The following is a 57,671-nucleotide window of genomic DNA, read 5'->3' on the forward strand; positions in this document are numbered from 1 at the left end:
GCTCTCGGAAATTCAAACCGATATGCACCAACGCTTGACAGGTAAGGAAGCCAATTTAATCGCTTATTGGCCTTTGAACGAGATCAACATGGAGCGATCGCCCTACACTGTCTCTGACTTAACAGGAAATCACAATGGCACGGTGCATGAAGCCCTCACTACCGAAGATAATACACTGCCCATTGGACACAGTGCGCTAATTAGTGCAGAATACAGCGCCATTAGCATTGATCCTGACACACAGCGTAAGTCTGCCATGATGCGGCGGTTCTTTGCTATGCCTGCCTTAGACGGTGCGATCGTCCTGCCAGACAAGCGAGTTGAACTGCTAGAACTCAAATGGATTGGCAATGCTCAATTTGAGCCGACGCTATTAGGATACATAGAAGGCGCGCCTCCCGTTCCCAGTGAGAATTTGACTGTACTAGATAATTACAACAATGCGACTTCCGTCGAATTAACTGCTTCTGAAGACGTTGCTTACAGCTGGAATCGAGAGCAAAAGGGGGGACTCGGTACTTCAACTTCTTTATTCATTGGTGCCAAAACAGATATCCATATAGGTCTTATTAAGACGATAGGTGCATTGAGTTCACGACAAGGTTTTATCGGAGAACTATCGACTGCCTATAGTTTTCTCAATAGTAGTAATGTTTCCGCTAATTCTAATTTAAGTATCAGCGATAAATTAGAATTACGGGGGACTACCGAGCAAATACCTAAATTTCCTCACTTGGGAAATCGTTTTCTTCCCAAAAATGTGGGATATGCTTTGGTTGTCTCCGGCTTGGCTGATGTTTATATTACCCGCCTGACCCGCAGCAAGAGAATGGTTGGCTATCAGGTACAACCCAATGAAGATGTGCCGCCTGATGTGAATACGATTACCTTCTTGATGAATCCTGCTTACGTCATGAATGGCAGTTTAGATGGGTTAGTGGGAAGTTCTGCGGCTGATGAACGATTTTATCAACACGTTCCCCAAATGCGATCGCAATATGGTTCACTGTACCCAGCTAGTTATTACCGCTTACAGGAAGCATACGACTTAGAACGACAGATTGAACAACAAGACCGGGAACGACAATCATATTTTGAAAATTTCAACAGTCGTTTAGTTGATGAGACTTCTCTTAACAGAGAAATTGGGGCTAATGCTTCTGAATATGATAATTACGGTCAGATTTCAGTCAATCTAGAAGAAAATAGGACTGAAGAAAATCAAGAAAATCAAGAAGATCAAGAGGAAACTAATGAAGAAAAAATCACAAGAATCCTGGAAATCTTAGAAGGAGACCGTGAACAACAAGAGCAAAAAAATGAGGAAAAACGGCAAGAAATAGAGTCAAAAATCAAAGAACAGGAGAAACGAGTCCAAGCAACGGAAAGCTTTGCTGGTTGGCAGCGTAAGCTGGAAGATGTGCAAATTCGCGCCGGCAAACGTAATATTGTCAACACTTATGTCTGGGATGCAGATGGTGGGTTGCGATCTGAAAGTCAACAGTTTGCAAGCACTGTAGAACACACAATTGGTGGTTCTTTTAACTTACAAGGTGGTTTAGGTCTGGAAACTGCTGGTAACGTACTTGTTGCAGCAGCCGAATTAAAAGCCAGAGGAACGTTCCATCTAACCCAAACCCTAACCAAAACTGAGCGTCGCAGCAAAGGTTTTGCCTTAAATGTGGAACTCAGAACAGGATTTCGAGGTTTGGAAAGTACAGGAATTACCGATGCCGATGATCGTCCTATCTTGCCTGGTGAAAAAGTAAACCGTTATCGCCTCAAGAGCTTTTATCTTGAAGGTGGTGTTCAACATTTCCATGATTTCTTTAACTATGTAGTAGATCCGGAATGGCTAATCAGCAATAGCGAAGAAGCTCGTGCCTTACGGCAAACAAAAGCAGGTAAAGCCAACAAGACATGGCGGGTATTGCATCGAGTCACCTATGTTGAACGTCCAGCTTTGATGGGTTTTGGTCGAGATATTCGCCAACTACCAACAGCAACAACTGCACCAGATAACACCCTACTACTAGCAAAAATCCAGAAGTTGGAACGGAATAACCAAGAGTTAGAGCAAAAGATTGATCAAATCTTGAACTTGCTTCAATCTCAACAATAAACTACTCTAGGGGACTTCCAGAAAATAAATTATTCAATGCTTTGCTAATGGGCATTCAGGAGAAGGGATTTATCCCTTCTCCTGAATGCCTTCTGCCTTTCTTGATAAATTTACAAGGTATAGGTAAAATCATTGACTAACATTCCTGGAACTAAACTACCGCCTAGTTGACGACTTTCGTATGTGCCTACTTCGGGGATGAATTCTTGAAAATTAGTCAAATCTATTAAGTTTTCTCCCCAAAAACGATAGAGACTTTCATCAAAGCGGAGGTTTTCTATAGGTGCAGCAATTTCCCCGTTTTCTACCCAAAAGCAGGCGTAGCGAGTCATACCTGTAATTCTACCTGTGGGGCGATCGCTCCAGTTCAAGTAATGCAAATTCGAGACATATAACCCTGTATCTAAGCTGGGCAGAATTCGCTCATAATCTAAACTACCCACACTGATTTCTGGCGCACGTAAAGTTTCGGAACTATTCGCACCATTGGCAGTTTTTTGATATTCCTTTGCAGTGCGGGAATTAATTAAAGTATTAACTAATGTACCGTTGGCGATAATTGGTATTTCTGGTGCGGCGATTTCTCCCCATTCATTAAATCGCGGTACTAATCCCCGTTGAAAATTTTCTTTTAAACTAAATGCAGGCGATAATTGTTTTTCTTGGCGTGACAAACTCGCTAAAGCACTGTTACCTTGTTGGATATCTGCTTCACTCACAGCACCCCAAGATAGCATACCCAATAAATCAGCAACGGCGGCGGGTGCAAAGTAAGTTTTATATTGTCCCCGTGGTAATTCTTTTGGTGTACTTGATAGTAATTTGAGTTGTTTTTTACCTTCGCTGATTTTGTTTATATATGCTGATACATCCCAATTACTACCAGCAAATATACCTTTGACTGCTTGCCCCGATGCAGTAAATAAAGAATAGTCTAAAGTAAAAGAATCAGTAGCAAACCAATGTTTTTGCCCACTGGAATCACCATAGGCTCTAATTACTATTCCCCCGGCATATATCCCAGTAAAATCTAAATCCCTAACTTGTTCTAAGATGCTTGGTACTAATACATCTGCTGACAATAAGTTACCGATATTGACCTCGCGACTGGTATGATTTCCTGATGGTAAAACTAGGTATGGGTCAATTGGTAATACAGGCAATTCATCCCGTAGTTCTTGTAAAGCATGATATGCTGCTTGCCAGTCTGTTTCCCAATTACCAGTAAAAGGAAATTGGCGGAAACTACTGCGCTGATCTGTCATCAAAGTTAATTCCACCCAGCCATCAGCCACATAACCAGTTTGACGAACTTTGGCATGATTCAACCGAGTAAATTGACTGCGTTCACAGTTCAATTTAACAGTGAATTCTTCATTTTCTGCCTTTTTCGCAATTAGAGTTTCTAATATTTGATTAAAACTAGCTTCTAAAGTAGATATTTCTGCTTTCATAAATAAGAATTATGCACTTAAAAATAGAATAGAGCGCAATTACAAAATATCTTGTTGATGTTGGGTTTCCTTGCGTCAACCCAACCTACCTTCTATCTTCAATTTTGAATTGTTTAACTTCCTCCCCCAAAGACTTCAACGTTAGCAAATACACAAACTGGTGAACCATGTCCCACCCAAATGGCTTGGTTGGGTTCGCCTTTACCACAGTAAGGTGTGCCGTACATTTCCCAATTGGTATCATTACCCACTTGAATGAGGCTGTGCCAAAACTCTGGGGTTGTGGCTCTATAGTTAGGATTACGGAGGGTTTTGGTAAGTTTACCATTTTCAATCAATTTGGCATACTCACACCCAAACTGAAATTTATAACGGCGATCATCTATTGACCAAGAACGGTTAGATTCCATGTAAACGCCGTGTTCTATGTTGCTAATCATCTCGTCAAAACTGGCTTTTCCTGGCTCTAAATTTAAGTTAGCCATGCGATCAATTGGGGCGCGATTCCAAGAAGATGCACGCGCACAGGCGACTCCAGGAACTCCGGCTCTGGCTTGGCTTTCTAAACTGCCCAAACCCCGTTGTAATACGCCTTCTTTGATCACATACTCCCGTGTGGCGATCGCTCCTGTATCATCAAAACCGTAGCTAGCATATTCACCATCAACGGTGGGGTCAAAGGTAATATTCATCAAGGGCGAACCGTAGACTAATTTACCAAAATCACTGGTGTTGACAAAGCTACCGCCGGCGTAGTTGCGCTCATCTCCTAAAATGCGGTCAATTTCTAAGGGATGTCCGACACTTTCATGAATTTGTAACATCATTTGGTCGGGGGCTAAAACTAAATTGGTGCGGGTGGAGGGACACTCTGCGGCGGTTAACAGTTCTATCGCCTGTTCCCCAATTTGCTGTACCTGTCGCCATAAATTCTCTCTGTGTAAGAGTTCCATCCCGCCTTGATAACAGTGTGCTTGCCAACCGTTATTGGTGCGTTGTTGGACTACTGCCCCATCTTGAGCGATCGCGCCATAATGAGTTCCTAAAGATAAAAACTTTTGATATACCTCAGAACCATTACTGCTAACAAACCAACTCTCTTTTTGATTTGTGCTGACGTTGGCTGTAGTTTGCACAATTCTTTCGTCTACTTTGAGGGTGTGACAAATCCGCACCAGCAAATCATTAATTTCCCCTGGACACAGAGCATCCAATGGTTGTAAAAATGGCGAGTTATACTCACCTATGACTTTAGGGCGTTCAGTTTCCCGGAAGGGATGAATCCACCATTCACTAGCTGCAAGTGCTTGTTTATACGCCATTTGAGCCGCCGCTTGCAAAGATGGCAGTTCTAAAGAATTAGTCGCAGCATAACCCAGACAGCCGTTAACTAAAACTTCTAGCATTGCTCCCATTGTCGTGGATTTGCCGTTAGATTGAGGCAAACCATCACGGACATAATGATTAGCAGCAGTTTCCTTAACGACTCGAATACCGATCCAATCAGCAGGTATTTTAAAACTAGCGATCGCTTTTGTAAGTTCTGACCACATAATGACTTGGGGGAGTGGGGAGTAGGGAGTGCTGAGTAATGAGTAATGAGTAATGAGTGCTAATGCAAAAATAAATTCTACCTATTTTCCATTCCCCATTCCCCATTCCCCATTCCCTAATTTCTATGCCAACGTGTGCCTTGAGGGCTATCAATTAAAGTTATACCTTGAGCTTGCAGTTCGTTGCGGATGCGATCGCTTTCGGCAAAGTTTTTGGCTTTTCTCGCATCCTGTCTTTGCTGAATTAGAGCCTCAATTTCGGCATCGCTCAAACCTGCTTTTGTCAGGGTTTCATTATCTAGGGTGGCTTCTAAACCCAAAACTTTAGCCAAGGTAACTAATGTATACCACTGGCGGTGGAGTTCATCGGCTGGGGTTTTGGTTGTGCCTTCATGAACAAGAATATTGCCTTCGCGGCGGAGTTCTTTGGCTAATTCAAATAAAACCGCCAAACCACCGGAGAAGTTAAAATCATCATCGCCTAATTCTTGAAACCGGGTAGCCAGTTCGGGCAGCATGGTAGATTCTTCACTCCATCCCAGTTTGTCGCCGTATTGATAGCCAAAGAGCAACCCTTCTTTGAGGGTTTTCCAGCTATTTTCCGCAGTGGCGATCGCTTCTTCTGTAAAATCTAAAGGCTTGCGGTAATGTGCTTGTAAGACAAACAATCTCACTGCCATCGAGTTGACTGGCTCACCATGCCAATTTCCTGAGCCATCTAATAATTCCCGAATGGTAATGAAATTACCCAGTGATTTAGACATCTTCTGACCATTCACCATCACCATCCCGTTATGAGTCCAATAACGCGCCAATGGTTTATTCATGGCTGCTTCTGACTGAGCAATTTCATTTTCATGGTGTGGGAAAACCAAATCTCCACCACCGCCATGAATATCAATTGTCTCACCTAATCTAGAGCGAATCATCGCCGAGCATTCTATATGCCATCCCGGACGACCTTCACCCCAAGGCGAACTCCAAGCTGGTTCTCCGGGTTTTGCTCCCTTCCACAAAGCAAAATCAAAGGGGTGTTGCTTTTTAACCTCTGATTCCTCTGCCTCTAACCGACCGCTAGCACCAGCTTGCATTTGCTCCAGTTCTCTACCTGAGAGTTTGCCATAATCAGGAAATTTTTCTACGCGGTAATAAACATCACCGCCCACAGCGTAAGCTAGACCTTTGTTTTCTAAAATCTGAATCAGCTCATGAATTTCGGGAATATGCTCAGTCACACGAGGATATTCATCTGCATCCATGACATTTAAACGACGGATATCTTCAAAATAAGCATCAATAAAGCGGTTAGAAACCGCTTCCATTGTTGAACCTTGTTCTTTAGCACGGTTAAGAATTTTATCATCAATATCCGTAAAATTCTGGATATAGGTGACTTCAAAACCGCGCCAAATCAAATAGCGGCGAATCGTATCCCAAACAATGTAAGAACGTGCATGACCCAAATGGCAATAGTCATAAACTGTCACACCGCAGCAATACATCTTAACTTTGCCTGGTTCTACGGTTGCAAACGGTTCTTGACGACGTGTGAGGGTATTGTAAATAGTTAGGGTCATAACACAGTAACTTTGAAATAGAGATACGCGATAATAGGGGAAAGCAGCAGGAATAATTATCCAGCATCCCTATGCTAGTACATCCCGGCAGAAATACGACTACCATTTAAAACGGTAAAAAAGCCTCAAATTCGACTCTTGAGACTTTTGACTTCTCCAGCATCTTTTTAACTTCTTCCAGATTTTCTAATTTTTTGCTTACAGTATTATGCAATCAGCAGTTACGCCTAATTCTCAACCAATGGATGCTCCCAAACAGGGAATGCCAGTCACAATTATTACTGGATTTCTCGGTAGTGGTAAAACAACCTTACTTAACCATATCCTCAGCAATCAACAGGGTTTAAAAACTGCTGTTTTAGTCAATGAATTTGGAGAAATTGGCATCGATAACGAGTTAATTGTTTCCACTGATGAGAATATGGTGGAACTGAGTAATGGTTGTATTTGCTGCACTATTAATAATGATTTAGTCGATGCCGTATATAAAGTTTTAGAACGGGATGATAAGCTAGATTACTTAGTTGTAGAAACTACTGGACTAGCAGACCCTCTACCCGTAGCCCTAACATTTTTAGGCACAGAATTGCGGGATTTAACTCGGTTGGATTCGATTATTACTGTAGTAGATGCAGCCAATTACAGCTTAGATTTATTCAACTCCCAAGCCGCTTACAGTCAAATTGCCTACGGTGATGTGATTATTTTGAATAAGGCAGATTTGGTTGATGAAGCTAAATTAGAGGAATTGGAAAGAAAAATTAACGAAGTCAAGGAAGGAGCCAGGATTTTAAGGACGACGCGATCGCAAGTTCCTTTACCTTTAATTCTGAGTGTGGGACTGTTTGAATCGGACAAATATTTTGACACAGTGGATGAGCATGATCACGAACATCATGACCATGACCACGACCATTCAGCTTGTGAACACGACCATCACGACCATGATCATGCAAACTGCGGTCATGACCATCACGAACATGATCACCACCATCACTCTAACCACCTAGAAAATGATGGTTTCACCTCCATATCTTTCCAGAGTGATCAGCCTTTCTCAATTCGGAAATTTCAATATTTTCTAGATAATCAGCTACCCACAACCATCTTCCGCGCCAAGGGTATCATGTGGTTTGATGAAAGTCCCAAACGTCATATTTTCCACCTATGCGGTAAGCGTTTCACCCTAGATGATGATGAGTGGAAAGGCGAACCCAAAAATCAAATAGTGCTGATTGGTCAAAATTTAGACCGCGAAACTTTACTCAGTCAATTAGAAAACTGTCTTTGTCTTCCTTCCACCAGCCGAGGTAAAGGTTTTGGGAAATAGTTATTAGTTAGGGACTTCCTGTAGGGTACGTCAGCATGAATAATTTCTTGTTGTAGTTAGGTTCTCTGACACTGACGCACCCTACTAAGTTAAAAGAAAGATGAAATCATCTCTCCCTACTTCTTCCCAATCCCCAATCCCCAATCCCCACCAAATGATGAGAGAATATTAGATTAGCAATTACAAAACTTAAAATTTATCATGGCAAAAATTCAGTTTTCCAGGGGACTTGACGAAGAAGTAATTCCAGAGGTACGTTTAACGCGATCGCGCACTGGTGACAGTGGTACAGCAACGTTTATTTTTACAAATCCTAAAATTTTAAGCCAAGGCAGCACTGAAGAAATTACCGGGATGTATTTGATTGACGAGGAAGGAGAATTAATCACCCGCGAAGTGAAGGGTAGATTCGTCAACGGTAAGCCGGAAGCTTTAGAAGCTGTTTATTTAATGAAATCCAGCGAAGAGTGGGATCGCTTTATGCGTTTTATGGAACGGTATGCTGAAGAAAATGATTTGGGATTTAGTAAAGCATAAGTAGTCATTAGTCATTAGTCATTAGTCAATAGTCAATTCATCAGCCCAGATTACAATTCTTTTGACTGTTGACTGTTGACTGTCCCCTGTTCCCCGTTTCCTGTTCCCTTCTACATGACATCACAACCCCATCCAGATGCACCGGGAATGATGGTAACTTGTGCGGTTGTTACCGTCAGCGATACACGTACCCCAGAAACAGATAAAAGTGGTCAAATTATCCAGGCGTTACTAGCTAATGCTCATCATGTTGTGGGAGCATACGCGATTATTAAGGATGAACCAAACCAAATTCAACAGCGATTAGCATCACTTAGTCAAAAAGTCAATATAGATGCTGTGATTTTTAATGGTGGTACAGGGATTGCGCCCAGAGATACTACCTATGATGCCATTGAAAAATTGCTGGAAAAAACCTTGCCGGGATTTGGTGAGTTGTTTAGATTTTTAAGTTATCAAGAAATCGGTTCTCGTGCGATCGCCTCTCGTGCTGTGGCTGGTGTTTATCAAAATAAACTTATCTTTTCTCTGCCTGGTTCTAGCAATGCTGTGCGGTTGGGCATGGAAAAATTAATCTTACCAGAACTGACTCACTTGGTTAGTCAACTACGAAAATCAAGCTAGATATTAGTATCACCAATCACACAACGCTGTCAGGAAAATTTCCTACCCCGCCTAAACCCCCGACTCCCTATCTTCTTCAACGATTTCAGCCCTCTGTGTAAGTGGTTTCACTACTTTAGCGATCGCTTCCTGGACAAATGCTTGAATAAATTCATCCCGGCGATTAATTTGGAACTGTCGCTGTACAACTTCTGTCATCCCACCATCGCCCCAATCTTGATCATGGCGGAAATATTCAATAAAACTTTTACCCGCAATCCGGGTTAAATATGCGGCTGTCACCCCTTGAATTGCCCTACCAATCACAAACGTTGCTACATTTAATTGCAAAGCCGTAGACAGTAATTGAATTGCACCTTTGACAATACCTAAACTGGCGATCGTCTTAGCTAAAGACAGGGCTAACTCTCGTCCCCGTTCCATGTTCAATTCACAACCATAGACTCTGCCAATTTCTACCACCATTTGGGCATTGACGGCGGCTGTTGCTAGTAAGTCTACTACGGGTAAAGGCGTAACTGATACCACACCCGCGCCAATCCACTGAAATCGCTCAACGATTTTATCAGCTTGGCGGCGGCGTTGAGCATCGATGAGTTTACGGGCTTCTTCTCCCAGACGCAGAGATTGCAAGAGAATATTATCTGCCACTAAATCCTCACCCTCAGCCCGTAAAATTGCCGCCATTCGCCGCAGTAAGGGGACAATTTCTGGTTCTGGTTGGAAGGTTTCCCCTGTTTCTAATTGTGCAGATTGGGGATTGGCAGCGATCGCTACGACATCATTTGTGGCAATAAATCCCCGCACCCGTTGGCGTAACCTTGCCAAAATCGCCTCTTTATCTGTATCTGTATATAAGTCAGTTTTGTTGAGAACTAGCAGCGATCGCTTACCAATTTCCGCTAAACCCTTTAAAGGCTCATATTCTGAGCGTCGTAAATCATTATCCACCACGAACAATAGTAAATCTGCCTCTGTTGCCAATGCCCTAGCTAATTGTTCCCGTTCTGTTCCTGCCACCCCAGCCTCTAAAATCCCTGGTGTATCGGTAATTAAAATTTTGCGTTCTAATCCTTTCAATCGCAAACAGTAGGTTTCACCTGCTGTAGTTGTCCCCATCGGTGCGTCTACTCTCCCCACCATGCGCCCCATAATGGCATTGACTAAGGAAGTTTTGCCCGCACTGCCTGTACCAAACACCACAACTTGAATTTCACCCTTGGCTAAGTTGGCTTCAATCTCCTTAGTACGACTGAGTAAAGCCTGACGTGTAACTTCATCTTGAATTTGCGCTACTTGTTGCCGCACTGCTTGCAGGGTGGAAGAAGCCGCATCAGATTTAGCAGCCGGAATCTGTGCTGGTGTTACGCGTCTGTGATTGCGACGGGAACGTTGTTCACCAGATTGTAATACCAGCACGTAATAGACAAAAGCAGCTACTAAAGCCCCAATGAGAACAATCAGCAGCAACAGCAGCAAATTACCCAGCAGTGGGGAATAAGATAGTTGCCAATAAAGGCGAGACAGGGAATCAATCAGCCACAGGGCGAGTCCCAGAATGACGATTAATCCAATGATTAAGGTGACTAGGCGCGACAGAGGCATGGGTGGCATTGGTAAATATTAAATACCCAGATGCTTCTAATCTTAATAGTTTCAGTTTGCGATCGCTCTGCCAGTTTTTCATCCTTAAGTTCCTGGTTTTACAGATGTGATTTTTGCACAATAGGGACTGGGGATTGGGTACTAGGGACTGGGTACTGGGGAAAAATTTTCCCTGATCTTTCCTGTCCCCTGGCTCTTCCTGCCTTCACATACAACATAAGGAGAACTCAACAATATGGGACTGTTTGATCAAATTCTCGGTGCTGTCAATAACCCGAATCTACAAGGTAATATGGGTCAAATAGAAACTATCATCAAGACTGTGCAGGATTTGAGTAATACCACAGGTACAGATCCAGCAACTATACAATCTGTCGTAGGGGTTGTAGGTAACTATGTACGTGCTGCTTTACAACAAAAGCGAGCCACAGAAGGCAATGAATCAGCACAGGCTGTGGTGAATCAATATGCTGGTACTTCTTTCGATCCCCAAGCCGTCAACTCAATATTTTCTCCTGATACACAACAACAAGTTGCAGGGGTAACAGCCCAGCGCACCGGGTTAGATGCTAGCACTATTCAACAGTTGCTACCTGTTGTTGTGCCTTTAGTGCTGAATTTCTTGCAATCTGGGGCTAATAAGCAGAATTCTCAAACTGCTGGCAATCCCATCTTGAATAACTTCCTGGATGCAGACAGAGATGGTGATGTCGATATTGCTGACGCTATCCAACTAGCTAGTCGGTACGTTCGCAGATAAATAAATATCAAATGTTTTTCGTTTTGCTTTAGCAATTTAATTGCAGATTGGCGATTCTCTTGTCAAGATCAGGGAAAGAGGGAGAAATAATTTTCAGGTAGAGACGTTGCATTGCAACGTCTCTACAAATCACTTCCTCTTTCAAGCTGTCAATATCAGGGTGCATTATCGCAGAGCGCACACACCATGATCTCAAACTGCTACCTCAATTTGACGGCGTAAATTGAGAGCGCGATCGCTTACTTTCCCTATATCGAGATAGGTAAAATTGTGGAGCATTGGGGGCAAGGTGATATCTTTGCCATGATGCAGGAGTTGGGTGTAGTTCCATCACCTAATATTGAACATAATAGAGAAAAATTAATTGTACTTGAGCCAGGAAAATTAATCATGAGCCTCGTTTTACAGTGTGAGACACCACCTCTTCGCGAAGATGAAACAGGAGCAATTCGAGTTGGTAATTCCAGAGTTCTGCTAGAAACTGTGATTCGAGCGTTTCAAGATGGTGCATCCCCTGAGTCTATTGTTCATCGGTACTCAACCTTATCCTTATCAGATGTATACAATACAATCGGTTACTATCTCCGACATCACGATGCTGTAGAAGAGTATTTAACACAGAGAGAGCAGTTGGCTGAATCTGTACAACAACGTTTGTCAAGCACTCAACCTGATTTGAGCCTCATTCGTTCTCGTTTATTGTCTCAACAGAATCCATAGCCACAATTATGTTGAGCTTGTTAAGCGATGAAAACTTTAATGGCGACATAGTTAGGGGGCTGTTTTTGCGTCAACCTCATCTTGATTTGCTTCGGGTTCAGGATGTAGGTTTGAGACAAGTAGACGATCCAGCAATTTTAGCTTGGGCGGCCAGCAATGAGCGTATCCTTCTCACCCATGATCGTGCAACTATGCCCGAATTTGCTTATGAACGTTTGGTGAGGGGAGAACTGATGGCAGGGTTATTTGTTGTTAATGATAGAATGCCTACTCGACAGGCGATTGATGAGTTGTTACTACTCGTAGATTACACTGAGCAAGCAGAGTGGAAAGGATCTGTATTATACCTACCGTTATAAATTAGTTAATAAAAGCAGTGCTAGTGTGAGTATGATATCTGTGGTCATGCGACATGGGCATTAGGAGATGGCGTTTGTTGTAATTGATGTCCATAATTCATTTATCTTCCATAGATGGAGCGTCATAAATAACACGTCGCGACACCGGAAAACCCTAATTATAGTTTGTGTCCGGTGAGCGCGAACGTTAACAGCGATCGCCGCATTAACCAAAAATACAACCGCTACGTGGGGGAAGTGTTAACGCCAGCTGCTGTGTTTCTCCTTCACCTTGCCATTTAAATTCTGCATTGCCGTATAACATCTGGTTGGGTTGAGTCTTTAAACTAGCGACATCTAAGTTAACCTGCGCTGATGCTGTACCCGCATTAACGGCAATAATTAATTCCTCATTTCCGAAAGTGCGGGCAAAAATGTACAATTCTCCCCGCGCCCAAAGAATTTTGTAGTCGCCTATCCGTAATGCTGGGTAAGTATGGCGCAAAGCAATTAACTGGCGATGAGTCTGGTAAATTTCTCTATTCCAGTTAGCTTCTAAAGGAAAACCACGCCGAGAATCGGGATCTATTGCACCGGGTAAACCAACTTCATCTCCATAGTAAATACTAGGCGCACCAGGAAAGGTTAGCATTAATAGAGTTGCTAATTCTACACTGGCTTGATCACCCCCAGCAATGGTAATTAACCGCGCTGTATCATGACTTGCCAGTAAGTTAAGCTGGGTAAGTTGAATTTCCCAAGGGTATAGTTGCAATAATTCCTCAATTTTCTGGCCGTACTCAGCTGCGAATAGGGGCGGGTATGGTTGATAATCACGACTTTGGACTTGTTCTAAGACTACGCGATCGCCTGCTGTAAAGGCAATTGTCGGCCCCGCAAATAAATAATTCATCACGCCATCAAATTGTGTACCATCTAGCCACTCACGGGAATCTCCCCAGACTTCCCCCACAATGTAAGCATCAGGATTGATGGCTTTGACTCGTTCTCGAAACTCTTGCCAAAAACCAGGTGTCTTAATTTCAAAGGGTACATCTAAGCGCCAGCCGTCAATACCGAATTTCATCCAATACTCGGCAATTTCCATGATGTATTCCCGTACTTCTGGATTGTCATGATTAAATACGGGTAAAGCACGATTACCAGCCCAACCTACATAGTTAGCGGGTAATTCACCAGTGTAGGGTGCAAGGGGCCAGCCTTCAATTTTGAACCAATTCACCCAAGGGGAATGGGGGCCATTTTCTAAAATGTCGTGAAAAAAGAAAAATCCCCGACTGGCATGATTAAATACTCCATCGAGAACAACTTTAATATTTCTTTCGTGGGCTGCGTCTAGTAATTCTTTAAAAGCTGGATTACCCCCTAACATGGGGTCTACTTGATAATAATCATGGGTGTGATAGCGGTGATTACTAGCAGATTGAAATATGGGTGTGAAATAAATAGCATTAATGCCTAAGTCTTTGATGTAGTCTAATTGCTCCATAATGCCCCATAAATCACCGCCTTTGTAACCTTGGAGTGTGGGCATTGCTTCCCAATCTTCCCAACGGGCTTCACGCAGTAGGCGTTTGCGGGGCTGTTTACTTCTGGCGAAACGGTCTGGAAAAATCTGGTAGAAAACAGCGTGCTTAACCCAGTCTGGTGTTTGAATTTGCATGAATTCCCCTTGTGTTTCTTCAGGAGTGATTTTTGCAAATACTTGCCTATTTGCGATTCTCACTGGTGATAGAGAGTTGGCATTTGGTTATCAGTCTTAAGTTGTTAGTTTAGAGGTTTTTGTTGGGATTGACGTTTTGAAGGCACATATTGTAAGAAATTTTCACGCAGAGGCAAACCAGTGCGGTGGGCGGCTCCGCCGACTTGTAGCAACTGGCGTGCAGAGAAGAGAGTTAAGAGAGTTTTAAAGAATATTTAAGTATTTAATATAGGATTCCTATTTGATTTTTGTTGGCGTAGCCTGCGCTGGCGCATACAAATCTCAGTACACATTTATTCTTTCTTCCCTGTTACCTGTCACCTGTTCCCTATCACCTATCTCTACGAGTGATTCAGAAATAAAAGCGAATTACTATATGTAAATAATTATGATTATTTTCCAGTCTTTTATTCACTTTAATGTTGATTGTAAAAGCTGTGATTAAATATAATTTCACCTCGAAATCAAACCAAAATAATTACCTAAGCTGAGTAGGAAATCAAGCAGGTTTGCTGGGTAAAGTGAATTGGAATTGAGGTTAATATGAGATACGATAAACTTTCTCCTGGGCTGTTGTTGGCGTTTCAGGATTTTGTCAGTGAGGGAGAGGCAGCGTTAATTACACATAGGCGATCGCTGGGGATAATTGCTCCTAAAAGTGTGATTAAACCTACTAAAAGTATGGTTTTTATTTATTGTGAGCATGATGCGGATTTCAGCCATCTTTCACAATATGGTATTGAAATAAATCAGAATTTTGGTAATATACGGACGGCTTTTTTACCTATAGAAAATTTGGAAGTTTTATCTGAAGAAGCAGCTATTCAACGCATTAAGCCATCACGCAAACTCAAACTGCGAATGAATTCTGCACCCCAAGCAGTACAACTATCAAATTTTCAAGAGAAAACTGGACTGACTGGTAAAGGTGTAATCATCGGCATTATTGATACAGGGATTGATGTTAAACATCCTGCCTTCACTGGGCGGATTTTACGGGTTTGGGATCAAACAATACCAGGGCCAGGTGTGCATGAGGGGCGCTATGGGGCAGAATTTGCAGGAGAACAGCTTTGTATTTCTCAAGATACAGAAGGTCATGGTACTCATGTCGCCGGAATTGCTGCGGGTGCTGATGCTGTCTATGGTGGTGTGGCACCAGAAGCAAAATTAGTAATTATTAAGTCTGATTTGCAGGATACTCACATTGCTGATGCTATCCGCTACATTTTCCGGGTAGCTGGTGAGTTGGGACGACCAGCCGTAGTTAATCTCAGCGTGGGTGGACACGCCGATGCTCATGATGGGAGTGATTCCCTATCCCAAATTATCGATGCGGAATCTGGCGCAGGACGAATTGTTTGCTGTGCGGCAGGTAATGAAGGGAACGATAATATTCATGGTCAAGCTAATATCCCCGGTGGACGCAGTCGGGGTATGCGCTTTCATGTGCCTCTCAATCAAATTGGCATGGTCTGGTTAAATGCTTGGTATGCCAATAGCGGTCAATTAGAAGTCTCTGTACGCAGTCCCAACGGGTTCGTTACTCCTTACCAAAAAATCATGACTCAGGGTAATCCTGCCCAAAGTTATGATTTGCCAGACTCTCAAGTGGAAATTGTCACACCAGGACCTGACCTAGCCAATGGTGACTATAATTTTTTCGTGCAGATTCGTGGCAGAGGTAGATCCTTAGTACAAGGTGGGGTCTGGCAATTACGAGTCCGCAACACTGCCGCATCTGACACAATACTAGATGTCTGGACGCTAGACGATACATCATCTGTGTTTTTCACAGGTAAAAGCGTCAAGGATGCCGTGAAAATTGGCTCTCCTGGTTGTGCTAGCAGTGCGGTGACAGTGGCAGCTTACACTACTAAAGTCAAGTACGAAGATATCGATCGCCACATCCGCGAAATGGGTTTAGAATTAAACACTATTTCTGATTTTAGTAGTGAAGGTCCTCTGAGAAATCATGCTCAAAAGCCAGATATCGCCGCACCCGGCGCGATGATTGTTTCTACTCTGTCTAGTAATTACAATTGCGATCGCTCCATGATGATTAATTCTCAATTTGTGGTAATGTCTGGTACAAGTATGGCAGCACCATTTGTTACTGGTTTAATCGCATTGTTATTACAACGTGACCCCAACTTAGACCCAACTACAGTCAAAGCACTGCTTCGCGAAAATAGTTCCATCCCCGGCAAACTCCCAGGAACGTTTGACCCTAAATGGGGATTTGGATTAATTAATACAGACAGACTCTAAAAAAGCTACGATGAGATCATCATTGGCGCTTGCAGAATAGATTGAAGAAGGCAGAAGGCAGGAGGCAGAGGGCAGAAGGTTATTTTCAAAAGGGGATTCAAACCCCTCCTGAAAATAAGCCACCAAATTTTCAATTTGGTGGGGGTCTTAAACCCTTGCTCCCGACCGTCGCGCAGATGGTTCGGGCAATCAGGGAAGGGATAAATCCCTTCTGCCTTCTGCCCTCTGCCCTCTGCCTTTCTTTGATAAATATCTCCGAGAATTTTCCGTAAACTTACGTAACTTTCTGTATTGAGTAAATTATCTATAAATTAAAATTAGTCATGTCAAATCGTCGTTATCCCCCCGCCTACTTACGTTATCTCAAAGCCAGATTATTGAATTTAGGAAGACCTAGCTTTTGGGGAACAGCAATTTTTTTATCCGTATTGGGTCTAGTTATACAAGAATATTGGTCAAATCCAGATATATTCAATCAACAGCCCAACATAGCAACTTCCTCAGATTCTCTTGACTCTTCGTTGTCGGTAGAAGATCGAGCGATCGCCGCCGATATTGATAATTTACCTCTGTTGTTTGCTAATTCTGAGTTAATCAACTTGCCAGTAACCACAAGTAACTCTCAAGACAATAACCGCACAAACCCCTTAGCAAATGTCGCTAGCAAACAACAATCTGGTAGTAAGAAATCAAACTCTGTCTCCGATAACATTAATCCTGTAACTACACCTCAAAACAGAAACATCTTTGTATCACAAGCAGAGAATTTATTGCGGTTTGGCGCGACTGATAACAATCAGTTATTGGGGATAAAGTCATTGAATCCTTTGTCTGAACCAACAAATATTACAGCTACTTCCTCTGGACAGGGTACAGAATTAGTTAATCTGAGTAACAGCAATCAAAATAGTAACTCAATTAAACCCTTAGCTACAGGCTTTAATCAACCAAACGCCAGCCTGAATAATGCCACTTCAAATGCAACTAACTCTCTCAGAAATTCTACTGAAGTAGGAGTAATACAGTCTGCACCAGTCAATGTTGCACCCAACCAAACTTTTTCACCCAGCACAGGGATAAATTCCCCAACAATCTATACACCACAAAACACGCCCAATCTACCATCAAGTTCTTACAATAGCCTGAATAATGGTCAGACTTCTGCACCTAGCGTGGGGATAAATACCAGAACAGGTTACATTCCACAAAACACACCGAATTTACCCCCAACTTTTTACAATAGCTTGAATAATAGCCAGACTTTTGCACCTAGTACGGGAATAAATTCCAGAACAGGTTACATTCCACAAAATACACCTAATCTACCGCCAACTTTTTATCCTAACTTTAATAATGGTCAAAACTTGCCTAATCAAGTGCAAGTGACATCACCAGTGATTACACGAACATCGCCGATTATTGGCCCCTATACTATCCGTAATCCCCGTGCAGGCGTTGTGACAACAACCCCAGTAGTTCCTAATAACTATGGTAATTCCATCTGGCAGCAACCTAATCAATTTCCCCAATCTAACTTCCCCACTCGTCAACCCCAAGGACAGTAATGAGGGGGAGCAGGGGAAGCAGAGGAGCAGAGGAGCAGGGGAGCAGGGGAGGATGGGGAAGATGGGGAGGATGAGGGAGAATAACTATTGCCTATTGCAAGAGTGCCTATTGCCTATTAACTAATGACTACTTATCAGACAAGACCGTATCATCAGATACCAATTTTGGAGTGTGGTGAACTGCTAGTGGCGATTCCTTTAGACGTGTTTGCGGTGGAATCTCCCCATCCTTATGAAAAACTAGGTGCGCCCTATGGAGAATATTCGCCTTATTATCTCCGTCAGAGCGTAGTTGAGAAGTTAATTCAAGCTCAGAATTATCTGCAATTGTTGCGTCCTCATTGGCGCATTCAAATTTTTGATGCTTATCGTCCGGTAGCTGTCCAACAGTTTATGGTAGATTACAGTTTTGCTACAGCAGTCAGGGAACGGGGGCTGAGTGAGGCTAAGTTAACACCACAGCAAAGCCAAGAGATTTGGGCAGATGTTTTTGAAATTTGGGCTGTACCCAGTATGGATAAAAACACACCACCTCCCCACAGTACAGGTGCAGCAGTGGATATCACACTCGTAGATGATGGTGGACAAGTTGTGAATATGGGTTCACCGATAGATGATTTGTCAGAGCGATCGCATCCCAATTACTATACCAATAGTGAGTACCCAGAAGCACAGCAGTATCATGCCCATCGTCAGTTGTTGTATGATGTCATGTTAAAAGCTGGATTCCAACGTAACCCTAGAGAGTGGTGGCATTTTTGTTACGGTGATCAAATGTGGGCTTGGCTAAATCAGATACCTACAGCCTGTTACGGACGTTTGAGCTATTAGATAGAAAAGTGATATGCAGATGATCCAGCGATCGCAGTCTTCAGAGCAAATATATCGCCTGAATCAATAGCTTTGCCAAAATTTTTGTAGGCTCTTATTTTGGCAAAGCTATTGATCGCTAATATATTTATCGCGAGAACCTCCTAAAACTCTCTGCGCCTCTGCGTGACGGACACTTTGCACCCTGCGGGAACGCTGTCAGCGAACAAGTCGGGAGACCCGCCCACGCAAGTGTCCTCCTCTGCGTGAAATTATTCTCTTAAACCATCTCAGAAGAAGTTTGCACTGTCGGCTGAGGCTGGGGCTGGAACATGAACAACGAGTAAACCACATCCCGACGGATATTGACCATCATATCCAAGAACAACTCGTAACCCTCACTCTTATACTCAATAAGCGGGTCTTTCTGTCCATAACCACGCAAGCCCACCGACTCACGCAAAGCATCCATTTGTTGCAGGTGTTCCCGCCACAGAGTATCAATGCGCTGCAAAATAAAGAACCGTTCAGCTTGACGCATCAATCCGGGTTGAATTTGGTCAATTTGCGCTTCCTTGAGGTCGTAGGCAATTCTTACCTGTTCATGCAAGAAGGCTTTAATTTCGCCGACTCCCATATCCTCTAATTGACTCGCCTGCATATCAGACAGCAAATAGACAAACTCCTTGACTTTCTCTACTAGCTTTTCTAATTCCCACTCTTCTGAGGGCAAATCAGCGTTGATGTAGTAGTCAACGATGTCATCCATCGTTTTTTCGGCGTACTTAATCACCTGTTCCTTCAAGTCTTGGCCTTCCAACACCCGGCGGCGTTCGGCGTAGATGGCGCGACGTTGGTTATTCATTACCTCGTCGTACTCAAACACCTGTTTCCGGATGTCGTAGTAGTAGGTTTCAACTTTCTTTTGTGCGCCTTCCAAACTGCGGGTCAGCATTCCCGACTCAATGGGCATATCATCTTCCACGTTGAAGGCTTCCATTAAACCCGCAACGCGATCGCCTCCAAAAATCCGCAGTAAGTTATCCTCTAAACTGAGGAAGAATCTTGTGGAGCCAGGGTCGCCTTGTCTGCCGGCGCGTCCCCGCAACTGGTTATCAATCCGCCGTGACTCGTGGCGTTCTGTACCAATGACGTGCAGACCACCCCGTTCTACAACTTCATTATGCTCCCGTTCCGTAAAATCTTCGTATTCCTGCTTCACCCGTTTGTAAGCATCCCGCAATTTCTGAATTACGGGGTCTTCTGTGGGAGCTTTTTCGGCGGCTACAGCTACCTTATCCTCTGCTTCCAATTCTGGTAAACTCCGTTCACCATACTCCCGTACCGCAAAATCTACAGCTTCTTTTAATAACTGTTCTGCTTCTTTAGACAGTTGGGTGGGGAAAATTTCCGGGGAAGCCTTCCAAGTTTTGACTTTTTTACCAGGAACAAAGCCTTGACCGCCACCGTGTCCTGTGGGTAATCCCGCCGCCCTTTGTACGCCAAACACGTCTTCATCATCTGGTCTGACGATGCGAGGCATAAAGTATTCCCGCAATTTCAGCCGCGCCATATACTCGGAGTTACCACCGAGAATAATATCCGTACCACGTCCCGCCATATTAGTAGCAATGGTAACAGCACCCCTGCGCCCTGCCTGGGCGACAATTTCCGCTTCCCGCTCCACGTTTTCTGGTCGCGCGTTCAGCAATTCATGGGGGATGCCTTGGGCTTTGAGTAATTGACTGAGATATTCCGACTTTTCTACACTGGTAGTTCCCACGAGAACAGGTCTACCCAGTTCGTGCATTTCGGCACATTCCCGTGCGATCGCCTGCCATTTACCTGTCTCTTTTTTAAATACCAAGTCAGACAAGTCTTCCCGTTTTCTGATGCGGTTAGTAGGAATGACTGCAACTTCTAATTTGTAAATTTTTTCAAACTCGGCTTCTTCTGTCTTTGCCGTTCCTGTCATGCCGCCCAGTTTAGGATACAGCAAGAACAGGTTTTGATAAGTAATTGTGGCTAGAGTTTGGGTTTCTGGCTGAATTTCTACCCGTTCTTTAGCTTCAATAGCTTGGTGCAAGCCATCACTCCAACGCCGTCCGGGTAACACCCGTCCGGTAAATTCATCTACAATCACCACTTCCCCATTCCGAACGATGTAGTTCACATCTTTGAGGAAAAGTTCTTTAGCCTTAATCGCATTAAAAACAAAATGCGCCCAAGGATCTTCCGGGTTAAATAAATCTGTCACCCCTAAAAGTTCTTCTGCTTCCGCGAACCCTTCATCGGTTAACAGCACGTTACGAGCTTTTTCGTCTACCTCATAATGCTCATCTTGTCGCAGAGTCAGGGCAATTTCCGCAGCTTGGAGATACTTTTCTGTTGGTCTTTCAACCTGCCCAGAAATAATTAATGGTGTCCGCGCCTCGTCAATTAAAATTGAGTCTACTTCGTCAATTACACAATAGTTAAACGGACGCTGTACTACATCAGCCATTGATGTAGCCATGTTATCCCGCAGATAGTCAAAGCCGACTTCGCTGTTGGTAACGTAAGTGATATCGCAATCATAATTTTTCTTGCGTTCACTGGGAGTCATACTCGCCTGAATTAACCCCACACTCAAGCCCATGAAACGATGCACCTGTCCCATCCATTCCGCGTCCCGACGAGCCAGGTAATCGTTTACCGTGACTACGTGTACACCTTTACCAGTGAGGGCATTTAAATAACTCGGTAAGGTAGCCACTAAGGTTTTACCTTCACCAGTTTTCATTTCGGCGATTTGTCCAGTATGTAGAATCACACCGCCTAATAGCTGGACATCAAAATGCCGCAACCCCAAGACTCGTCTTCCTGCCTCTCTGACCACAGCAAAGGCTTCCGGCAGGATATCATCCAGGGTTTCGCCTTTGGCCAGCCTCTGTTTAAACTCTGCTGTTTTGCCTTTCAAATCATCATCAGAAAGAGCCTTAATCTCTTCCTCTAGAAGATTAACTTCTGTAATGTAGGGTTGGTATTTTTTCAGCTTACGAGCGTTGGGGTCGCCCAACAAGAGTTTTAGCATGGCAGATTTATGGAACTAAATTAAGGGATGGGAATTAGAGGGGTTTGGCTATTGATTATATGAATTTAACCCAACCCAGCCATCTTGGTTGGAGATGGGTATGAGAGGAAAATTAACTCAAAAACGGCAAAAACTGGAGCCAATCTAAATTTATTAAGCGATCGCTTTGATTTCGCAGTTTAAATATGAAACTTTTTTAATAGTATCATTTCACCCCCAGATGAGGCAGAGAACGCCGACCATACTCAAGTAGCAATATCCGATAAGAGAGTGCTGAGTGGGGCATTGGTAAGTATAACAATATCCTTTGTCTTCCAAGTCCCCAATCCCCAATCCCTACTCTGAAACAAGCCGCCGGAAATTGTACTCCTTAGCACTGGGATGACAACTAACACAACTACTTATTTGCACCGGGCGTAGTAAATCGACTTGGGGATGTAAAGCGGTAAAATAACGAGAATTATTAACTCGATAGGGTGTGGCTTCGTCTTGTAATTTGCTACGGGAGAACGTGGAAAGATACCGCCAAACAAGGATACGTGCTGGATCAACCAACGGCTGAATTGTTGCGCCGTAGTGCTGTGAGTCTTCTATGAGATTTTTCCAGGTTTGGCTGGGTAATACCGCAGGTGGTAGAGCAATGTGACAACCAGAACAATTTTCTATGTATAATTCTTGTCCGAGTTTGTGCTGTGCGGGTACTACATCAACTGTGCCAATTTCTGCTGGAGGTGTAGCACTTTGGACGCTAGTTGCTAAAGCTAATAACCAGCCCATAGCCAAACTCCAAGCCAGAATGATGAAAATTAACCCTAAAGGGCGGCGGTTGAGTTTACGGGTACGGGATTTGCGTTTAACCAGATTTGACATTCCTCACATTCCCCAATACTGAGATTTTTCCCTTGTAGCTCATCATAAGACTTAAACAGCATTGGTAATGTTGCGGATCTGGTAGTATCAAGAGCGTAAACGCTTGCGGCTTGTCGTTAGACATCGCATCTCACACATCAAAGATCATCATAAAAATCAGCCATAATATCTCGAATTTCATTGGCTCCAATATCTTCTCGGTCAGACTTGGAATAAATTGTCAGGAGCAAAATACTTGTTGGTGACTCCAGTTGATAAATAAGCCGGTATCCAGCACTTTTACCTTTCTGGATATTGCTGTTGCGAACTCTCAGCTTATAAACAAAATAGTCCTCCCCAATACCGCCAATTCTATCTCCGAGAACGTTTCCTTGTTGTAACTGCTCGATAATTGGTTGAACGTCAGAGCGAATATTGCGAAATCTCTTTGAGAGTTTGTAAAGTTCTGCCTCAAACTCATCTGAGAACCGAACTGAAACCGCGTCATTACTCTGCATCAATCCTGTTCCATAGCTCACTAATTGGTCTAGTTTGACCCATTTTTGCTTGCTGTAAGGCTCTCCTTAAGCTGGCTTTAATTTCCTCAATGGGTGTATCATCAGGGTCAAACTCTTCTGATTCTGTTGGCTCTGGAACTAACACAATCACCCGCACCTGATGAGGGTAATTTGTCCCCTGAATCGGCTCATCTAAAATTAAATTGCCTTGAGCGTCAATTTTGCCAGTAACTTCGATCGCTTTCATTTGTGATCTACCCTATTTTGTAGGTGATCCTAACACGCGTAAATCCAAGCAGGATAAGGAAACTGACGTTTAAGGAATCGGCACAACTCGCAATAATCGCTCAACTACACTTCTGGAACTACGTCCTCCTCTGGGAATTAGACGATGGCAAAGCACATGAGGAGCTAAAAACTTGACATCATCGGGAATAGCATAATCACGCCCTAGGAGAAAAGCTAAAGCTTGGGTGGCTTTTTGTAAAGCTACCGTACCCCGTGGACTGACACCAAGGGTAATTTCTTCATCTTGGCGTGTTGTCCGCACTAACTCCAAAATGTATTGCTGTAAGGAAGTTTCGACTTTGATTTGTGAGCAGAGTTGGCGTAATTGTGTTATGTCTTCCAAGGTCATGCAAGGCTGTAAATCATCTACCTTGATACCATGTTGGAGATTTTGCAGCATTTGCAATTCTTCATCAGCTGAGGGATAACCCAAACTCAAAGACAGCATAAATCTATCCATTTGGGCTTCTGGTAGGGGGAAAGTCCCTTGGTACTCGATGGGGTTTTGGGTAGCAATCACAAAAAACGGTTGCGGTACAGCACGGGAGACTCCATCGACTGTTACCTGATGTTCTTCCATAACTTCTAGCAAAGCCGATTGTGTGCGGGGTGTGGCGCGGTTGATTTCATCGGCTAGCAAAACGTTAGCAAAGACGGGACCGGGGAGAAAACTAAATTCACCGCTTTTAGGGTTCCAGATGTTAGTGCCTGTGATATCTGTAGGCAGTAAATCGGGTGTACATTGTAGGCGTTGAAATTTACCATCTAGGGAACGAGCCAAGGATTTAGCGAGGAGAGTTTTACCGACTCCTGGCACGTCTTCTAGGAGAGCGTGACCACCACCTAACAACGCTACTAAAACTAAGCGTATGGCTTCATTTTTGCCGACGATAGTACGATTTAGATTTTGGGTTAGAGCGTCAATTTTTTCTCTCATGCACCACACTTTAGGGATTGGGATATAAGAAACTGGAGCAGAGAATAACCTATGCTCTATTCCCTGCTCCTTCATTTACAGTGTTCCCACTTAAGCAATTAAAAATTCAAAATTCAAAATACTCCTTCCCTACGGGTACAGAGAAGCAAGCTAGAAAATTCAAAATATAGCAGTTGCCACGTAGATGATGACATCAAGCAATCATCAAACTGTTACACTAAAAGGCTTTCAAGTCTGTAACCTGTAACCTGTCCCCTGCTATAAAACTTCTCTGGCAATGGAGCAGTCTTGTTGAATTTGGGTTTTGAGGGCTTCTAGAGAGGGAAACTTTTGTTCTGGGCGCAGAAATTCTACCAACTCCACAGCCAGTTGCTGGTCATACAAATCACCTGACCAATTGAGCAAATGTACTTCCACAGAGGAATAAGTACCGTTAACTGTGGGGCGATTACCAATATTCATCACTCCCAATAGCTCACCAGATGTAGTGTCTGCGGATGTCTGACTGAGAATCTTGACGCGGACAGCATAAACGCCTTTGCGGGGGACAAACTTATCTTTGGGCAGTTCTAAGTTAGCCGTAGGAAAGCCAATAGTTCTACCTAGTTGTTCACCTTCTACAACTGTGCCAGTCAGGGTATAAAGTCGTCCCAAACATCGGTTAGCGTTTTTGAGATCCCCTATCTCTAAATATTGGCGGATGAGTGAAGTGCTAATAGGAGCATTGTGGATTTGGTCAAGTTCAGTACAGTGACTTGCACTTGCATCTAACAAAGGTGCTTCGGAAGTTTGTAAAGTAACTATGGTGACAGGAATATGATACTTGGCGGCGATCGCTTGTAAATCTTTGGCACTACCACGGCGTTCTTTACCAAAACAAAAGTCCTGTCCAACACTAATTTGCTGACAACGTAGTTGCTGCACCAGAATTTTCTGGACAAATTCTTCGGGGGACAAAGCAGCTAATTCTCTGTCGAAGGGCAGTAATACTAATTGTTGTACCCCAAGCGATCGCAATTGTTGCACTTTTTCATCTAAAGGTGTCAACCATGTCCGGGGTTGTCCAGTAAAAAACTCTTGGGGGTGGGGATTAAAGGTAACAACCGTTGAGTATATCTGTTCTTGTGGGCGTGGTGATGTAGTGAGTTCTGGGGGTGCATCTTCTGACAAATTCTCCCCGTTCCCTCGTCTCCCTTTTTCACCATCTCTTAATAATGGCTGCAAAACCGGTTGAATGACTCTGCGATGGCCAAGATGCACGCCATCAAATTTGCCAAGAGCAACAGCAGTTGGAGTTAGCAGCCCTTCAGTTTTAGTTGAAGAAGCAACCCACACGGAACACCCATTTTGAGACAAATTTAGCACTTAGATTCTAGAATTTGAGGTTGATTGAGAAAAGGCAGGAGGCAGTGCCGATGAAAGACAAGAGTTTAAGTCACCCAGTCATCAAGAGACTCAAATTCAGATGCGTTTTCAATGTTTTGAGCAATTATCTTCTGCCTCCTGCCTCCTGCCTTCTTCAAATCTAATCTAAAATCTACTATCACTCCGACAGTAACTTTTATCCAGAAAATTTACTAACAGAAAAAGATTCTGATAAAGGGGCGGAAACAGGAATCTGAAGTACCATTCCTTCCCGTGCCATAATAGCTCCAGAAAACTTGGCAAAGGCTTGTGCGCCGATACTATCTAAAAAATCGTCATCATGGGCAGGATCATGATGGTAAATTACCAGTGTCTTCACATTGGCAGCTTCGGCTACTTTCACGGCTTCTTGCCAAGTAGAGTGTCCCCAGCCAATTTTCGGGGATGTAGGGGAATAGTATTCATCATTAGTGTAGGTGGAATCGTAAATTAAAATATCGGCATTCCGTGCCAGCCACAGGACATTTTCATCTAATCTATCGGGAAAATGTTCGGTGTCGGTAATGTAAACCGCCGCCCCACCACACCAGTTGACTCGATATCCTACGGCTTCACCGGGATGGTTGAGTGATGCCGTTTCTACGGTAATATCATTAATATCTATCGGTTGCCCTGGATGAACATCGTGGAAATGCAAGTTCGCCTGCATAATCTGCAAGGGTACGGGAAAATTTGGGTGCAGCATCTGATCATTAAGACGCTGTTCTACTGTAGAACCATCAGGAGCGATCGCACCATAAATATGAAAATTATTCCCTTTCACAAATCCTGGGACAAAGAAGGGAAATCCCTGCATATGATCCCAATGGGAATGAGTGAAAAACAGATAAGCTTCTATTGGCATTTGGCGCAATAAAGATTGCCCCAAAACGTGCAGCCCTGTACCGCCATCGAAAATTAAGCGTTTACCGCCCACTTGCATCTCAACGCAAGGGGTATTACCACCATAACGGACAGTGTGTGGCCCTGGACAGGGGATGCTGCCGCGAACGCCCCAAAATTGCACGGTAAATTGGTTCTCTATCCTTGACATGGGTATTGTTTGCTGGACTGAGTGGGCGATCAATAACGAAAGTGTCAGGTGTTTTGTGAAATCTATACTGTCTTACCGTCAGTGATAGAGATCAAGGTGATTGGTAAAACAGCATACCTTGTTTGAGGTAGGTTATTTTAGCAAGGTGAGTCAATTCCAGGCATTTACCTCATTATTCCCAGAATAAAAGTATAAGCAATATCAAGAACGCTCCTAAATTTATAGCCTATATTTCGCCGTGCTGCACTTTACTGCTAGAAATCCACTAAGATATCCGGTTTACCACAAAATCATTCAAGGAAAATGGAATTCCCAGTTAGATAATTTATCTAGTCCATTGGCATAAGTCAGGTTGTACTGCAATGGCGTAATGCTGATGTATTTATCTCGAATCACATTGACATCAATGGGTACATTTTGGGGTAAATTTAATCCGGCTGGGGGTTCTACATCTTCTAAAACTTCCCCAGTTAACCAATAGTAGGTTTTACCACGCGGATCGATGCGTTTGTCAAACACATCAACGTAGCGCCGCACTCCCTGACGAGTCAGTTTGACACCAGCAATTTCTTCGGCTTTGACAGCAGGAATATTAACGTTCAGCAACATTAAATCTGGGATGGGTTTGAGAGTTAGTTGTTCTACGAGAGTTTTGGCGAACTCTGCCGCAGGTTGAAAGTCTTTGTACATGTGGCTCGTCAGGCTGAAGGCTATGCTAGGGATACCCTCAATCATTCCTTCCATAGCCGCAGACACTGTACCAGAATAGAGAATTTCTGTTCCTAAGTTGGCACCTTGGTTAATACCAGACAAAACCAAATCAGGGGGCGACTCTAATAACGCCCACAGCGCCAGTTTTACACAATCAGAGGGAGTACCATCACAAGCCCAGGCTTTGATGGCGGGATGAAAAATCGACTCGACCATTTCGGCGCGAATTGGTTGGTGTAAAGTCAATCCGTGGCCAGTTGCCGATCGCTCTCGATCAGGACAAACTACAGTTACATCATGGCCTGCTTGAGCTAAACAGTTGGCTAGGGTACGAATACCTAAAGCCGAAATGCCGTCATCGTTGCTAATTAGTAGTTTCATAGTTAATAGTCAACAGAGGTGACAGGTGACAGGTTACAGGTAATATTTTGTCACCTGTTACCTATCACCTCTTGCTTTCACTCTAAACTGGTAAAACAGGTGTTGTATTAACTCCTGTGTTTGATAAATAAATGGCATACTACTAAAGTTATTTGTCTAATAGTCCAAAACTATGGACTATTGACTATGGACTATTGACTATTAACTAAATGACTAGCAACTTAGAAGCTCAACTTTTAGCACTGCGGCAGGAAGGAGAACAAGCGATCGCCGCCGCCGATACCCTGGAACGCTTAGAGGAACTCAGAGTTAACTATCTGGGTAAAAAAGGGCAGCTAGGGGCGCTGTTGCGAAGTATGGGACAGATGAGTGCGGAGGAAAGACCGAAAATTGGCGCGATCGCCAATACAGTTAAGGAAGCCCTACAAGCCAGTTTAGACCAGCAACGCGCTACCTTAGAAAATGCCCAAATTCAGGCACAACTAGAGGCAGAAACCCTAGATGTAACTATGCCGGGTATCTACCGTCCCCAAGGTCGCATTCATCCTTTAAATGGCATTATTGACCGGGCTTTTGATATCTTTGTCGGCATGGGCTACACTGTGGCGCAAGGGCCGGAAATGGAAACAGATTATTACAATTTCGAGGCTCTGAATACTCCACCCGATCACCCCGCCCGTGATATGCAGGATACTTTCTACCTGCCCGACGGTAATCTTTTACGGACTCACACCTCATCAGTACAAATTCGGTACATGGAAAAAGAGGAACCACCAATTAGAATTGTGGCTCCAGGGCGAGTTTATCGGCGCGATAATGTTGATGCTACTCACTCTGCCGTCTTCCATCAAATTGAGTTGTTAGCCATTGATGAGGGACTGACTTTTACAGACCTCAAAGGCACTATCAAAGTGTTTTTACAAGCAATGTTTGGTGACTTACCTATTCGCTTCCGTGCTAGTTATTTCCCGTTTACTGAACCATCGGCTGAGGTAGATTTGCAGTGGAATGGGCGTTGGTTAGAAGTCATGGGCTGCGGCATGGTCGATCCAAATGTGATGAAATCTGTAGGTTATGACCCAGAAATTTACACCGGATTTGCGGCTGGTTTTGGTGTAGAACGCTTTGCAATGGTGTTACATCAAATCGATGACATCCGCCGTCTTTATGCCAGTGATTTGCGCTTTTTGCGGCAATTTTAAAACATGAAGAGTTATGAGTTATGAGTCATAAATAACACTCAACTTATAACTCTGAACTTTTATTGACAATCTGATCATATAAATATAATGTATCGAGTTTTAGTATTTGGTAATTCCGGTTCAGGAAAAAGCACCTTAGCACATAAATTGGGGCGTAATCTTGATATTCCAGTTCTCGACCTCGATACTATTGCATGGGAACACCATCAAATTGCTGTACGCCGTTCTCAAGAAGATGCAGCCAAAGATTTACTAGAATTTATCAACAACAATAATTCTTGGATAATTGAAGGTTGTTATAGTACCCTGATCGCAATTGGTCTAGAATTTGCAACCGAAATTTATTTTCTCAATCCAGGGATTGAGAAATGTTTAGAAAATAACATTAATCGACCTTGGGAAGCTCATAAATTTAAATCACCTGAAGAACAAGCAGAAACTTTTGAGTTTCTCCAGAGTTGGATAAAACAATATGAAACTCGTGATGATGAATTTGGTTATTCATCTCATCGCGCATTATTTGAAGGTTTTAATGGTAAAAAACATGAAATTATGGGATAAGTTATGACATCACTAACATTAAATCTCAATTCTGTAATTAAACTGACTAGAGAACAGTTCTATCAATTATGTGTAGAAAATCCTGATTTAAAATTAGAACGCAATGCCCAGGGAGAATTAATTATCATGCCACCAACAGGAGGGGAAACAGGTAGAAGTAATGTGAATTTAATTCTACAAATAGCATCATGGAATGAACAAAATCAACTTGGTGAAGTTTTTGATTCATCTACTGGATTTACTTTACCAAATGGGGCTGATCGTTCTCCTGATGTATCTTGGGTAGAAAAATCTCGCTGGGAGGCTTTGACTAAAGAACAAAGAGAAAAATTTCTGCCTCTATGCCCAGATTTTGTGATTGAAATCATGTCACCATCTGATACTTTGAAAAAAGTTCAAGATAAAATGAATGAGTATATGTTAAATGGGTGTCGCTTGGGTTGGTTAATCAATCGCAAAAAGCAAGAAGTAGAAATTTATCGTCATGGACAAGAAGTAGAAGTGTTAAAATTACCTCAAAGTCTTTCTGGTGAAAATGTATTACCTGGATTTGTACTCAATCTGCAACGCATTTGGGAGTAACAAATCCAGTTGCTCAGTAATTTTGTAAAATAAGAGGCTCTTTGAAAAGTGGTAAAGTGTGATTTTAGGCGCAAGTAGTCCAGAATTACTCTTAAAAAATCTCACGACTCAGTTTTTACACTTGCTATTTGTTTGCGACCATTTTTCTGGCTTGGTCTAGAAGCCTCGAAGTTTCTTCTGTAAGTGCTTTTTCTTGAGTTTCTAGTTCTTTGAGACGAGTATATAAAACTTCTATTCTTCTTTCAGGAGATAACCCTTTAAGAAAATCTACTGGAATCACATTAGACTCTCCACTCAACCAAGTCAGTAATCTTTGGAGTTTTATCCGATTTCCAGCTTGAATCTTAGGATTGACTAATCTTTTTTCAATAGCCGCTACTAAACCAGGGGTAGGATATTCATTTAATCCGCACTGAACTGACACAGCATCTAAACTTTTGACAAGTTCTTTAATCGTGTAGTCGGAAAGACCAAAAGCTTGTAGATGAAGCTTTGTAATTTTTTTAGTATCATTGCCCATTTCTACCTCCTTGGTTTTTCCCTGAAACTTGGTTAAGAAGATCAGCGATATATGCTGCCTGTTCATTTATTGTAGCTCTCAATGTCGGAACTAGCTTGGCAGCATAAAATTCCTGAACAGTTGTTAACTGCTCGATTAAGCCCTGAATCATCTCTTTTTGGCGAACATTGACTCTCTTTTGTGCTGCAAGCTCGTAATTACGCTTTTTCAAGTCTGAGCCAGCATAGCGAATCATACACAGAATCACCTCATCTCTGGTGGTCACGGTATCTTGAGAGCCTTCAATAGCCCGCTTTATATCGGCTTGTGTCCATCCAAATTCATCTGCAAGTTGTTTGATTAATTGTTGATTAGCCATATAGAATCTTACCAATATTATGAAAAGTCAACTATTTTTGTTCCAATTTCAAGATTACAACTAGGATGTAACAATCTGAAGTTTTCAGGTTTGTTAGCAGCCGAACCAAAGTCTTTTAATGGAAGAACATGATGTACAACAGCATCCGCAAAACGAAGGGATTCACCACACGCAGAACATTTACCTTCTTGATATTGAAATTGCTTCTGTTTCCAGGTTTTTCCGGCATTGCTTTGAAGCCACTTATTAAACTCCTTACGTGGGTCAATAACTGATTTTGCTTTGGACAATTTCTCCGCCGTAATTTGACGAATTTCTTCTTCTTGTGCAAGAAGCACTATCAACTCACTGTACAATCGAGCTAAGTTATCTGCTGAACCGTTACTCATACTTCTTCAGGTTGTTATTGAATAGGAAATTTGTACTTTCTATATTCATCATTCTTCCCCAAAATTGAGTGGAAATAACTATTACTTTGCATTCATTTGATAAACTATGTTAATCTTTATATTAACTTGTTTTTTTAAAATTTAGTATAGCAGAATAATTTATTATTCACCTTAAAATTGTTAATTAACGACAATTATCGCAATGTCCACAACGCCAGTTAGTGGCTTCTTTGGCAAAACCAAAAGCATTCAATAAAAATTGCCAACGGCATTGTTTAGTATTTAAATATTGAGTCATTTGTTGAGCAGCGTGTAATTGTGTGGGTGGCTGGTTTTTGGCTTTGTGTTCTATTTTGTAATGGAAAGGGTCAAGCCAGTTTAATTGTCCACTACTATGCAGTAAAGCTAATGCGATCGCACTATCGGGAAATTGTTTAGTTATCGCGTTAACTTCACCTTGTGCTGGGAGTTTTTTGATTAACTGCTGGGCTTTTTGCTGCTGCGATCGCATTTGTTCTTGAAAAAACTGTTGTCTTTGTTTATCATCTGGATCTAGCCACCCTGTAGGCTCACTTATCAATGTCAAAGCCTCAGCCGGTTTACCATCTCTACCACCACGCCCAATTTCCTGCACATATTCAGATAACAGATGCGGTGCGTGATAGTGGACAACCCAGCGCACATTAGGCTTATTTATCCCCATGCCAAAGGCGCAGGTACACACCACAAACGGAATTTTATCACCCAACCAACTCGCTTCCACTTCCCGGCGTTCTGTTGCACCTAAACCCGCGTGATAACTAGCGGTTTTGTAACCCATCTCTGCTAACCAAGCAGCTAAATTTTCACTATCTCGCCGAGTGCGAACATAAATTAATCCGGCTTGTTTTGGTCGATTTTGAATAAATTTGATTAATTGTTGTTTTCTTCCCCTTGGTGTCCAAGCGATGCGAACAGTAGGATGCAAATTTGGACGGTAAGGATTGAGGCGAAATATTTCCGGTTGTTGTAATTGTAAAACGGTTTGAATAGTTTTTTGCGCTAAGGGGTCAGCCGTGGCGGTAAATGCAGCAATGCTGATTTTTGTTCCTGGTGGCTTATGTTTGAGTAATGCAGGTCTGACAGCCCCTAATCTGCGGTAAGCTGGGCGAAAGGTTTCACCCCACTGTACTAAACAATGGGCTTCATCGAGAATTAAGCCGTTAATTTGCACTTGTGGCTGACATAATCTTTCCCAGACTGGCGGACTTAATAAAGTTTCTGGTGATAAATACAGTAATCTTAGTTGTTGTTTTTCTAATGCTTGCAGTGTTGCACGGCGTTGGGATGATGGTAATTCACTATGCAATAATGCAGCTTTTTGTTGACGTTCAATTAATTCCTGTACTTGATTTTCCATCAGTGCCACTAATGGGGATACTACCAAAGTTAAGCCAGTTTGTAATAATGCAGGTAGTTGAAAACAAATTGATTTTCCGCCTCCAGTGGGCATAATTATGAGTGCATCTTTTTGGTTTAATAAACTGTTGACGATTTCTCCCTGTGGCGAACGGAAATCATCATAACCCCAAATTTTTTGAAAAGTAGCGCGGACTTCTTCCCAAGATTTTGTTTTTTGATTATTCATAAAAGGTAGTAGATGCCCATGTTTTGAATTTACACGCTACTACCTAAATTCTGGCTCAGTAATCTTCTCAGATATTAACAATAGGTAAACCATCTCCCTGGAGAGTAGCAATATAACCTGTTATTGCTTCTTTAATATTTACAAGTGCTTCTTCTTTTGTTTTTCCTTGGCTGACACAACCTTCGAGGCTAGGACATTCTACAATCCAGTAGCCATCCTCGTCTCGATACATGATTACTTGCCTAATATTCTGGTTCATGATGAAAAGCTATATAATCACTTTTAATTTTACCGTTAACCAAAGTTAGGCATAGGTAAATAATTCCTCTGATAATTCTCCTTGAGCAACTTTTGTAACAGAACCAGTCATAGAGATGTTAAAGTCATCTTTAATCTGAATCAGAATTTCTCCCCCAGGCATTTTTACGGTAATTTCAGAATCACATAAACCAAGTTTATGTGCAGTAGCCGCCGCCGCACTGCTACTACTACCTGATGCTAAAGTGTAACCTGCGCCTCTTTCCCAAATTTCAATTTGAATAGTATTTCTATCTAATACTTTCATAAATTGCACATTAGTGCGATTGGGAAATAAAGGATGAACTTCTAAAATTGAACCATATTCTTTTGCAATATCTGGACTGATTTCAGCTAAAAGAACCACGCAGTGCGGATTACCAATAGTCGCTGCACAAAAAGAAAAAGTTTGATCACCAACAGTTATTTGTTCTTTAATTACTTCTCGGTTATCTCCTGCTACGGGAATATCTTGACTCCAAAAGCTGACTTTCCCCATCTCAACCTGGACTGTTTTACCTGCATCTTTGATCACAGATTTTACTATTCCACCCGCAGTTTCAATTGAGAATGGCTCTTCGTCAACAAGTCCCATATCCCAAAGGAAACGGGAGAAAATCCGCAGTCCATTACCACTTTTTTCGGCTTCACTTCCATCGGGGTTGAAGATGCGTAAGGCGAATTTTGCTGTGTTTGATGGTAGCAGCCCCAACAAAATACCATCAGAGCCGATACCAAAATTACGGTTGCAAATTATTTTAATTTTTTCAGGGGTTAAATCAAATGATAAATCTTGGGGATTGATAACTAAATAATCATTACCCAAAGCATGATATTTATAAAATTTCAACATTTGAAACTAGCGGTGAGACTGTCTTTAATCGCTACTGCTTTTTTGCAGCTTCTAGCTGTTGGCGAATTGCGGCTTGAATTTTTTCATCAAAATCAGGATCGTCGGGACTAGCAATAATTTTGTGTGGTTGCTGATTAAGTCTATCTAGGTATGCTAGAAAAGCAGCTTTATCCTGGCGATTCCTGAGAAAGTATTGTTTTAATTCTGCATCTGACATTGCACTATAATTAACTTGGCTCATCAAAATACCTCTCCATTGGGTAGTATTTGAAACTCAAGCTCTTCGTTATGTCCGGCTAGAATATAAATGTTCAAAGTTCGGTTATCTAAGCATATCAGATGTATTGGCTGAAGCATAGTATAAGTCAGTTGATAACCAACGCGATATAAACTCTTTAATTGAGCCTCAGTAGCCTCTCTAGTCAGTACAATTCGCAATTCGCAATTCGCAATTCGCAATTAATGCCCACGGATAAATCCGGGGGCTTGAACCAAGCAAAGTTTAAAATGTTTCTATCCATAAATAAATTTAGGAGCTTGTACCATCAAGGAATAATTGGTCAATCAATCCACCTGCTATTTATTTTCACACTCATCGCGTAAAACGGACTCTCATTATTTTAGGGCAAGGTTGAAGAAAAAAATACTGACAACAACCTTGACCCTAAAACGTTTACACTTGGTTAGCAGTTACTTCTGTTTGCTTCTCTTGCGTTTGCAGTGCTGCATACAAACGATTGAGGGCATTAACGTAAGCTTGTGCTGATGCAACTATGATATCGGTATTGGCTGCATGACCCGAAAATACTCGTGATTCATGTCTTAAACGGATAGTCACTTCCCCAATTGCATCAATGCCGGCTGTTACTGACTGCACAGAGAACTCAATCAATTGGTTAGGAACGTTTACGACACGGTTAATTGCTTTATAAACCGCGTCTACTGGCCCTGTGCCAATGGCTGCGTCGGTGAGTTCTTCGCCTGTGGGGGTGCGGAGGGTAACTGTAGCTGTGGGTTGAGCGTTACTACCGCAGGAAACCTGGACTAATTCTACCCGGAATAAATCGGGTGCTTGTTGAATTTCGTCGTTAACAATGGCTTCCAAGTCCCAATCAGAAATTTCTTTCTTTTTGTCGGCTACTTCTTTGAATCGAACAAAGGCTTTATTGAGTTCGGTTTCTGATAGTTCAAAACCTAATTCTTTCAAGCGAGTACGGAAGGCATTACGCCCAGAATGTTTACCCAAAACTATTTGATTGTCTGTTAAGCCAATCAATTGAGCGTCCATAATTTCGTAGGTGAGTTTATTTTTCAAAACTCCATCTTGGTGAATACCTGACTCGTGAGCGAAAGCATTTGCACCGACAATTGCTTTATTTGGCTGGACTAACATTCCCGTCAAATTGGAGACTAAACGGGATGTTTTGTAAATTTGTTTGGTGTCAATATTGGTGAGGGGTTCTTCAGAATTTTCCGGTCTACCCAAGAAAGGATTAAAATATTGCCTGCGGACGTGCATAGCCATGACTAATTCTTCTAAGGCAGCATTTCCGGCGCGTTCTCCTATACCATTGATGGTACATTCTAACTGTCTAGCCCCATTTTTGACGGCTTCTAAGAAGTTAGCAACTGCCAAGCCTAAATCATTGTGTCCGTGAACAGAAATAATTGCTTGGTCGATGTTAGGAACGTTGTCTTTAATGCCCTTAATAATTGCCCCAAATTCGCTGGGTGTGGTGTAACCAACTGTATCGGGAATGTTAATTGTTGTTGCACCGGCTGCGATCGCTCGCTCTAAAACTTGGTACAAAAATTCAGGATCAGAGCGTCCTGCATCTTCGGGGGAAAATTCCACATCATCGGTGAAACTCTTGGCATAGGCTACCATTTCCTCGGCGATCGCAATTACTTCTGGTCTGCTTTTTTTGAGTTTATATTGCAGGTGAATATCAGAAGTAGCAATAAAGGTGTGTATTCTGCCCTTTGCTGCCGGTTTAATCGCTTCAGCTGCGGCTTTAATATCATCATGTCTGGCTCGTGCCAAACTACAAATTACCGGGCCATTTTCTGTGCCAACAGTTTGAGCAATTTTGCTTACCGCTTCAAAGTCTCCAGGACTCGCAAACGCAAAACCAGCTTCAATGATATCGACACCGAGACGGGCTAACTGTTTGGCGATCGCTAACTTTTCATCTATGTTTAATGTTGCCCCTGGACACTGTTCGCCATCGCGGAGTGTCGTATCAAAAATGATGATTCTCTCTGGTTGACTGGTCATTTTGACTTGTAGTTTTAGTTTTACTTTTAATATCGCTTACATTAGTGGTTTTAGGCTTAATTTTGTAAATAATTGCTAAGAGTATTAACCTTCTGCTTTCTCTATTTGGTCTCTAATATCATTTAAATCTATATATCTATCTGTGGCATTGCGTAATTCTCTAGCAATCATTCCCTCTGTTGAGACTACGGTAATATGTGTATTTTTTGAGCGTAATAGTTCAATTGCTCTTTCAAAATCTCCATCACCACTAAATAAAACTACTCGGTCATACTGATCTACGGTGTTAAACATATCTACAACAATTTCAATATCTAAATTAGCTTTTTGTGAATAACGTCCGGACGAATCATCATAATATTCTTTGAGTATTTTCGTTCTGACGGTATAACCTAAGCTAATCAGAGCATCTCTAAAACCTCGTTGATCCTGTGGGTCTTTTAAGCCAGTGTACCAGAAGGCATTGATTAATGTTGTCTCGGATTGTTCGTTTTTAAAGTATTCTAAGACTCGTCTGGGATCAAAAAACCACCCGTTTTTTTGTTGGGCATAGAACATATTGTTTCCGTCTACAAAAATAGACAGACGATTCATTGGAGAACCCATAGAAAAATACACCTAAAAATAGTAAAGAAATTAGATTGAACAATAGATTATAGCAATTATCAATTGACAAATTGACTAATATCTCAAGAGTAGCTTGTCATGTATAGCTTTTATCTTACCTCTTTCAAAGCATAAAATTAGCTCTAACATAGGAATTTATCTGCTGGGTGTTGAACATTTTCACTCCCAAGACTATGCAAGACACCCTGTAATCAAAATCTACCAATAAAATAGACTGCTTAACAGGATGGTTGGCGATGGAGGCATCAAGTTTACTTCTAAAGAGGTAAGGCATAGGTCTTAGGATAGGATTTGGACTATAGCCGTTGTGCAGTTAACAATATTTGCATAAGTGTCGCACTGTCAGCCATTTGTAAAGGACATAATCTGTGGATTGCATAGAGTATAATCTAGCCACAACCAAACCTAGAGTCGGGGTATTCCGACCTAAGTCTCATCGGGCAATCACTACTTGCATCTTACTCAGAGAGAAGGTTAGACAGTGTTTCGGGTAAACGCTGCCTCAGTGGATATTTACTCAGCCAAGTTTGATGAATAATAAAATTTATATTACGAATGTATAAGCTGTTCATTTAAGTCTGATTTCAATATGGTTGTAGTATAAATGGAACTGAATAAATCAAACAATTGTGCGTAAACTAATTATTAACACGATATGGCAGAAGAACCTCCATCAACCTCAAAGAAAAAATATGTCTCTACTGCCAATATAGCGTCAAGTAAACAAACAAACGCAACACTGACGGCATCAGTCCGCCAGTCACAGCGCATGGTAGGCTTAGGTAAGTTACTGGCGATCGCCTCAGCAATTGCAGCAGCACTACTAACAAGCTCTGGGGTGGCTGTAACTCAATGGCTAGAAAATCAAGCACTGTCTACATTTTTCTATCTGCGGGGGCCACTTGTGCCTCCAGAAGATATCGTAATTTTAGCAATTGATGATCAGTCCATATCAGTACCCGAACAATACTATAAAACAGATCCGCAAAAGTATGCCTACCTGGAACCACTGAGAGCATTTCCCTTTAAACGGGCTGCCTATGCTCAGGTAATTGCTAAACTGATGCAGGCTGGGGCGCGGGCTGTGGCTTTGGATGTGGTGTTTGATACCCCTGGTAGTTACGGCGCAGAGGACGATCGCCAGTTGCAAGCCGCTTTACAAAAATACGGTAGCAAAGTCATCCTAGCAGCACAATATGAAACTTTTGAGTCTCACCAAGGTGCATTTACGCAATTGCGATTGCCCTATGAAAAATTTCGAGAACATCCAGTGGCGATTGGGACTGTTAATTTTCCTTTAGAAGTAGATGGTAAAGTCCATCGATTAGCCAGTGAATTTTCTAAGCTGTTAGCCGCAGCTGGTGTCTTCACAGATAAAGCACCTTCCTTTGATCAAGCTGTGTTGGGTGCAGCACAAGTCAAATATCCCCAACCCCAAGGCGATCGCATCTATTTTTGGGGACCGGCTGGGACATTTGAGCCGATACCTTTATGGTATGTACTTGACCCCGAAAACTGGAATACTTATTTGCAGCAGGGTAAGGTATTTCGCGACAAAATTGTCATAGTTGGGGCTACAGCCCAGTTAGGCAATGATTATCATCGAGTGCCAGTAGGTAGAAACTGGTTGTATCCTGAACAAATGTCAGGTGTAGAAATTCATGCTAACGCCATCGCTACGGTGATGACAGGAAAAGCGATCGCACCAGCAATTAACAGTCCATTTCTGCGGGGCTTATTTGTATTGGGATTAGTGGGCGGCACATCATTAATAATTAGCAAAAGTAAAAGCGGACTGAAAAGGTTTCTCTGGAGTATTACAGTTGCTAGTGTTTGGGGCGGAATTAGTTATATCAGCTTTATTTATGGAAAATTAGTGTTGCCGACAAGTGTACCAATCCTCGCGATCGCATTTACTGGCGCATCCTACCTAGGCACGGAAGTAGCGAGAGAAAAAATCAGAACTCGCCAATTAGTAGATATTTTTCAGAAATATAAAACTTCCCCCGTTGTCCAAGAGATTATCAGCCAACAACAAGACCTACAAGAATTACTGCAACAACGAGATGTAGCAGTAGCCGGGAAAATCCTGGGTGGACGCTACAAAATTGCTAAGGTTCTCGGTTCTGGTGGATTTAGCGAAACATACATCGCTGAAGATATGCAGCGCCCTGGTAATCCCCGATGTGTCGTCAAGCAACTCAAACCAGCCAATACTCAAGCCAAGGGATTAGAATTGGCTCGACGTTTATTTGCATCCGAGGCGCAAACCCTAGAAAAATTGGGAACACACCCGCAAATTCCCCAGTTATTAGCTTATTTTGAACAAGAAGCAGAATTTTATTTAGTACAAGAATATATTATTGGTCATCCTCTCAGCCGGGAATTACCATCAGGTAAAGGCATATCAGAGACAACAGTAATTAAAATTGTCAAGCAATTACTACAAATATTAGTATTTGTTCATGAAAATAGTGTGATTCATCGGGATATTAAACCCAGCAACATCATCCGACGACACTCAGATCATAAATTGGTATTGATTGACTTTGGTGCAGTCAAAGAAATTTCTGCACCGCAATTAGAAAATCAAGAACAAATTCCTTTTACTATTGGCATTGGTACTAAAGGTTATGCACCTAGCGAACAATGTTTTGGCCGTCCTCAATACAGCAGTGACATCTATGCAGTAGGGATGATTGGGATTAAAGCTTTAACTGGTATGGCACCCCATGAGATTCCTAGAGACTCTCAGGCAGAGTTGAAATGGATAGAAAAAGCCTTTGTGAGTGAAGCTTTCGCCCAGATTCTCAGTAAAATGGTGCGGGATGATTACAAACAGCGATATCAGTCTGCGTTAGCAGCTTTGGCAGCAATTGATAATCTAGACAATTCCACCGAGGGAAACTCACTACCACAAACTGATCCATCAATGAAAACATCAGAATCTTTAGATGATTCTGACTTACCCACCGCACCCTGGCCAAAAAACTTTTAATTAACCAAACCAAGATTCTTCCTTGGGTTTATCGCTAAATAAACCTAACAGGGGTGCAAGAATTGCGCCGAATATGAAACCACCCGCATGGGCCCAATAAGCAATACCCCCACTTTCCATGCCAATATTAGTACGTGCTTCTAAGCTGGCAAGTCCGTAGAAAGATTGCTGGAGAAACCAAAAACCTAAAAAGAAATATGCGGGAACGCGGAAAGTTGGGAAGAAAAGTCCTAAAGGTAGAACACCGAGAATTTCAGCTTGGGGGAAGCGAAGAATATATGCACCCATTACCCCGGCGATCGCACCACTAGCACCCAAGGAAGGAATGTTAGAATCTTGAGCGAAGAACCATTGAGCCAAGGATGCTAAAACGCCACAGGATAGATAAAACAGTAAATACTTGGCATGACCTAATTTTTCTTCGACATTGTTCCCAAAAATCCACAGGAACAACATATTGCCAGCTAGGTGCAACAAACCCCCATGCAAGAATTGTGAACTGATTAATGTTGCCCACTCTGGTACAGGTTGATTTACAGAAACACCCGCAAAACTTAAGCTGAGTTCATGGGGGACTACAGCCGCTAGGTGTAAAAATCCGTTTAACGCTTGCGGCGGCAGACTAGCTTCATAAAGAAACGCCAACACATTTACCGCAATCAGTCCAAAAGTTACATAAGGTGTAATGGTTGTGGGATTATTATCTCGAATAGGAACCACGAGTATTGACCTGATTGTGAAGACACCAGCCTTACTGTACTGAACTTTGTTGGTAGTTTCTTCTACCTCGTGGATAGATATTATTATCTGCGTTTTAAACTAAAAGGATGAGCGTCACCTCCCAAAATTGGAGACAGTGCTATGGTACAGCAACTCACACCAGATACCACCCCAGGCATCATCTACCCTGACAACACCAGAAAAGTAGCTAAAGCCTTGATTTGCTGCCTCTGCTAGCAGGAAACTTTTACTCAGCATCGGCATCATCAGCTAGAATTTCCCTGTGCTTATATTTAATAAATTTTAATTTTAAATTGCTTATGTGGTTTAACAATTCTCTTGAAAATCAACTCCAGCATTGGAACAAAATCATCAATCAGCAACCCCAAAATGCTAATGCTTACATTAGGCGAGGCATGGTGAAATTTCAGCTAGCTAAAATTGATGAATCTATTCAAGATTTTGACAAAGCAGAACAATTAGAACAGCGTCTTAAACCATATCTTTGGCAACGAGGTTTATCTTACTATTATGCAGAAAGATTTGCTGAAGGCGCTCAACAATTTGAAATAGATTTAACAGTCAACTCTCAGGATGTGGAAGAAACAGTCTGGCGTTATCTTTGTATGGCTCGGTTGGTGGGTGTTCAAGCAGCGCGAAACTCTCTATTAAACGTAAAAAATGATCCGCGAGAGATTATGCGGTGTGTTTATGATTTGTATGCCGGAAACTGTACACCAGATGATGTTTTAAATGTGGGTAAATTAGGAGGCGATCGCAGCAGTTTTTACGCTCATCTTTACCTGGGATTATATTACGAAGCCCAGAATCACATTGAGTTAGCAAAAGATTATATAGTCAAGGCGGCTGAGAATTATAAAATTGAAGACTATATGTGGTACTTAGCGCAAGTACATAAAAAATTGCGAGGATGGTAGTAATTTAATCACTAATTTACTGTTTATTTTGATCAATGACTTCCAATCTACAGGTAGTAGAAGGCTGGCATGGCAAACTAAATTTAGTCTATGCTGATCGCCTGGGTGCAACCGAATTAATTTACAATCACCAGCAAGCACCGCTAAAAATCCAACGTCCGTTTTACCCAGAAGGGGAAAGAGTCTGTCATAGCGTTATTTTACATACCGCAGGGGGAGTTGTGGGAGGCGATCGCTTATCTACTAAGATCCACCTCCAACCCCATACCCAAGCTGTAATTACTACCGCCGCAGCCGGGAAGATATATCGGAGTAATGGCTTACAAGCAAGACAAACTATAGACATACAAATCGATGCGGGTGCTTGTTTAGAATGGCTACCGCAAGAAACAATTTTATTTAACGGTGCGATTTATCGCCAAGATTTACGGGTAGAATTAGCAACCGGTGCGAATTTCATAGGCTGGGAAATCACTCGATTTGGACGTAGTGCTAGAGGAGAAAAATTTTACCAAGGAGAATGGCGATCGCACACCGAAATTTGGCAAGAAGGCGTTCCCCTATGGATTGATCGCCAATACTTACCCGGTAGCGAAGAAGTTTTCCATAGTCCCCACGGCTTATCAGGACAACCCATAGCTGGTAACTTTATTTACTTAGGTAGTCCAGTTTCCAAAGAAACCATTGAAAAAGCACGTTCCATATTTACTCCCCACGCCCTCATCGGTGTTACCCGTCTAGAAAATGGATTTTTGTGTCGATATCGTGGTGCTTCCACCTCTGAGGTGAGACACTGGTTTACGTCCGTGTGGCAAATGCTACGAGTTGATTATTTCAAGCGTCGTGGCTGCATACCCAGAGTGTGGCAAGTTTAAGCAACCACAAAGGAGGAAAACAGAATGCAACTTACGCCACAAGAAAAAGATAAATTATTGATATTTACAGCCGCCCTATTAGCAGAAAGGCGTAAAAATAGAGGCTTGAAACTAAATTATCCCGAAGCAGTAGCTTATATTTCTGCTGCTATTTTAGAAGGTGCGCGAGATGGAAATACAGTAGCAGAATTAATGAGTTATGGCACAACTTTATTAACAAAAGATGATGTGATGGAAGGTGTACCGGAAATGGTGCATGAAGTTCAGGTAGAAGCAACATTTCCTGATGGTACAAAATTAGTCACAGTACATAATCCAATTCGTTAAATTGAAAATTATGATTCCAGGGGAAATAATTACAGCAGCAGGTGAAATTGAATTAAATGCTGGTCGTCCAACTGTGAAAATCAGAGTAGCAAATACAGGCGATCGCCCGATTCAAGTTGGTTCACATTTTCATTTTTATGAGGTGAATAATGCGCTGAATTTTGATAGAGAACAAGCGTTGGGAATGCGGTTAGATATTCCTGCCGGAACAGCAGTGCGCTTTGAACCTGGGGACGAGAAGGAGGTAACTCTTGTCCCTTTCGTCGGTTCTCGCCAAGTCTACGGTTTCAATGCCAAAATTAACGGAAAGCTCGGTTGATACAGTTCTGGTATGTGTTGTTGTAGAGAAAGTGAAGCAGTGATATGCAAGAAGACCTCAAAATATGGCAAGTATCTGCTGAAGATAAACTTACGGAAATTAACAAAACTAAATTGAATTTGGAAGAGCGTATAGAAAAGTGGTTAGAAAGAGATATTTCTATTCTTTCACCAGACTTATTAGTAATTGGTAGGCAGGTAATTACAGATTATAACGGCATCATTGATCTACTTTGTTTAGATGCTGGAGGCAATGTTGTCATTGTAGAGCTAAAACGGGATAAAACCTCTAGGGAAGTAACTGCTCAAGCCTTAGACTATGCCTCATGGGTGAAAAATTTATCTACTGAACAGGTAATTAGTATTGCTGTTAATTATTTTAATTATATTGGTAAGCAAGAGACATTAGAAGAGACGTTTCAGTTAAAATTTCAGAGAGAATTGCCAGAAGCTATAAATAGTGAACACAAAATTTTTATAGTTGCCTCAGAGATAGATTCTAGCACTGAAAGAATTATTAATTATTTATCAGAAACATATCAAGTTCCTATCAATGTCGCTAAGTTTCATTACTTTAATAATAATGAGCATGAGTTATTAGCTAGAAAATTTTTAGTTGACCCCAATAAATTTAAAGAAAATAAGATTAGCCAATCATTGCGAAAGGCAAACATAACATATGAAGAATTGGAGAAAATAGCAGAAAATAATGGTGTTGGTAATATCTATAAATTAATTTATCAAGGACTGATTGATTATCCATTTTGGACAAAAACTACAAGGAGTTGTATCACTTTTACAGGAGTAAACAAAAATAAAAAGGCAATATTTAATTTAATACCTATTGAAAGTAATCAAGAATTAGGTCTAAAATTTAAAATTTATCTCACTAGGTTGTCAGAATATTTAAACCAACCTGAAGAAATAATAACTCAATTTTTACCAAATATTGAGCCGATTTTGCAAGAAGAGTGGTCTGGCTTAGTTGTGCAAGGATTTTTTAAAAGTGAGGAATTGGCTAATTACTTCCTCAAAAAATTAAATGAATATAGGAGTAATACAATATGAGTTATAGAATGAGTCGCCGCGCCTACGCAGAAACCTACGGACCCACAGTCGGCGATCGCATCCGTCTAGCCGACACAGAATTATTTATCCAAGTAGAACAAGACTTCACCACCTACGGCGACGAAGTGAAATTTGGCGGTGGTAAAGTCATCCGCGATGGGATGGGACAATCTCCCATTTCTAAGGCTGATGGTGCAGTAGATTTAGTTATTACCAATGCTTTGATTCTCGACTGGTGGGGAATAGTCAAAGCAGACATCGGCATTAAAGACGGCAAAATCTTTAAAATTGGGAAAGCAGGTAATCCATATATTCAAGACAATATAGATATTATTATTGGACCCGGTACGGAAGCCTTAGCCGGTGAAGGAATGATTCTCACGGCTGGTGGTATTGATAGCCATATTCATTTTATTTGTCCGCAACAGATTGAAGTTGCGATCGCCTCCGGTATCACTAGCATGATTGGCGGCGGTACAGGGCCAGCCACAGGTACAAATGCTACCACCTGCACCCCTGGACCCTGGAATATGTACCGGATGCTGCAAGCGGCTGATGCTTTCCCCATGAATTTAGGCTTTTTGGGTAAAGGAAACGCCAGCCAACCCCAAGGTTTAGTCGAACAAGTTTTAGCCGGTGCAATGGGGTTAAAGCTTCATGAAGACTGGGGAACAACCCCCGCCACTATTGATACTTGTTTGAGTGTTGCTGATGAGTATGATGTGCAAGTAGCGATTCACACCGACACCCTCAACGAAGCTGGATTTGTCGAAGATACTATCGCCGCCTTTAAAAATCGTGTCATCCACACCTACCACACCGAAGGCGCAGGCGGTGGACACGCACCAGACATCATCAAAGTCTGCGGTGAAACTAACGTCCTCCCATCATCCACCAACCCCACCCGTCCTTACACCCTCAACACCCTAGACGAACACCTAGATATGTTGATGGTATGTCATCACCTCGACCCCAGCATCCCCGAAGATGTCGCCTTTGCTGAATCCCGTATTCGTCGCGAAACCATCGCCGCCGAAGATATTCTCCATGACTTAGGCGCATTTAGCATGATTGCTTCGGATTCTCAGGCAATGGGAAGGGTGGGAGAAGTAATAATTCGCACTTGGCAAACAGCCCATAAAATGAAGGTGCAACGGGGAAGCCTTGCGGGTGATGGGAAATCAGATAATCTGCGGGCTAAAAGGTATGTTGCCAAATACACAATTAATCCAGCAATTACTCATGGTATTGCTCAGTATGTCGGTTCTGTAGAGGAAGGCAAACTTGCAGATTTATGCTTGTGGCGACCAGCATTTTTTGGTGTGAAACCAGAGATAGTGATTAAAGGTGGGATGATTGCATGGTCACAGATGGGTGACGCTAACGCCAGCATTCCCACACCCCAACCTGTGCATATGCGCCCGATGTTTGGCAGTTTTGCAGGTGCAAAACACGCCACATCTTTAACCTTTGTTTCTCAAGCAGCTTTAGAAAGAGAAATTCCTAGCCAATTGGGTTTAAAAAAATCAGCCGTTGCAGTATTTGGGACACGTCAACTAACTAAACAGGATATGAAACTCAATGATGCTTTACCTCATATAGAAGTAGATCCCGAAACCTATAAAGTCAAAGCCAATGGGGAATTGTTGACTTGTGAACCCGCCACAGTTCTACCAATGGCGCAAAGATACTTTTTGTTTTAGCCCATGACCGAGCCGACAACCGATTATGATAAACCCAGAAAGTCGGCTACATCATCAATGGAATTAATGAACCATCCTTGTTGAAAAGACTGCTTAAAAGTGCGATCGCTATTCCGTCTACTACGGAATTTCAGCAAGTATTAGATAATCTCATATCTGGAGGATGAGCGATCGCTATTCCGTCCCAGCAAAATTTTACAAATATTTAGATAATATCGCTTGACATCTCAAGATCCATTAAAAAGTCAATTGCCAGATTGTGTATAGGGGTATATCCTACTCTAGGGTCGCTACTGTTGCACTCAAACGACCCTACAAAATTTTTGCGTCGCGTAGGTCATCGCTCTCTTAACCAGTTGCATATACAATCCCTATTACTATATACCTCTGTATCACATGAGTTTACAAATGTCTCACTCTGGCAAAATTCTCGTGGTTGATGACTCTCCAGATAATGTGTTCTTGATTAAAACCATTTTGGAAGAAGAAGGTTACACGATTTACACCGCAGAGAATGGTTTCTCAGCTTTAGAACAACTGCAAGCATCTCCCTGTGACTTGGTTTTGTTGGATCTGATGATGCCAGAAATGGATGGTTATGAAGTGACTCGGCGGATTCGTGGAGATATGAAACTACAGCAATATATCCCCATACTACTAATTACTGCCCACGATGCACCCAATGTAGCTCATGGATTAGACTTGGGTGCTGATGATTTTATCCGCAAACCTGTAACGGTGGATGAATTACTGGCACGGGTGCGATCGCTGTTACGTTTAAAGTACAGTATGGATGAACGGGATGAAATAGCTCGTCAGCGTGAAGATTTTGTCTCTCGCCTCACCCATGATTTACGTACTCCCCTGGTAGCTGCTGATCGGATGCTGGCACTATTCCAACAAGGTGCTTTGGGAGAGTTATCACCCCAAATGCAGGAAGTTATCGCGATCATGGCACGCAGCAATATCAACTTGCTATCTATGGTGAATACTTTATTAGAAGTTTATCGCTTTGAAGCAGGTCGTAAAACTTTAGCGTTTCAAGTTGTGAATCTAAACCAATTACTACAAGAGGTAGTAGGAGAACTGTCACCCCTAGCCCAAGCAAAAAGCCTAGCAATTTGTCTAGATTGCGGGGAATCATCAAACCCCAGCACTGTGACAGGCGATCGCTTAGAATTACATCGTCTGTTCACTAATCTTATAGGTAATGCGATCAAATTTACTGAATCAGGCTCAATTAGTATTAGCTGCAAAAATGTAATTTTGAGTAGTCATAGTGACAATTCTAAATATGTTTTCCCTACTACAGTTAGCGAATACATGACTGTGGAAATAGCAGATACAGGCCCAGGTATTGCGCCAGAAGAACAAGCAACTTTATTTGAAAGATTTCGTCAAGGTAGTCATAAAATTTCTGGTAGTGGTTTGGGGCTTTACCTATCACGTCGCATTGTCGAAGCCCATCAAGGCAATATTCAAGTCAATTCAGAAGTAGGTAAAGGTAGTGTATTTATTGTCAGCTTACCTGTCAAATAATAAATGATTAAATTAAATTATGATTTCTCTACATTAGGCAATATCTACCTAATAGTTGATAGTGAATTATAAATCTTAATTTTATAATTGATTTCAGGCTTATAAATTCCTTGTAACGATAAATATGATTACTGTTGAAGTGACTAAAATTCAGGCTCTCATCCTAAAACAGCGCAATTTTTTTCAGACTGGTCAAACCAAAGAAGTTGCTTTTCGTCTAGAACAGTTAAAAATTCTCAAGCAATTAGTTCTTGATAATGAATCAGCAATACTTCAAGCAATCTACAAAGATTTACATAAGCCTGAATTTGAAGCTTATGCTACAGAAATTGGCGTAATCAAAGAAATTAATTATGCTATTAAACATATTAAAACTTGGACTAAGCCCAAGAAAGCACAAGTTCCCGCAGATTTTTTCTCTTACTCAGCGCGAATTCATCCAGAACCACTAGGAATTATTTTGTTGATTGGCCCTTGGAACTATCCATTTCAATTAATACTCTCACCATTAGTAGGCGCGATCGCTGCTGGCAATTGTGCGATTATCAAACCTTCAGAACTTGCACCTCATACTTCTAATTTGTTAGCGGATCTAATTAGTAAATATTTTCCTCCTGAATATATTGCCATAGTCGAAGGTGGTATAGAAACCAGCCAACAACTACTACAAGAAAAGTTTGATCATATCTTTTTTACTGGTGGTACAGCCATCGGTAAAGTGATTATGGAAGCAGCTGCAAAACATCTGACACCCGTTACCTTAGAACTAGGTGGTAAGAGTCCCTGTATTGTAGATACTGATATTAACCTCGAACATACAGCCAGAAGAATTGTTTGGGGAAAGTTCATTAATGCTGGACAAACTTGCATCGCACCTGACTATCTTTTAGTTAATCAAAAAATTAAACCAGACTTAATTGCTGCTCTGCAAAAAACCATCACAGAATTTTATGGTGAGAACCCAGCAAACAGTCCTGATTTTGCCAGAATTATCAATCAAAAACATTTTACCCGTCTGTCTCGATTACTCCACAATGGCGAAATTATTATTGGTGGAGATATTAACCCCGAAGAACGTTATATTGCGCCCACAATAATTGATCATGTCTCCTTAACAGATCCAGTCATGCAGGAGGAAATTTTTGGGCCGATTTTACCTGTGATGGAATACACAGATATTACAGAAGCGATCGCCCTAATTAATTCTCAACCAAAACCTTTAGCTTTATACCTATTCTCACAAAACAAAAACTTGCAACAACGTATCTTACAAGAAACTTCATCAGGTGGCGTATGTCTCAACGATACAATCATGCAAGTTGGTGTTTCCTCCTTACCCTTTGGTGGTGTAGGTGATAGTGGTATGGGTAGCTATCACGGTAAAGCTAGTTTTGACACCTTTTCACATTACAAAAGTGTCCTAAAAAACTCCTTCTGGCTAGATTTAGATTGGCGTTACGCCCCTTACAAAAACAAGTTATCTTTACTCAAGCGAATTATAAAGTAAAGACCAGAAGCTCAGGAAACATCCACCAAATAGCTAAACCTCCGCGTTCCTCTGCGTAAACCTCTGCGCTACTGGGCGTTTAAAAAAAACCTATTAGTAGAGACACAGCACTGCTACGTCTCTACTAATCACCAACTATATCTTTCCTCAGCCCAAGGTTCACCACGACGATGGTAGCCGTTACGTTCCCAAAAACCCAAATCTTCACGTTCCAGAAACTCCAAACCATTAATCCACTTGGCACTTTTCCAAGCATAGAGATGGGGTACAACTAGCCGCATCGGGCCACCGTGTTCTGTAGGCAGATCTTCACCAAATAATTTAAAAGCAAAAAAGTTTTCTTCCCTAACAAAGTCTGCCACTGAAATATTAGTCGTATAGCCGCCATAGCAATGTTCCATTACATGAACTGCTGAGGGATCTACCTCAATCAGACTCATAAAGTCTGTCACTTTAATCCCAGTCCATTTGACATCGAGTTTAGACCAACGGGTAACACAGTGAAAGTCTGCTGTAAATTCGTGTTGAGGTAGTGACATAAAGTCAGACCAAGTAAACACAGCAGGTTTTGCTAAACCCCATACCCGAAATTCCCATTCCTCTACACTCACTTGGGGCGCTGCGCCGTAGGTTAAAACGGGAAATCCCTTCGCCAAATGTTGTCCTGGAGGGACGCGTGAACTATTTTCCTGATCTGGTTTTTGAAAAAACTTTCCTAGCATATTCCCAGAAAAATCCACCTTGTCAACAGTTTAATTACTGAGTTACCAACTCTGAGCGTCCACACTCCACCCAGAGATTAATCAAATATTAATTTTGTTGAATATCAAAAAACTAACAGCTACAGATACTTTACTGTTTATATGATTATTTGATCATCAGTCATGGGTAAAAGGTAACGAGTAAACGGTTTTGCCAATTACTCATTACCAATTTTTTAGCGCCCAGATTCGCTTTGATGAATCTATCTATGTTTAATAATGCCTTGAGAAAGGTTGGAATAAGTGATGACATATTAGCGAGAAGTTTGTTAATGGTATTGCGGCTAACCACATAATGCCGTGGTTTTCGCCGCTCAAGACTTCGATGCTACTTATGCTTATCCCCTCTGGGGAATAATTATTCTTCTTCGTCCTCTTCTTCAGCAGTTGGATAGACAAATGTAGAACGTCCAGTCAAAATTGATTTGCCCAAGGACAGAGCTTTTTGAGCTTCAACAGCAGCTTTGTGTCTCCAGGTAGCTCGACGTTTATCTCGTTTAGATTTAGAGGTTTTCTTCTTAGGAACAGCCATGATAGCCGATATCGCAATTCTTGACAACCTTCCTATTCTAAGCGATCAGATGGCGAAGTCAAAAGTAAAAAGTTAAAGGGATTGGGGATTGGGGACTGGGTAAAAGTTGTTCTCCTCTGCTCCTCTGCTTCCCCTGCTTCCCCTGCCCCCCTGCTCCCCTACTCCCTCCTCCCTACTACTTATCAATAGCTGCTGGCGGTTCAGCAGGTTTGGGTTGTGGTGATGCTGTGGGGATTGTCACGGCTGCTGCGGGATTGGGGGTTTTTTGTTCTTGCTCAAACATGAGTAGCGATCGCGCACTTTTAAAATAAGTTGCCCATCTGCGGGGATCGGGACGGGTGCGCCATTGCTGACGACTGACATTTAAAGTCAAAATTGGGGCGATCGCACCATAGCTTTGTACGGATACAATTACTGAAATATCTGTTACTAAAATATCTTGGTCAAAGCTGCGTTGCGCTGCTGCCCTAGCTGTCATTTCTGCTCTGCGTAGTATGGCTTCATAGCCTTCGTCTGGTAATCGGTCAATAGTCAAGTCAGCTCTGGCTGTATAAGCTTGCACAATCTGCGGTGAAATTGCTTCTGTCACCGTCCATACTGCCACAGGAGACAAGAGCAAAAATATTAACGGAAATGTCCGGATTTTTTTGTCAAATTGGCTAATAACTGGAAAGGGAATGATCGATGATAGGTGGTGAAGACCATTTTTAGTCATGATTTTTTAGCTCCCTGGTGAGGTTATGTATTGTGAATAGTCTCAGTCTTTTTACTTGGCATTTATGAAATAAAAGTTACATAAATCTGATGGTTCCATCGGAACCACCTCGACTATAAGACATAGGTTAGCTTTGTTTTTTCAGCAAAGCCAACCGCAATTTTAGGCAAGCACACAACAACCTACAAAGAGCGGGATGGCAAATTACTGGGCGATCGCCATAGGCATCAATCAATATCAATTATTTCAACCTTTGCTTTGCGCTCAAGCAGATGCCGAGGCGTTAAAAGATTTTTTAGTTCAACAAGCAGGTTTTGTCCCTCAACGTTCCCTGCTGATGAGTGATACTTCGCCACCAATTGGCGATAGATCAACCTATCCCACTAAAGAAAATATTCTGCTGTTACTAGAAGATTTAGCAGCCGCCTGTTGGCAACCCCAAGACTACCTATGGTTATTTTTTAGCGGTTATGGAGTCAACTACGACGGCAGAGATTACTTAATGCCTGTAGATGGCGATCCCAAACGAGTACCTGAGACTGGTATAGAATTGCGATCGCTGATGCAAAGTCTGCAACTAGCTAACCTCAATGTCTTGTTGCTATTTGATGTTAACCGCGCTTTTGGGACTATTGCTGATACTCCCTTTGGGCAAGAAACTTTAGAATTAGCCAAGGAACTACAACTAGCTACGATTTTTTCCTGTCAACCAGAGGAATTTTCCCAAGAAAGCCGAGAACTAGGGCATGGCTTATTTACAGCCGCATTGTTAGCAGCTTTGCGTTCTGGTTATGGCGGTAACTTGCAGGATTTACAACAACACCTCAGCATTATCACCCCAGAATTATCTCAACATTACTGGCGACCAACACAAAACCCATTAGCCGTTCTTCCCTCTACGCCGCCAGTCATGTTACCGCCAGTTGAAACCAACATCAATACTGAAGCTATTCCCAGCACAGTAGCCCCTAAAGCCACAATTCCTACTACATTCATTCCCAGTACATTAGAACCCACAGCCGCAGAACCAATTATTTTTCCGGATGAAAACTTTGCTGTAGCATTGACATCTCCCCCTTTAGGAACAATATCTTTTCACAATTCCCACACCACAAGTATGTGGGGAGAAGCTCAAAGTGCAGAAACCACTATTAAAGATAGATCCCAGGCGTTATCATTACCCAACTTTACATTAAATGAACAGCAATTTTTAAATCCAGATCCTGACTCCATCGTCCAAGAACAATACTTTACTCAGTCATCTCCATCTGATCCAGAGACGGGTAGTAGGTTTATTCCTGATGCGCCGCCACCTCACATTTCACGCCTACCTGAAAATCAAACAGACACCTCAATCTGGAGACAATTTATCGTTTGGGGTGGAGGTACGATGCTGGTAGTAGCTCTAATTAGTATAGTGATGCTTCGCAACCAAGCTAGAGTTTTGCAAACCCAGAAGTTATCCTCCGCATTTCCTACTGCTGGTGATTCTCAAATTGTCAAAACTCCAGCCAATCCTCACACTGTACCCAAAGTATCTTCACCACGTCCCACAACCAAACCATCAACAGCCCAAATTGCAGCAATTTCTGAATCGCAAACACGTAACCAAGCTGTATTAGACTTAGCAAAAATGTCTCTGAGACAAACTCAAGCTAGTGATCTCAGCTTGGCGATCGCTACGGCTAAGAAAATCAAACCCGGTGAACCACTCTACGAGCAAGCTCAGGAGAATATTCAAATTTGGAGTCGCATGATCTTAGATTTAGCTGAAGGTCGTGCGAAACAAAGACAGTATAATTATGCGATCGCCGCCGCGCAATTAGTCCCCAAAGACGCAGCCCTTTATCCCCAAGCGCAAGCAGCAATAGCCCAGTGGCGCTTAGAGGCTAAACAGTATCTCGCCAACACTACCCTTTTAGATGCAGCCCAAGCTTTAATCCAACCAGGACAAGCATCTACTTATAATCGAGCCATTGAAGTTGCCAAAAGAGTACCACCTAATCAACCAGGCTACGATTTGGCACAAAAAGCAATAAACCAATGGAGCGAGAAAATTTTGGATTTAGCCAAAAGCCGTGCCGATCAAGGAAGATTCAGTGCCGCCATTGAAACAGCTACCCTAATTCCCGAAGTCACATCTGTTTATGAAGATGCTCAAGAAGCCATCCAAAAATGGCAAGCTAGAAAAACTAAAAATTAACAACAAAAAGTTAGAAGTTTTTTAACTCCTAACTTTTTGTACTGTTCCCTGTTCCCTGTTAATCAAAACTCAGCACTAACAATACTGCGATACATCCTCACCGCATTCATCAGCTAGGTAGCACATGGCTCTAAAGCGTAAGCAAACTATTTCTTCATATAAAGGATTGAGCTTGCATAATGGCGGAATATGAAACAGAGTTTTGCCAAATACTTTGATATCGCGTTCAAAGGGACATTGGGTTGGGATCAACTGACATAGACGGTGAGCAAATTGGCGATCGCGTACTTCAATATTGTCTACCCATTGGCGTAGGGGCTTGAGGAGATCCCGTCTAGCTGGAGAAGTTGAATTTGGCAACGGTTGGGGATCAACTTTAATTTCTTCTTGTTGATTTATCCAAACCCAGCTTGCCAGAAAAATCTTTTTTGTGGTATTATCAAATACCTTCATGGTTGTGCCTCTGTGTTAATGAGGGTATTCACCCGTCCGGTGAATATATACAGCGTGAAAATTACCTAATCGGGAAAAACACTGTCCTGAAAAAGATATAATGACGTTGATGACTAGCCACTTAGGTCAGGACATAATTTATTACTACGTCAAGTTAATCGCAATTTCCCCCGAATGGGTAGTGTAACCATCCAATCTTATTGGTAACTTGACACAGTTTAAATTCTAATAAAGTCATCCGCCTTTGGACGGGTTTTACGGTAATCGTTACAAAACTTAATATAGTAATTTTTTTCAATAAAGGAGATTAGAGATAGGAGCAAGAACTCCTATCTGGAAGTAGTAATCATGGCAAAAGTGCAATCAAGGAAGTGAATATCATAGTTTATGGCGTAATGGGGCTAACCTACCTAGGTTAGCGTTGGGTTGCATTCCAGGTTTACGTATGAACCAGCCCACCATCGCTTTAGTTGGTTCTACTTTTTTAATTGCGCTGGGCGATCGCAAGTGCAACTAACATAGGTTCTGTGGCGACATTAAGCAGCAATCCCCAAAATATCCTGATTGGCTCATTTTCTGGTATTTTCTACCGAGATTTTTTGCAAGCATTAGCGCCAGTAGCGATCGTGGGCTTACTAATTCAAGTAGGATTACTGTGGCAGATAAGTGATGCAATTAATTTGATAACTCTTTCTTTCACTTGATCGCGGACTTGGCGAAAGATTTCTAGTGATCCTCCTGCTGGATCATCTAATTGCCAATCTTCAAATACTTCTCTAATTACCCAAGCTTCTGGTAAATTTACGCCGCAACCACATAAAGAAATTACTATATCGTAATCTTCTGGATTGAAATTATCTAAAGGTTTAGAAGATTGCTGACTAATATCAATACCAACTTCTGACATGACTTTAACAGCAATTGGATCTACTTCATTGATTGCTAAACCGGAACTTGTGACGGTAATTTTTCCCTCTCCTAATGTTCGTGCAAAACCCTCTGCCATTTGAGAACGACGGGAATTATGCTTGCAGACAAACATCACGTTTTTCATAAATTATCCCTCTAAAAGTTAACAGAGGTGAGTGTTACCTCTGTTGAGATATTTCCATCTATGCACAACACGTCTTATTAACAGTCTTAACTTCTTCTACAGCAGCAGTAGTGACTAAATTTTTGTCTGGTGCTGTGTCTGCTACTTTTACCACGAAAACCTCCCAACGGTTGCCATCGGGATCTGTTACCCACACTTTATCTTGCAAAGCGTAGCAACAATCAGTATTGTCCTCTGTAAATAGTGCTAGTCCTGCATCTGTAAAACGTTTGATAGCTGATTTCACATCATCGGTACTTTCAACTTGTACACCTAAATGAGACAATGCACCACCAGTCTGCACGCTGTTAGTTAAATTGAGTGTCAGGTTTAAAGCTGGGTTGGGAATGTCAAATTTGGCGTAGTCAGCTTTGTATTTTAAGGGTTCTAAACCAAACATTGTCCGATAAAATGTCACGGACTTCTCAAGATTAGTCACATTCAACGCAACATGAGTTTTCATCGCTGTCATAATTTTTCTCCTGATAGTGTTTGTCTTGCGTTAATGGAAGGAATTAATACAGCGTGGATCTGGCAAACTAGCCTTTTCTGGCTCTCGTGGAAACCAGGGTGCTGTGCGTTTACAAAGTTCTACCAGCATTAACATAACTGGGACTTCGATTAACACGCCTACTACCGTTGCGAGTGCTGCACCAGAATTCAAGCCAAACAGCATAACGGCTGTAGCAATGGCAACTTCAAAGTGGTTACTAGCTCCAATTAAGGCGGCGGGTGCAGCGTCTTCATAGGAAAAATTGAGCTTTAATGCTGCCACATAACTAATTAAGAAAATGAAATTAGTTTGAATAAATAGTGGCACGGCAATTAATAAAATGTGCAAGGGATTGTTGACGATTAATTCACCTTTAAAGGCAAATAGCAAGACTAAAGTAATCAGCAAAGCTGTAATGGCAACGGGACTAAGATACTTCAAAAATTGCCCTTCAAACCATTCTCTGCCTTTATATTTGAATATCCAGTAACGGCTGTAAATCCCTGCAATTAAAGGTAAACCTACATAAATCAGCACTGATAAAACTATGGTTTGCCAAGGTACAGTTAAGTCATTTGCTGCTAGCAACCACCTGCCTAAAGGCGCGTATAAAAATAGCATGGCTAGAGAGTTAACTGCCACCATCACCAAAGTGTGTCCTTGATTACCGTAGGATAGATAACCCCACATCAACACCATTGCTGTACAGGGTGCAATTCCTAGTAAAATTGTGCCAGCGATGTAGGAATTTGCGATCGCTACTTCACTACCACGAATTAATTCTGTACCCGCAATTAACGGACGAAATAGCCAGCCGAGAAAGAACTGGGCAAAAGCTACCATCGTGAATGGTTTAATTAACCAATTCACCACCAAGGTAAGAATCACAGGCTTGGGGGCGCGGAGTGCATTCACAGCTTGGCTAAAGTCAATCTTCACCATGATAGGGTACATCATGAAAAACAAGCATACCGCAATGGGAATTGATACCTGATAAATACTAATAGCATCAAGTTTGACCGCTATCTCTGGAAATAACCTCCCTAGGGTGATTCCAGCAAAAATACACAAAAATACCCACAGGGTAAGATATCTTTCAAAAAAACTCAGATTACTCTTGGGTTTCATTTTTAAGGGTGTAAGGGTGTAGGGGTCTTTTTGAATTTTGTAGGCGCAAGCCTTGCCGCAGGCTATTTTGAATTTTGAATTGTTTAGTCTCCCTCTCCAGCTTTCCAGGCGATCGCTTTACTGGGTTTAGGGTCGGGTAATTTCAGTGATACTACGGCTGCCCCTAGTACCAAAAACATCGATGTCCACAGACAACCCACCAACCCCAGCCATTGATATACCAAGCCAGATAAAACCGTACCAGCCAACCTACCGCCAGAGTTAGCCATATAGTAAAAGCCAACATTCAGGGCTACTTTATCATCATCGGTAAAAGCCAACACCAAATAAGAGTGAACCGCAGAGTTAAAGGCAAATACCACACCAAATAACAGCAGTCCCCCCACAATGGCGATATTAGCGGGGATACCTAATTGTAGAGCGAGGGCGATCGCAGCTGGCACGGCTGTTAAGGTAAATGTCCAAAATTGGATAGTTTGAGATTGTGGCGGACGACCAGAACCAAAGCGTTGAATCAATGTTGGTGCTGATGATTGAATAATCCCGTAGCCAATCACCCACAACGCTAAAAATCCCCCCACTTGATAAAAAGACCAACCTAAAACCTCACGCAAGAACACAGGCAAAGCCACTACAAACCAGACATCCCGCGAACCGAATAAAAAGAATCGGGCGGCTGAGAGAATATTAATCTCTGGACTCTTAGAAAACAGTTGGCTAAACTTAACTTTCTTCTTAATTTTGCCCATGCCTTTCGGCAGCATTAACCCAGTAAACATCAGCAGGAATAAACCACCAGCCA

56 protein-coding genes and 1 pseudogene (2 of these 57 cut by a window edge) are annotated in these 57,671 nt (G+C 42.1%); 24 read left to right on the forward strand and 33 right to left on the reverse strand.

From position 1 onward, the window contains the following. Window positions 1-2,122: the 3' end of a LamG-like jellyroll fold domain-containing protein gene (locus tag NOS7524_RS28340; protein WP_015137882.1), read on the forward strand. 4,934 nt of this gene lie to the left of the window's left edge; 2,122 of the gene's 7,056 nt are visible here — the last part of the coding sequence; its start codon lies off the left edge, out of view; the stop codon is at window positions 2,120-2,122. 110 nt (window positions 2,123-2,232) lie between these two features. On the opposite strand, the gene NOS7524_RS07505 is transcribed toward NOS7524_RS28340, so the two are convergent. From NOS7524_RS07505 to cysS, 3 genes are all read right to left on the reverse strand, one after another. Beyond that, on the reverse strand, window positions 2,233-3,576 hold the full coding sequence (locus NOS7524_RS07505; protein ID WP_015137883.1) for a TldD/PmbA family protein: 1,344 nt from the start codon (window positions 3,574-3,576) through the stop codon (window positions 2,233-2,235). Window positions 3,577-3,689: 113 nt separating this feature from the next. Further along, window positions 3,690-5,129 carry a TldD/PmbA family protein gene (locus NOS7524_RS07510; protein ID WP_015137884.1) on the reverse strand — a complete coding sequence of 480 codons (1,440 nt, stop codon included), beginning with the start codon at window positions 5,127-5,129 and terminating at the stop codon, window positions 3,690-3,692. Window positions 5,130-5,245: 116 nt separating this feature from the next. Beyond that, window positions 5,246-6,706 (reverse strand): cysteine--tRNA ligase, encoded by a 1,461-nt coding sequence (cysS, locus tag NOS7524_RS07515; RefSeq protein WP_015137885.1) that lies wholly within the window; start codon window positions 6,704-6,706, stop codon window positions 5,246-5,248. Window positions 6,707-6,914: 208 nt separating this feature from the next. Here cysS and NOS7524_RS07520 point away from each other — a divergent pair, with 208 nt between their 5' ends. From NOS7524_RS07520 to NOS7524_RS07530, 3 genes are all read left to right on the forward strand, one after another. Beyond that, window positions 6,915-8,036, forward strand: a complete 1,122-nt coding sequence (locus tag NOS7524_RS07520; RefSeq protein ID WP_015137886.1) for a CobW family GTP-binding protein — start codon at window positions 6,915-6,917, stop codon at window positions 8,034-8,036. Window positions 8,037-8,237: 201 nt separating this feature from the next. Then, window positions 8,238-8,573 (forward strand): photosystem II reaction center protein Psb28, encoded by a 336-nt coding sequence (gene psb28 / locus NOS7524_RS07525; protein ID WP_015137887.1) that lies wholly within the window; start codon window positions 8,238-8,240, stop codon window positions 8,571-8,573. A gap of 114 nt (window positions 8,574-8,687) precedes the next feature. Further along, complete coding sequence (locus tag NOS7524_RS07530) at window positions 8,688-9,197, forward strand: MogA/MoaB family molybdenum cofactor biosynthesis protein (RefSeq protein ID WP_015137888.1); 510 nt, start codon at window positions 8,688-8,690, stop codon at window positions 9,195-9,197. 51 nt (window positions 9,198-9,248) lie between these two features. On the opposite strand, the gene NOS7524_RS07535 is transcribed toward NOS7524_RS07530, so the two are convergent. After that, entirely contained in the window at window positions 9,249-10,802 is a 1,554-nt protein-coding gene (locus NOS7524_RS07535; protein ID WP_015137889.1) for a YcjF family protein, read from the reverse strand. Then, complete coding sequence (locus NOS7524_RS29880) at window positions 10,729-10,884, reverse strand: hypothetical protein (protein WP_171815356.1); 156 nt, start codon at window positions 10,882-10,884, stop codon at window positions 10,729-10,731. Before NOS7524_RS29880 ends, NOS7524_RS07535 begins: the two co-directional genes overlap by 74 nt. A 153-nt stretch (window positions 10,885-11,037) precedes the next feature. Between NOS7524_RS29880 and NOS7524_RS07540 the strand changes: the two genes are divergently transcribed. The 3 genes from NOS7524_RS07540 to NOS7524_RS07550 all read left to right on the forward strand — a co-directional run bounded on the left by NOS7524_RS07540 (window position 11,038) and on the right by NOS7524_RS07550 (window position 12,641). Beyond that, window positions 11,038-11,562, forward strand: a complete 525-nt coding sequence (locus NOS7524_RS07540) for a DUF937 domain-containing protein (protein WP_015137890.1) — start codon at window positions 11,038-11,040, stop codon at window positions 11,560-11,562. A gap of 270 nt (window positions 11,563-11,832) precedes the next feature. Continuing rightward, window positions 11,833-12,282, forward strand: a complete 450-nt coding sequence (locus NOS7524_RS07545) for a DUF433 domain-containing protein (protein ID WP_015137891.1) — start codon at window positions 11,833-11,835, stop codon at window positions 12,280-12,282. An 8-nt stretch (window positions 12,283-12,290) separates the two neighbouring features. Next, window positions 12,291-12,641 (forward strand): DUF5615 family PIN-like protein, encoded by a 351-nt coding sequence (locus NOS7524_RS07550; protein ID WP_015137892.1) that lies wholly within the window; start codon window positions 12,291-12,293, stop codon window positions 12,639-12,641. Window positions 12,642-12,846: 205 nt separating this feature from the next. Here NOS7524_RS07550 and NOS7524_RS07555 read toward each other — a convergent pair whose 3' ends face one another. After that, window positions 12,847-14,304: a glycoside hydrolase family 13 protein gene (locus tag NOS7524_RS07555; RefSeq protein WP_041555618.1), complete on the reverse strand. Its 1,458-nt coding sequence runs from the start codon at window positions 14,302-14,304 to the stop codon at window positions 12,847-12,849. Window positions 14,305-14,886: 582 nt separating this feature from the next. On the opposite strand from NOS7524_RS07555, the gene NOS7524_RS07560 reads away from it, so the two are divergent. The 3 genes from NOS7524_RS07560 (at window position 14,887) to NOS7524_RS07575 (ending at window position 19,010) form a co-directional block, all read left to right on the forward strand. Continuing rightward, the gene (locus NOS7524_RS07560) at window positions 14,887-16,614 is read left to right on the forward strand and encodes a S8 family peptidase (protein ID WP_015137894.1); all 1,728 of its coding nucleotides are present in this window, start codon (window positions 14,887-14,889) and stop codon (window positions 16,612-16,614) included. Between the two features lie 323 nt (window positions 16,615-16,937). Beyond that, a complete protein-coding gene (locus tag NOS7524_RS07570; protein WP_015137895.1) occupies window positions 16,938-18,179 on the forward strand; it encodes a hypothetical protein in 1,242 nt (413 codons plus the stop codon). Window positions 18,180-18,302: 123 nt separating this feature from the next. Beyond that, window positions 18,303-19,010 (forward strand): M15 family metallopeptidase, encoded by a 708-nt coding sequence (locus tag NOS7524_RS07575; RefSeq protein ID WP_015137896.1) that lies wholly within the window; start codon window positions 18,303-18,305, stop codon window positions 19,008-19,010. A 259-nt stretch (window positions 19,011-19,269) separates the two neighbouring features. Here NOS7524_RS07575 and secA read toward each other — a convergent pair whose 3' ends face one another. From secA to surE, 8 genes are all read right to left on the reverse strand, one after another. Further along, on the reverse strand, window positions 19,270-22,062 hold the full coding sequence (secA, locus tag NOS7524_RS07580; protein WP_015137897.1) for a preprotein translocase subunit SecA: 2,793 nt from the start codon (window positions 22,060-22,062) through the stop codon (window positions 19,270-19,272). 336 nt (window positions 22,063-22,398) lie between these two features. Then, window positions 22,399-22,932 (reverse strand): hypothetical protein, encoded by a 534-nt coding sequence (locus NOS7524_RS07585; RefSeq protein WP_015137898.1) that lies wholly within the window; start codon window positions 22,930-22,932, stop codon window positions 22,399-22,401. A 137-nt stretch (window positions 22,933-23,069) separates the two neighbouring features. Further along, window positions 23,070-23,429: a type II toxin-antitoxin system RelE family toxin gene (locus NOS7524_RS07590; protein ID WP_015137899.1), complete on the reverse strand. Its 360-nt coding sequence runs from the start codon at window positions 23,427-23,429 to the stop codon at window positions 23,070-23,072. After that, complete coding sequence (locus NOS7524_RS07595; protein ID WP_015137900.1) at window positions 23,419-23,676, reverse strand: type II toxin-antitoxin system RelN family antitoxin; 258 nt, start codon at window positions 23,674-23,676, stop codon at window positions 23,419-23,421. The genes NOS7524_RS07590 and NOS7524_RS07595 overlap by 11 nt, the downstream gene beginning before the upstream one ends. 69 nt (window positions 23,677-23,745) lie before the next feature. Next, the gene (locus tag NOS7524_RS07600; RefSeq protein ID WP_041555225.1) at window positions 23,746-24,654 is read right to left on the reverse strand and encodes an AAA family ATPase; all 909 of its coding nucleotides are present in this window, start codon (window positions 24,652-24,654) and stop codon (window positions 23,746-23,748) included. 258 nt (window positions 24,655-24,912) lie between these two features. After that, window positions 24,913-26,019 (reverse strand): bifunctional riboflavin kinase/FAD synthetase, encoded by a 1,107-nt coding sequence (locus NOS7524_RS07605; protein WP_041555226.1) that lies wholly within the window; start codon window positions 26,017-26,019, stop codon window positions 24,913-24,915. A gap of 196 nt (window positions 26,020-26,215) precedes the next feature. Continuing rightward, on the reverse strand, window positions 26,216-27,112 hold the full coding sequence (locus NOS7524_RS07610) for an MBL fold metallo-hydrolase (RefSeq protein ID WP_015137903.1): 897 nt from the start codon (window positions 27,110-27,112) through the stop codon (window positions 26,216-26,218). Window positions 27,113-27,406: 294 nt separating this feature from the next. After that, a complete protein-coding gene (gene surE / locus NOS7524_RS07615) occupies window positions 27,407-28,204 on the reverse strand; it encodes a 5'/3'-nucleotidase SurE (RefSeq protein WP_015137904.1) in 798 nt (265 codons plus the stop codon). A 209-nt stretch (window positions 28,205-28,413) separates the two neighbouring features. Between surE and pheS the strand changes: the two genes are divergently transcribed. The 3 genes from pheS (at window position 28,414) to NOS7524_RS07630 (ending at window position 30,549) form a co-directional block, all read left to right on the forward strand. Then, complete coding sequence (pheS, locus tag NOS7524_RS07620; protein WP_015137905.1) at window positions 28,414-29,406, forward strand: phenylalanine--tRNA ligase subunit alpha; 993 nt, start codon at window positions 28,414-28,416, stop codon at window positions 29,404-29,406. A gap of 87 nt (window positions 29,407-29,493) precedes the next feature. Continuing rightward, on the forward strand, window positions 29,494-29,967 hold the full coding sequence (locus NOS7524_RS07625; protein ID WP_015137906.1) for an adenylate kinase-like kinase: 474 nt from the start codon (window positions 29,494-29,496) through the stop codon (window positions 29,965-29,967). A 3-nt stretch (window positions 29,968-29,970) separates the two neighbouring features. Next, window positions 29,971-30,549: a Uma2 family endonuclease gene (locus tag NOS7524_RS07630; protein WP_015137907.1), complete on the forward strand. Its 579-nt coding sequence runs from the start codon at window positions 29,971-29,973 to the stop codon at window positions 30,547-30,549. Window positions 30,550-30,673: 124 nt separating this feature from the next. Here the strand turns inward: NOS7524_RS07630 and NOS7524_RS07635 are convergent, their stop codons facing one another. The 10 genes from NOS7524_RS07635 to NOS7524_RS07675 form a co-directional block, all read right to left on the reverse strand. Continuing rightward, a complete protein-coding gene (locus tag NOS7524_RS07635; RefSeq protein ID WP_015137908.1) occupies window positions 30,674-31,069 on the reverse strand; it encodes a hypothetical protein in 396 nt (131 codons plus the stop codon). Continuing rightward, complete coding sequence (locus NOS7524_RS07640) at window positions 31,059-31,427, reverse strand: hypothetical protein (protein ID WP_015137909.1); 369 nt, start codon at window positions 31,425-31,427, stop codon at window positions 31,059-31,061. Before NOS7524_RS07640 ends, NOS7524_RS07635 begins: the two co-directional genes overlap by 11 nt. Window positions 31,428-31,444: 17 nt before the next feature. Then, the gene (locus tag NOS7524_RS07645) at window positions 31,445-31,816 is read right to left on the reverse strand and encodes an HNH endonuclease (protein ID WP_015137910.1); all 372 of its coding nucleotides are present in this window, start codon (window positions 31,814-31,816) and stop codon (window positions 31,445-31,447) included. Window positions 31,817-32,000: 184 nt separating this feature from the next. Beyond that, on the reverse strand, window positions 32,001-33,443 hold the full coding sequence (locus NOS7524_RS07650; protein ID WP_015137911.1) for a RecQ family ATP-dependent DNA helicase: 1,443 nt from the start codon (window positions 33,441-33,443) through the stop codon (window positions 32,001-32,003). A gap of 67 nt (window positions 33,444-33,510) precedes the next feature. Then, window positions 33,511-33,702: a type II toxin-antitoxin system HicB family antitoxin gene (locus NOS7524_RS07655; protein WP_015137912.1), complete on the reverse strand. Its 192-nt coding sequence runs from the start codon at window positions 33,700-33,702 to the stop codon at window positions 33,511-33,513. 45 nt (window positions 33,703-33,747) lie between these two features. Beyond that, window positions 33,748-34,590 (reverse strand): diaminopimelate epimerase, encoded by an 843-nt coding sequence (gene dapF, locus NOS7524_RS07660; RefSeq protein ID WP_041555620.1) that lies wholly within the window; start codon window positions 34,588-34,590, stop codon window positions 33,748-33,750. A 34-nt stretch (window positions 34,591-34,624) separates the two neighbouring features. After that, window positions 34,625-34,834, reverse strand: coding sequence for a DUF6887 family protein (locus tag NOS7524_RS07665; RefSeq protein WP_015137914.1), 210 nt, complete (start codon window positions 34,832-34,834; stop codon window positions 34,625-34,627). Next, window positions 34,834-35,052, reverse strand: coding sequence for a DUF6888 family protein (locus NOS7524_RS31165; RefSeq protein ID WP_015137915.1), 219 nt, complete (start codon window positions 35,050-35,052; stop codon window positions 34,834-34,836). Before NOS7524_RS31165 ends, NOS7524_RS07665 begins: the two co-directional genes overlap by 1 nt. A 214-nt stretch (window positions 35,053-35,266) precedes the next feature. Next, on the reverse strand, window positions 35,267-36,871 hold the full coding sequence (locus tag NOS7524_RS07670) for a 2-isopropylmalate synthase (RefSeq protein ID WP_015137916.1): 1,605 nt from the start codon (window positions 36,869-36,871) through the stop codon (window positions 35,267-35,269). An 84-nt stretch (window positions 36,872-36,955) separates the two neighbouring features. Next, window positions 36,956-37,477, reverse strand: coding sequence for a LabA-like NYN domain-containing protein (locus NOS7524_RS07675; protein ID WP_015137917.1), 522 nt, complete (start codon window positions 37,475-37,477; stop codon window positions 36,956-36,958). A 676-nt stretch (window positions 37,478-38,153) separates the two neighbouring features. Between NOS7524_RS07675 and NOS7524_RS07680 the strand changes: the two genes are divergently transcribed. After that, a complete protein-coding gene (locus NOS7524_RS07680; protein WP_015137918.1) occupies window positions 38,154-40,496 on the forward strand; it encodes a CHASE2 domain-containing serine/threonine-protein kinase in 2,343 nt (780 codons plus the stop codon). On the opposite strand, the gene NOS7524_RS07685 is transcribed toward NOS7524_RS07680, so the two are convergent. Beyond that, window positions 40,497-41,216: a rhomboid family intramembrane serine protease gene (locus NOS7524_RS07685; protein ID WP_015137919.1), complete on the reverse strand. Its 720-nt coding sequence runs from the start codon at window positions 41,214-41,216 to the stop codon at window positions 40,497-40,499. A 320-nt stretch (window positions 41,217-41,536) separates the two neighbouring features. Between NOS7524_RS07685 and NOS7524_RS07690 the strand changes: the two genes are divergently transcribed. From NOS7524_RS07690 to NOS7524_RS07725, 8 genes are all read left to right on the forward strand, one after another. Beyond that, window positions 41,537-42,154, forward strand: a complete 618-nt coding sequence (locus NOS7524_RS07690; protein WP_015137920.1) for a hypothetical protein — start codon at window positions 41,537-41,539, stop codon at window positions 42,152-42,154. A gap of 35 nt (window positions 42,155-42,189) precedes the next feature. Beyond that, window positions 42,190-43,029, forward strand: a complete 840-nt coding sequence (locus NOS7524_RS07695) for an urease accessory protein UreD (RefSeq protein ID WP_015137921.1) — start codon at window positions 42,190-42,192, stop codon at window positions 43,027-43,029. A gap of 24 nt (window positions 43,030-43,053) precedes the next feature. Beyond that, the gene (gene ureA, locus NOS7524_RS07700) at window positions 43,054-43,356 is read left to right on the forward strand and encodes an urease subunit gamma (RefSeq protein WP_015137922.1); all 303 of its coding nucleotides are present in this window, start codon (window positions 43,054-43,056) and stop codon (window positions 43,354-43,356) included. Between the two features lie 10 nt (window positions 43,357-43,366). Beyond that, the gene (locus tag NOS7524_RS07705) at window positions 43,367-43,675 is read left to right on the forward strand and encodes an urease subunit beta (protein ID WP_015137923.1); all 309 of its coding nucleotides are present in this window, start codon (window positions 43,367-43,369) and stop codon (window positions 43,673-43,675) included. A 44-nt stretch (window positions 43,676-43,719) separates the two neighbouring features. Continuing rightward, complete coding sequence (locus NOS7524_RS07710; RefSeq protein WP_015137924.1) at window positions 43,720-44,742, forward strand: endonuclease NucS domain-containing protein; 1,023 nt, start codon at window positions 43,720-43,722, stop codon at window positions 44,740-44,742. Further along, a complete protein-coding gene (gene ureC / locus NOS7524_RS07715; RefSeq protein ID WP_015137925.1) occupies window positions 44,739-46,445 on the forward strand; it encodes an urease subunit alpha in 1,707 nt (568 codons plus the stop codon). The genes NOS7524_RS07710 and ureC overlap by 4 nt, the downstream gene beginning before the upstream one ends. Window positions 46,446-46,853: 408 nt before the next feature. After that, a complete protein-coding gene (locus NOS7524_RS07720; protein WP_015137926.1) occupies window positions 46,854-47,984 on the forward strand; it encodes a hybrid sensor histidine kinase/response regulator in 1,131 nt (376 codons plus the stop codon). A 124-nt stretch (window positions 47,985-48,108) separates the two neighbouring features. After that, a complete protein-coding gene (locus tag NOS7524_RS07725; RefSeq protein WP_015137927.1) occupies window positions 48,109-49,491 on the forward strand; it encodes an aldehyde dehydrogenase in 1,383 nt (460 codons plus the stop codon). A gap of 128 nt (window positions 49,492-49,619) precedes the next feature. On the opposite strand, the gene NOS7524_RS07730 is transcribed toward NOS7524_RS07725, so the two are convergent. From NOS7524_RS07730 to NOS7524_RS07740, 3 genes are all read right to left on the reverse strand, one after another. After that, window positions 49,620-50,213 carry a sulfite oxidase-like oxidoreductase gene (locus tag NOS7524_RS07730; RefSeq protein ID WP_015137928.1) on the reverse strand — a complete coding sequence of 198 codons (594 nt, stop codon included), beginning with the start codon at window positions 50,211-50,213 and terminating at the stop codon, window positions 49,620-49,622. A gap of 397 nt (window positions 50,214-50,610) precedes the next feature. Further along, window positions 50,611-50,784 carry a 50S ribosomal protein L32 gene (rpmF, locus tag NOS7524_RS07735; protein WP_011320324.1) on the reverse strand — a complete coding sequence of 58 codons (174 nt, stop codon included), beginning with the start codon at window positions 50,782-50,784 and terminating at the stop codon, window positions 50,611-50,613. 175 nt (window positions 50,785-50,959) lie between these two features. Further along, window positions 50,960-51,499: a hypothetical protein gene (locus NOS7524_RS07740; protein WP_015137929.1), complete on the reverse strand. Its 540-nt coding sequence runs from the start codon at window positions 51,497-51,499 to the stop codon at window positions 50,960-50,962. Window positions 51,500-51,695: 196 nt separating this feature from the next. Between NOS7524_RS07740 and NOS7524_RS07745 the strand changes: the two genes are divergently transcribed. Further along, window positions 51,696-53,702 (forward strand): caspase family protein, encoded by a 2,007-nt coding sequence (locus NOS7524_RS07745; RefSeq protein ID WP_015137930.1) that lies wholly within the window; start codon window positions 51,696-51,698, stop codon window positions 53,700-53,702. A 75-nt stretch (window positions 53,703-53,777) separates the two neighbouring features. Here NOS7524_RS07745 and NOS7524_RS07750 read toward each other — a convergent pair whose 3' ends face one another. Then, window positions 53,778-54,155, reverse strand: coding sequence for a Mo-dependent nitrogenase C-terminal domain-containing protein (locus NOS7524_RS07750; protein ID WP_015137931.1), 378 nt, complete (start codon window positions 54,153-54,155; stop codon window positions 53,778-53,780). Window positions 54,156-54,550: 395 nt separating this feature from the next. Here NOS7524_RS07750 and NOS7524_RS31170 point away from each other — a divergent pair. Next, a pseudogene (locus tag NOS7524_RS31170) lies at window positions 54,551-54,811 on the forward strand (SLC13 family permease); the annotation flags it as partial. Here the strand turns inward: NOS7524_RS31170 and arsC are convergent. The 4 genes from arsC to arsJ form a co-directional block, all read right to left on the reverse strand. Continuing rightward, window positions 54,796-55,209: an arsenate reductase, glutathione/glutaredoxin type gene (arsC, locus tag NOS7524_RS07755; protein WP_015137932.1), complete on the reverse strand. Its 414-nt coding sequence runs from the start codon at window positions 55,207-55,209 to the stop codon at window positions 54,796-54,798. The pseudogene NOS7524_RS31170 and the gene arsC overlap by 16 nt on opposite strands. 58 nt (window positions 55,210-55,267) lie before the next feature. After that, the gene (locus tag NOS7524_RS07760; protein ID WP_015137933.1) at window positions 55,268-55,720 is read right to left on the reverse strand and encodes an ArsI/CadI family heavy metal resistance metalloenzyme; all 453 of its coding nucleotides are present in this window, start codon (window positions 55,718-55,720) and stop codon (window positions 55,268-55,270) included. Window positions 55,721-55,750: 30 nt separating this feature from the next. Beyond that, window positions 55,751-56,869: an ACR3 family arsenite efflux transporter gene (arsB, locus tag NOS7524_RS07765; RefSeq protein WP_015137934.1), complete on the reverse strand. Its 1,119-nt coding sequence runs from the start codon at window positions 56,867-56,869 to the stop codon at window positions 55,751-55,753. A gap of 83 nt (window positions 56,870-56,952) precedes the next feature. Continuing rightward, window positions 56,953-57,671, reverse strand: partial view of an organoarsenical effux MFS transporter ArsJ gene (arsJ, locus tag NOS7524_RS07770; RefSeq protein ID WP_015137935.1) — the 3' portion only. Its footprint extends 541 nt past the window's final position; 719 of the gene's 1,260 nt are visible here — the last part of the coding sequence; its start codon lies beyond the right edge, outside the window; the stop codon is at window positions 56,953-56,955.

The organism is Nostoc sp. PCC 7524 (assembly GCF_000316645.1).
Lineage (GTDB): Bacteria > Cyanobacteriota > Cyanobacteriia > Cyanobacteriales > Nostocaceae > Trichormus.

Bases quoted from the DNA above. Each gene is read 5' to 3' on its own strand.
- NOS7524_RS07505 (WP_015137883.1), bottom strand. From the start codon at position 3,576: ATGAAAGCAGAAATATCTACTTTAGAAGCTAGTTTTAATCAAATATTA.
- NOS7524_RS07510 (WP_015137884.1), bottom strand. From the start codon at position 5,129: ATGTGGTCAGAACTTACAAAAGCGATCGCTAGTTTTAAAATACCTGCT.
- cysS (WP_015137885.1), bottom strand. From the start codon at position 6,706: ATGACCCTAACTATTTACAATACCCTCACACGTCGTCAAGAACCGTTT.
- NOS7524_RS07520 (WP_015137886.1), top strand. From the start codon at position 6,915: ATGCAATCAGCAGTTACGCCTAATTCTCAACCAATGGATGCTCCCAAA.
- psb28 (WP_015137887.1), top strand. From the start codon at position 8,238: ATGGCAAAAATTCAGTTTTCCAGGGGACTTGACGAAGAAGTAATTCCA.
- NOS7524_RS07530 (WP_015137888.1), top strand. From the start codon at position 8,688: ATGACATCACAACCCCATCCAGATGCACCGGGAATGATGGTAACTTGT.
- NOS7524_RS07535 (WP_015137889.1), bottom strand. From the start codon at position 10,802: ATGCCTCTGTCGCGCCTAGTCACCTTAATCATTGGATTAATCGTCATT.
- NOS7524_RS29880 (WP_171815356.1), bottom strand. From the start codon at position 10,884: ATGAAAAACTGGCAGAGCGATCGCAAACTGAAACTATTAAGATTAGAA.
- NOS7524_RS07540 (WP_015137890.1), top strand. From the start codon at position 11,038: ATGGGACTGTTTGATCAAATTCTCGGTGCTGTCAATAACCCGAATCTA.
- NOS7524_RS07550 (WP_015137892.1), top strand. From the start codon at position 12,291: ATGTTGAGCTTGTTAAGCGATGAAAACTTTAATGGCGACATAGTTAGG.
- NOS7524_RS07555 (WP_041555618.1), bottom strand. From the start codon at position 14,304: ATGCAAATTCAAACACCAGACTGGGTTAAGCACGCTGTTTTCTACCAG.
- NOS7524_RS07560 (WP_015137894.1), top strand. From the start codon at position 14,887: ATGAGATACGATAAACTTTCTCCTGGGCTGTTGTTGGCGTTTCAGGAT.
- NOS7524_RS07570 (WP_015137895.1), top strand. From the start codon at position 16,938: ATGTCAAATCGTCGTTATCCCCCCGCCTACTTACGTTATCTCAAAGCC.
- NOS7524_RS07575 (WP_015137896.1), top strand. From the start codon at position 18,303: ATGACTACTTATCAGACAAGACCGTATCATCAGATACCAATTTTGGAG.
- secA (WP_015137897.1), bottom strand. From the start codon at position 22,062: ATGCTAAAACTCTTGTTGGGCGACCCCAACGCTCGTAAGCTGAAAAAA.
- NOS7524_RS07585 (WP_015137898.1), bottom strand. From the start codon at position 22,932: ATGTCAAATCTGGTTAAACGCAAATCCCGTACCCGTAAACTCAACCGC.
- NOS7524_RS07590 (WP_015137899.1), bottom strand. From the start codon at position 23,429: ATGCAGAGTAATGACGCGGTTTCAGTTCGGTTCTCAGATGAGTTTGAG.
- NOS7524_RS07595 (WP_015137900.1), bottom strand. From the start codon at position 23,676: ATGAAAGCGATCGAAGTTACTGGCAAAATTGACGCTCAAGGCAATTTA.
- NOS7524_RS07600 (WP_041555225.1), bottom strand. From the start codon at position 24,654: ATGAGAGAAAAAATTGACGCTCTAACCCAAAATCTAAATCGTACTATC.
- NOS7524_RS07610 (WP_015137903.1), bottom strand. From the start codon at position 27,112: ATGTCAAGGATAGAGAACCAATTTACCGTGCAATTTTGGGGCGTTCGC.
- surE (WP_015137904.1), bottom strand. From the start codon at position 28,204: ATGAAACTACTAATTAGCAACGATGACGGCATTTCGGCTTTAGGTATT.
- pheS (WP_015137905.1), top strand. From the start codon at position 28,414: ATGACTAGCAACTTAGAAGCTCAACTTTTAGCACTGCGGCAGGAAGGA.
- NOS7524_RS07625 (WP_015137906.1), top strand. From the start codon at position 29,494: ATGTATCGAGTTTTAGTATTTGGTAATTCCGGTTCAGGAAAAAGCACC.
- NOS7524_RS07630 (WP_015137907.1), top strand. From the start codon at position 29,971: ATGACATCACTAACATTAAATCTCAATTCTGTAATTAAACTGACTAGA.
- NOS7524_RS07635 (WP_015137908.1), bottom strand. From the start codon at position 31,069: ATGGGCAATGATACTAAAAAAATTACAAAGCTTCATCTACAAGCTTTT.
- NOS7524_RS07640 (WP_015137909.1), bottom strand. From the start codon at position 31,427: ATGGCTAATCAACAATTAATCAAACAACTTGCAGATGAATTTGGATGG.
- NOS7524_RS07645 (WP_015137910.1), bottom strand. From the start codon at position 31,816: ATGAGTAACGGTTCAGCAGATAACTTAGCTCGATTGTACAGTGAGTTG.
- NOS7524_RS07650 (WP_015137911.1), bottom strand. From the start codon at position 33,443: ATGAATAATCAAAAAACAAAATCTTGGGAAGAAGTCCGCGCTACTTTT.
- NOS7524_RS07655 (WP_015137912.1), bottom strand. From the start codon at position 33,702: ATGAACCAGAATATTAGGCAAGTAATCATGTATCGAGACGAGGATGGC.
- NOS7524_RS07665 (WP_015137914.1), bottom strand. From the start codon at position 34,834: ATGAGCCAAGTTAATTATAGTGCAATGTCAGATGCAGAATTAAAACAA.
- NOS7524_RS07670 (WP_015137916.1), bottom strand. From the start codon at position 36,871: ATGACCAGTCAACCAGAGAGAATCATCATTTTTGATACGACACTCCGC.
- NOS7524_RS07675 (WP_015137917.1), bottom strand. From the start codon at position 37,477: ATGGGTTCTCCAATGAATCGTCTGTCTATTTTTGTAGACGGAAACAAT.
- NOS7524_RS07680 (WP_015137918.1), top strand. From the start codon at position 38,154: ATGGCAGAAGAACCTCCATCAACCTCAAAGAAAAAATATGTCTCTACT.
- NOS7524_RS07690 (WP_015137920.1), top strand. From the start codon at position 41,537: ATGTGGTTTAACAATTCTCTTGAAAATCAACTCCAGCATTGGAACAAA.
- NOS7524_RS07695 (WP_015137921.1), top strand. From the start codon at position 42,190: ATGACTTCCAATCTACAGGTAGTAGAAGGCTGGCATGGCAAACTAAAT.
- ureA (WP_015137922.1), top strand. From the start codon at position 43,054: ATGCAACTTACGCCACAAGAAAAAGATAAATTATTGATATTTACAGCC.
- NOS7524_RS07705 (WP_015137923.1), top strand. From the start codon at position 43,367: ATGATTCCAGGGGAAATAATTACAGCAGCAGGTGAAATTGAATTAAAT.
- NOS7524_RS07710 (WP_015137924.1), top strand. From the start codon at position 43,720: ATGCAAGAAGACCTCAAAATATGGCAAGTATCTGCTGAAGATAAACTT.
- ureC (WP_015137925.1), top strand. From the start codon at position 44,739: ATGAGTTATAGAATGAGTCGCCGCGCCTACGCAGAAACCTACGGACCC.
- NOS7524_RS07720 (WP_015137926.1), top strand. From the start codon at position 46,854: ATGTCTCACTCTGGCAAAATTCTCGTGGTTGATGACTCTCCAGATAAT.
- NOS7524_RS07725 (WP_015137927.1), top strand. From the start codon at position 48,109: ATGATTACTGTTGAAGTGACTAAAATTCAGGCTCTCATCCTAAAACAG.
- NOS7524_RS07730 (WP_015137928.1), bottom strand. From the start codon at position 50,213: ATGCTAGGAAAGTTTTTTCAAAAACCAGATCAGGAAAATAGTTCACGC.
- rpmF (WP_011320324.1), bottom strand. From the start codon at position 50,784: ATGGCTGTTCCTAAGAAGAAAACCTCTAAATCTAAACGAGATAAACGT.
- NOS7524_RS07740 (WP_015137929.1), bottom strand. From the start codon at position 51,499: ATGACTAAAAATGGTCTTCACCACCTATCATCGATCATTCCCTTTCCA.
- NOS7524_RS07745 (WP_015137930.1), top strand. From the start codon at position 51,696: ATGGCAAATTACTGGGCGATCGCCATAGGCATCAATCAATATCAATTA.
- NOS7524_RS07750 (WP_015137931.1), bottom strand. From the start codon at position 54,155: ATGAAGGTATTTGATAATACCACAAAAAAGATTTTTCTGGCAAGCTGG.
- arsC (WP_015137932.1), bottom strand. From the start codon at position 55,209: ATGAAAAACGTGATGTTTGTCTGCAAGCATAATTCCCGTCGTTCTCAA.
- NOS7524_RS07760 (WP_015137933.1), bottom strand. From the start codon at position 55,720: ATGACAGCGATGAAAACTCATGTTGCGTTGAATGTGACTAATCTTGAG.
- arsB (WP_015137934.1), bottom strand. From the start codon at position 56,869: ATGAAACCCAAGAGTAATCTGAGTTTTTTTGAAAGATATCTTACCCTG.